This is a genomic window from Miniphocaeibacter sp., from assembly GCF_049276255.1.
Taxonomy (GTDB): domain Bacteria; phylum Bacillota; class Clostridia; order Tissierellales; family Peptoniphilaceae; genus Miniphocaeibacter.
Genome location: NZ_JBASWB010000073.1, coordinates 1 through 57,671 on the forward strand (window position 1 = coordinate 1; position 57,671 = coordinate 57,671).

General features: G+C 29.2%; 63 protein-coding genes, 1 tRNA gene, 1 other RNA gene and 1 other annotated feature (1 of these 66 running past the window's edge). Of the genes, 57 read left to right on the forward strand and 8 right to left on the reverse strand.

Going from position 1 to position 57,671, the window contains the following annotated elements; translation table 11 throughout:
• Positions 1 to 192 precede the first annotated feature (192 nt).
• Complete coding sequence (gene hydA / locus WAO56_RS09755) at positions 193 to 1,557, forward strand: dihydropyrimidinase (protein WP_422143508.1); 1,365 nt, start codon at positions 193 to 195, stop codon at positions 1,555 to 1,557.
• Between the two features lie 386 nt (positions 1,558 to 1,943).
• Here the strand turns inward: hydA and WAO56_RS09760 are convergent, their stop codons facing one another.
• Both WAO56_RS09760 and WAO56_RS09765 read right to left on the reverse strand, forming a co-directional pair.
• Positions 1,944 to 2,060 (reverse strand): IS3 family transposase, encoded by a 117-nt coding sequence (locus WAO56_RS09760; RefSeq protein WP_422143509.1) that lies wholly within the window; start codon positions 2,058 to 2,060, stop codon positions 1,944 to 1,946.
• Positions 2,061 to 2,095: 35 nt separating this feature from the next.
• Positions 2,096 to 2,539, reverse strand: a complete 444-nt coding sequence (locus WAO56_RS09765) for a DDE-type integrase/transposase/recombinase (protein ID WP_422143507.1) — start codon at positions 2,537 to 2,539, stop codon at positions 2,096 to 2,098.
• A gap of 357 nt (positions 2,540 to 2,896) precedes the next feature.
• On the opposite strand from WAO56_RS09765, the gene WAO56_RS09770 reads away from it, so the two are divergent.
• The 10 genes from WAO56_RS09770 (at position 2,897) to WAO56_RS09815 (ending at position 12,704) form a co-directional block, all read left to right on the forward strand.
• A complete protein-coding gene (locus WAO56_RS09770) occupies positions 2,897 to 3,679 on the forward strand; it encodes an IclR family transcriptional regulator (RefSeq protein WP_422143506.1) in 783 nt (260 codons plus the stop codon).
• A gap of 92 nt (positions 3,680 to 3,771) precedes the next feature.
• On the forward strand, positions 3,772 to 4,581 hold the full coding sequence (locus WAO56_RS09775) for a hypothetical protein (RefSeq protein WP_422143505.1): 810 nt from the start codon (positions 3,772 to 3,774) through the stop codon (positions 4,579 to 4,581).
• A 20-nt stretch (positions 4,582 to 4,601) separates the two neighbouring features.
• Positions 4,602 to 5,480 carry a molybdopterin-binding protein gene (locus WAO56_RS09780; protein ID WP_422143504.1) on the forward strand — a complete coding sequence of 293 codons (879 nt, stop codon included), beginning with the start codon at positions 4,602 to 4,604 and terminating at the stop codon, positions 5,478 to 5,480.
• 16 nt (positions 5,481 to 5,496) lie between these two features.
• Positions 5,497 to 6,273, forward strand: a complete 777-nt coding sequence (locus tag WAO56_RS09785; protein ID WP_422143503.1) for a 2-keto-4-pentenoate hydratase — start codon at positions 5,497 to 5,499, stop codon at positions 6,271 to 6,273.
• Positions 6,274 to 6,287: 14 nt separating this feature from the next.
• The gene (locus WAO56_RS09790) at positions 6,288 to 7,166 is read left to right on the forward strand and encodes an acetaldehyde dehydrogenase (acetylating) (protein ID WP_422143502.1); all 879 of its coding nucleotides are present in this window, start codon (positions 6,288 to 6,290) and stop codon (positions 7,164 to 7,166) included.
• 3 nt (positions 7,167 to 7,169) lie between these two features.
• Positions 7,170 to 8,180, forward strand: coding sequence for a 4-hydroxy-2-oxovalerate aldolase (dmpG, locus tag WAO56_RS09795; RefSeq protein ID WP_422143501.1), 1,011 nt, complete (start codon positions 7,170 to 7,172; stop codon positions 8,178 to 8,180).
• A 13-nt stretch (positions 8,181 to 8,193) separates the two neighbouring features.
• Positions 8,194 to 8,808, forward strand: a complete 615-nt coding sequence (locus tag WAO56_RS09800; RefSeq protein ID WP_422143500.1) for a 4Fe-4S binding protein — start codon at positions 8,194 to 8,196, stop codon at positions 8,806 to 8,808.
• A gap of 3 nt (positions 8,809 to 8,811) precedes the next feature.
• Complete coding sequence (locus tag WAO56_RS09805; RefSeq protein ID WP_422143499.1) at positions 8,812 to 10,272, forward strand: hypothetical protein; 1,461 nt, start codon at positions 8,812 to 8,814, stop codon at positions 10,270 to 10,272.
• 12 nt (positions 10,273 to 10,284) lie between these two features.
• Positions 10,285 to 11,547, forward strand: coding sequence for a benzoate/H(+) symporter BenE family transporter (locus WAO56_RS09810; protein ID WP_422143498.1), 1,263 nt, complete (start codon positions 10,285 to 10,287; stop codon positions 11,545 to 11,547).
• Positions 11,548 to 11,591: 44 nt separating this feature from the next.
• Entirely contained in the window at positions 11,592 to 12,704 is a 1,113-nt protein-coding gene (locus WAO56_RS09815) for a M24 family metallopeptidase (RefSeq protein WP_422143497.1), read from the forward strand.
• 340 nt (positions 12,705 to 13,044) lie between these two features.
• On the opposite strand, the gene WAO56_RS09820 is transcribed toward WAO56_RS09815, so the two are convergent.
• A complete protein-coding gene (locus WAO56_RS09820; RefSeq protein ID WP_422143496.1) occupies positions 13,045 to 13,764 on the reverse strand; it encodes a GntR family transcriptional regulator in 720 nt (239 codons plus the stop codon).
• Positions 13,765 to 14,127: 363 nt separating this feature from the next.
• Between WAO56_RS09820 and WAO56_RS09825 the strand changes: the two genes are divergently transcribed.
• The 6 genes from WAO56_RS09825 to WAO56_RS09850 all read left to right on the forward strand — a co-directional run bounded on the left by WAO56_RS09825 (position 14,128) and on the right by WAO56_RS09850 (position 19,170).
• Positions 14,128 to 15,918 carry a glycoside hydrolase family 35 protein gene (locus tag WAO56_RS09825; RefSeq protein ID WP_422143494.1) on the forward strand — a complete coding sequence of 597 codons (1,791 nt, stop codon included), beginning with the start codon at positions 14,128 to 14,130 and terminating at the stop codon, positions 15,916 to 15,918.
• A gap of 19 nt (positions 15,919 to 15,937) precedes the next feature.
• The gene (locus WAO56_RS09830; protein WP_422143493.1) at positions 15,938 to 16,423 is read left to right on the forward strand and encodes a PTS system mannose/fructose/N-acetylgalactosamine-transporter subunit IIB; all 486 of its coding nucleotides are present in this window, start codon (positions 15,938 to 15,940) and stop codon (positions 16,421 to 16,423) included.
• A 9-nt stretch (positions 16,424 to 16,432) separates the two neighbouring features.
• On the forward strand, positions 16,433 to 17,317 hold the full coding sequence (locus WAO56_RS09835; protein WP_422143492.1) for a PTS mannose/fructose/sorbose/N-acetylgalactosamine transporter subunit IIC: 885 nt from the start codon (positions 16,433 to 16,435) through the stop codon (positions 17,315 to 17,317).
• Positions 17,304 to 18,113 carry a PTS system mannose/fructose/sorbose family transporter subunit IID gene (locus WAO56_RS09840; protein WP_422143491.1) on the forward strand — a complete coding sequence of 270 codons (810 nt, stop codon included), beginning with the start codon at positions 17,304 to 17,306 and terminating at the stop codon, positions 18,111 to 18,113. Before WAO56_RS09835 ends, WAO56_RS09840 begins: the two co-directional genes overlap by 14 nt.
• 14 nt (positions 18,114 to 18,127) lie before the next feature.
• On the forward strand, positions 18,128 to 18,529 hold the full coding sequence (locus WAO56_RS09845) for a PTS sugar transporter subunit IIA (protein ID WP_422143490.1): 402 nt from the start codon (positions 18,128 to 18,130) through the stop codon (positions 18,527 to 18,529).
• A gap of 104 nt (positions 18,530 to 18,633) precedes the next feature.
• On the forward strand, positions 18,634 to 19,170 hold the full coding sequence (locus WAO56_RS09850; RefSeq protein ID WP_422143489.1) for a DUF308 domain-containing protein: 537 nt from the start codon (positions 18,634 to 18,636) through the stop codon (positions 19,168 to 19,170).
• Positions 19,171 to 19,274: 104 nt separating this feature from the next.
• On the opposite strand, the gene WAO56_RS09855 is transcribed toward WAO56_RS09850, so the two are convergent.
• From WAO56_RS09855 to ssrA, 3 genes are all read right to left on the reverse strand, one after another.
• Positions 19,275 to 20,084 carry a glycosyltransferase family 8 protein gene (locus WAO56_RS09855; protein WP_422143488.1) on the reverse strand — a complete coding sequence of 270 codons (810 nt, stop codon included), beginning with the start codon at positions 20,082 to 20,084 and terminating at the stop codon, positions 19,275 to 19,277.
• Between the two features lie 34 nt (positions 20,085 to 20,118).
• A complete protein-coding gene (locus WAO56_RS09860) occupies positions 20,119 to 20,379 on the reverse strand; it encodes a hypothetical protein (RefSeq protein ID WP_422143486.1) in 261 nt (86 codons plus the stop codon).
• Between the two features lie 193 nt (positions 20,380 to 20,572).
• Positions 20,573 to 20,925: a transfer-messenger RNA gene (gene ssrA, locus WAO56_RS09865) on the reverse strand.
• Positions 20,926 to 21,030: 105 nt separating this feature from the next.
• On the opposite strand from ssrA, the gene polA reads away from it, so the two are divergent.
• The 32 genes from polA to WAO56_RS10025 all read left to right on the forward strand — a co-directional run bounded on the left by polA (position 21,031) and on the right by WAO56_RS10025 (position 49,168).
• On the forward strand, positions 21,031 to 23,676 hold the full coding sequence (gene polA / locus WAO56_RS09870; protein ID WP_422143485.1) for a DNA polymerase I: 2,646 nt from the start codon (positions 21,031 to 21,033) through the stop codon (positions 23,674 to 23,676).
• A complete protein-coding gene (gene coaE / locus WAO56_RS09875; protein ID WP_422143484.1) occupies positions 23,663 to 24,286 on the forward strand; it encodes a dephospho-CoA kinase in 624 nt (207 codons plus the stop codon). The genes polA and coaE overlap by 14 nt, the downstream gene beginning before the upstream one ends.
• Positions 24,261 to 24,911 carry a lytic transglycosylase domain-containing protein gene (locus tag WAO56_RS09880; protein WP_422146349.1) on the forward strand — a complete coding sequence of 217 codons (651 nt, stop codon included), beginning with the start codon at positions 24,261 to 24,263 and terminating at the stop codon, positions 24,909 to 24,911. The genes coaE and WAO56_RS09880 overlap by 26 nt, the downstream gene beginning before the upstream one ends.
• Before the next feature lie 25 nt (positions 24,912 to 24,936).
• Positions 24,937 to 25,022: transfer RNA gene (locus tag WAO56_RS09885), tRNA-Leu, on the forward strand.
• A gap of 29 nt (positions 25,023 to 25,051) precedes the next feature.
• A complete protein-coding gene (gene rsxC / locus WAO56_RS09890) occupies positions 25,052 to 26,377 on the forward strand; it encodes an electron transport complex subunit RsxC (RefSeq protein WP_422143482.1) in 1,326 nt (441 codons plus the stop codon).
• Between the two features lie 11 nt (positions 26,378 to 26,388).
• Complete coding sequence (locus WAO56_RS09895) at positions 26,389 to 27,345, forward strand: RnfABCDGE type electron transport complex subunit D (RefSeq protein ID WP_422143481.1); 957 nt, start codon at positions 26,389 to 26,391, stop codon at positions 27,343 to 27,345.
• Positions 27,345 to 27,926: an FMN-binding protein gene (locus WAO56_RS09900; protein WP_422143480.1), complete on the forward strand. Its 582-nt coding sequence runs from the start codon at positions 27,345 to 27,347 to the stop codon at positions 27,924 to 27,926. Before WAO56_RS09895 ends, WAO56_RS09900 begins: the two co-directional genes overlap by 1 nt.
• Before the next feature lie 10 nt (positions 27,927 to 27,936).
• Positions 27,937 to 28,554: an electron transport complex subunit RsxE gene (gene rsxE / locus WAO56_RS09905; protein ID WP_422143479.1), complete on the forward strand. Its 618-nt coding sequence runs from the start codon at positions 27,937 to 27,939 to the stop codon at positions 28,552 to 28,554.
• A 2-nt stretch (positions 28,555 to 28,556) separates the two neighbouring features.
• On the forward strand, positions 28,557 to 29,141 hold the full coding sequence (locus tag WAO56_RS09910) for an electron transport complex protein RnfA (RefSeq protein WP_422143478.1): 585 nt from the start codon (positions 28,557 to 28,559) through the stop codon (positions 29,139 to 29,141).
• A 9-nt stretch (positions 29,142 to 29,150) separates the two neighbouring features.
• Positions 29,151 to 29,984, forward strand: a complete 834-nt coding sequence (locus tag WAO56_RS09915) for an RnfABCDGE type electron transport complex subunit B (RefSeq protein WP_422143477.1) — start codon at positions 29,151 to 29,153, stop codon at positions 29,982 to 29,984.
• Positions 29,985 to 30,086: 102 nt separating this feature from the next.
• A complete protein-coding gene (locus WAO56_RS09920; RefSeq protein ID WP_422143476.1) occupies positions 30,087 to 30,464 on the forward strand; it encodes a NusG domain II-containing protein in 378 nt (125 codons plus the stop codon).
• Position 30,465: 1 nt separating this feature from the next.
• Entirely contained in the window at positions 30,466 to 30,987 is a 522-nt protein-coding gene (locus tag WAO56_RS09925; protein ID WP_422143475.1) for a Gx transporter family protein, read from the forward strand.
• The gene (gene radC, locus WAO56_RS09930; RefSeq protein WP_422143474.1) at positions 30,962 to 31,669 is read left to right on the forward strand and encodes a RadC family protein; all 708 of its coding nucleotides are present in this window, start codon (positions 30,962 to 30,964) and stop codon (positions 31,667 to 31,669) included. The genes WAO56_RS09925 and radC overlap by 26 nt, the downstream gene beginning before the upstream one ends.
• 10 nt (positions 31,670 to 31,679) lie before the next feature.
• Positions 31,680 to 32,714, forward strand: coding sequence for a rod shape-determining protein (locus tag WAO56_RS09935; protein WP_422143473.1), 1,035 nt, complete (start codon positions 31,680 to 31,682; stop codon positions 32,712 to 32,714).
• Positions 32,704 to 33,573, forward strand: a complete 870-nt coding sequence (gene mreC / locus WAO56_RS09940; protein ID WP_422143472.1) for a rod shape-determining protein MreC — start codon at positions 32,704 to 32,706, stop codon at positions 33,571 to 33,573. Before WAO56_RS09935 ends, mreC begins: the two co-directional genes overlap by 11 nt.
• Positions 33,566 to 34,057 carry a rod shape-determining protein MreD gene (gene mreD, locus WAO56_RS09945; protein WP_422143471.1) on the forward strand — a complete coding sequence of 164 codons (492 nt, stop codon included), beginning with the start codon at positions 33,566 to 33,568 and terminating at the stop codon, positions 34,055 to 34,057. Before mreC ends, mreD begins: the two co-directional genes overlap by 8 nt.
• An 11-nt stretch (positions 34,058 to 34,068) precedes the next feature.
• Positions 34,069 to 37,458, forward strand: coding sequence for a penicillin-binding transpeptidase domain-containing protein (locus tag WAO56_RS09950; RefSeq protein WP_422143470.1), 3,390 nt, complete (start codon positions 34,069 to 34,071; stop codon positions 37,456 to 37,458).
• 8 nt (positions 37,459 to 37,466) lie between these two features.
• A complete protein-coding gene (locus tag WAO56_RS09955; RefSeq protein ID WP_422143469.1) occupies positions 37,467 to 38,087 on the forward strand; it encodes a hypothetical protein in 621 nt (206 codons plus the stop codon).
• Positions 38,087 to 39,142: a ribonuclease E/G gene (locus tag WAO56_RS09960; RefSeq protein WP_422143468.1), complete on the forward strand. Its 1,056-nt coding sequence runs from the start codon at positions 38,087 to 38,089 to the stop codon at positions 39,140 to 39,142. Before WAO56_RS09955 ends, WAO56_RS09960 begins: the two co-directional genes overlap by 1 nt.
• A gap of 20 nt (positions 39,143 to 39,162) precedes the next feature.
• Positions 39,163 to 39,231 (forward strand) — a sequence feature (ribosomal protein L21 leader region).
• Positions 39,232 to 39,244: 13 nt separating this feature from the next.
• Positions 39,245 to 39,556 carry a 50S ribosomal protein L21 gene (gene rplU / locus WAO56_RS09965; RefSeq protein WP_422143467.1) on the forward strand — a complete coding sequence of 104 codons (312 nt, stop codon included), beginning with the start codon at positions 39,245 to 39,247 and terminating at the stop codon, positions 39,554 to 39,556.
• Between the two features lies 1 nt (position 39,557).
• Positions 39,558 to 39,902, forward strand: coding sequence for a ribosomal-processing cysteine protease Prp (locus tag WAO56_RS09970; protein ID WP_422143466.1), 345 nt, complete (start codon positions 39,558 to 39,560; stop codon positions 39,900 to 39,902).
• Between the two features lies 1 nt (position 39,903).
• Positions 39,904 to 40,194: a 50S ribosomal protein L27 gene (rpmA, locus tag WAO56_RS09975; protein WP_422143465.1), complete on the forward strand. Its 291-nt coding sequence runs from the start codon at positions 39,904 to 39,906 to the stop codon at positions 40,192 to 40,194.
• Positions 40,195 to 40,749: 555 nt separating this feature from the next.
• Positions 40,750 to 42,024 carry a GTPase ObgE gene (gene obgE, locus WAO56_RS09980; protein ID WP_422144855.1) on the forward strand — a complete coding sequence of 425 codons (1,275 nt, stop codon included), beginning with the start codon at positions 40,750 to 40,752 and terminating at the stop codon, positions 42,022 to 42,024.
• A gap of 8 nt (positions 42,025 to 42,032) precedes the next feature.
• Positions 42,033 to 42,323 carry a ribosome assembly RNA-binding protein YhbY gene (gene yhbY, locus WAO56_RS09985; protein ID WP_422144856.1) on the forward strand — a complete coding sequence of 97 codons (291 nt, stop codon included), beginning with the start codon at positions 42,033 to 42,035 and terminating at the stop codon, positions 42,321 to 42,323.
• Positions 42,295 to 42,915 (forward strand): nicotinate-nucleotide adenylyltransferase, encoded by a 621-nt coding sequence (gene nadD, locus WAO56_RS09990; RefSeq protein ID WP_422146350.1) that lies wholly within the window; start codon positions 42,295 to 42,297, stop codon positions 42,913 to 42,915. The genes yhbY and nadD overlap by 29 nt, the downstream gene beginning before the upstream one ends.
• A complete protein-coding gene (gene yqeK / locus WAO56_RS09995; protein WP_422144858.1) occupies positions 42,908 to 43,492 on the forward strand; it encodes a bis(5'-nucleosyl)-tetraphosphatase (symmetrical) YqeK in 585 nt (194 codons plus the stop codon). The genes nadD and yqeK overlap by 8 nt, the downstream gene beginning before the upstream one ends.
• On the forward strand, positions 43,482 to 43,796 hold the full coding sequence (gene rsfS, locus WAO56_RS10000) for a ribosome silencing factor (protein WP_422144859.1): 315 nt from the start codon (positions 43,482 to 43,484) through the stop codon (positions 43,794 to 43,796). Before yqeK ends, rsfS begins: the two co-directional genes overlap by 11 nt.
• Before the next feature lie 26 nt (positions 43,797 to 43,822).
• On the forward strand, positions 43,823 to 44,218 hold the full coding sequence (locus WAO56_RS10005; protein ID WP_243660194.1) for a RidA family protein: 396 nt from the start codon (positions 43,823 to 43,825) through the stop codon (positions 44,216 to 44,218).
• Positions 44,219 to 44,305: 87 nt separating this feature from the next.
• Positions 44,306 to 46,870, forward strand: a complete 2,565-nt coding sequence (locus WAO56_RS10010) for a YfhO family protein (protein ID WP_422144860.1) — start codon at positions 44,306 to 44,308, stop codon at positions 46,868 to 46,870.
• Between the two features lie 41 nt (positions 46,871 to 46,911).
• Complete coding sequence (locus WAO56_RS10015; RefSeq protein ID WP_422144861.1) at positions 46,912 to 47,982, forward strand: GNAT family N-acetyltransferase; 1,071 nt, start codon at positions 46,912 to 46,914, stop codon at positions 47,980 to 47,982.
• A 123-nt stretch (positions 47,983 to 48,105) separates the two neighbouring features.
• The gene (locus tag WAO56_RS10020) at positions 48,106 to 48,264 is read left to right on the forward strand and encodes a hypothetical protein (RefSeq protein ID WP_422146351.1); all 159 of its coding nucleotides are present in this window, start codon (positions 48,106 to 48,108) and stop codon (positions 48,262 to 48,264) included.
• 4 nt (positions 48,265 to 48,268) lie between these two features.
• On the forward strand, positions 48,269 to 49,168 hold the full coding sequence (locus tag WAO56_RS10025) for a PIG-L family deacetylase (RefSeq protein ID WP_422144863.1): 900 nt from the start codon (positions 48,269 to 48,271) through the stop codon (positions 49,166 to 49,168).
• Positions 49,169 to 49,205: 37 nt separating this feature from the next.
• On the opposite strand, the gene WAO56_RS10030 is transcribed toward WAO56_RS10025, so the two are convergent.
• Positions 49,206 to 50,438: a S41 family peptidase gene (locus WAO56_RS10030; RefSeq protein WP_422144864.1), complete on the reverse strand. Its 1,233-nt coding sequence runs from the start codon at positions 50,436 to 50,438 to the stop codon at positions 49,206 to 49,208.
• A 139-nt stretch (positions 50,439 to 50,577) separates the two neighbouring features.
• On the opposite strand from WAO56_RS10030, the gene WAO56_RS10035 reads away from it, so the two are divergent.
• The 3 genes from WAO56_RS10035 to yihA are packed head-to-tail and all read left to right on the forward strand — an operon-like array spanning position 50,578 to position 52,182.
• Positions 50,578 to 51,060 carry a ferritin-like domain-containing protein gene (locus WAO56_RS10035; protein WP_422144865.1) on the forward strand — a complete coding sequence of 161 codons (483 nt, stop codon included), beginning with the start codon at positions 50,578 to 50,580 and terminating at the stop codon, positions 51,058 to 51,060.
• 18 nt (positions 51,061 to 51,078) lie between these two features.
• On the forward strand, positions 51,079 to 51,567 hold the full coding sequence (locus tag WAO56_RS10040; RefSeq protein ID WP_422144866.1) for a ferritin: 489 nt from the start codon (positions 51,079 to 51,081) through the stop codon (positions 51,565 to 51,567).
• Between the two features lie 9 nt (positions 51,568 to 51,576).
• Complete coding sequence (yihA, locus tag WAO56_RS10045; RefSeq protein WP_422144867.1) at positions 51,577 to 52,182, forward strand: ribosome biogenesis GTP-binding protein YihA/YsxC; 606 nt, start codon at positions 51,577 to 51,579, stop codon at positions 52,180 to 52,182.
• 161 nt (positions 52,183 to 52,343) lie between these two features.
• On the opposite strand, the gene rd is transcribed toward yihA, so the two are convergent.
• On the reverse strand, positions 52,344 to 52,502 hold the full coding sequence (rd, locus tag WAO56_RS10050; protein ID WP_422144868.1) for a rubredoxin: 159 nt from the start codon (positions 52,500 to 52,502) through the stop codon (positions 52,344 to 52,346).
• Positions 52,503 to 52,633: 131 nt separating this feature from the next.
• Between rd and WAO56_RS10055 the strand changes: the two genes are divergently transcribed.
• The 5 genes from WAO56_RS10055 to WAO56_RS10075 all read left to right on the forward strand — a co-directional run.
• Positions 52,634 to 53,014: an ATP-binding protein gene (locus WAO56_RS10055; RefSeq protein WP_422144869.1), complete on the forward strand. Its 381-nt coding sequence runs from the start codon at positions 52,634 to 52,636 to the stop codon at positions 53,012 to 53,014.
• A gap of 72 nt (positions 53,015 to 53,086) precedes the next feature.
• Positions 53,087 to 54,916 (forward strand): translational GTPase TypA, encoded by a 1,830-nt coding sequence (gene typA / locus WAO56_RS10060; RefSeq protein ID WP_422144870.1) that lies wholly within the window; start codon positions 53,087 to 53,089, stop codon positions 54,914 to 54,916.
• 177 nt (positions 54,917 to 55,093) lie between these two features.
• Positions 55,094 to 56,764: a formate--tetrahydrofolate ligase gene (locus tag WAO56_RS10065; protein WP_422144871.1), complete on the forward strand. Its 1,671-nt coding sequence runs from the start codon at positions 55,094 to 55,096 to the stop codon at positions 56,762 to 56,764.
• Positions 56,765 to 56,779: 15 nt separating this feature from the next.
• Positions 56,780 to 57,106, forward strand: coding sequence for a YerC/YecD family TrpR-related protein (locus WAO56_RS10070; RefSeq protein ID WP_422144872.1), 327 nt, complete (start codon positions 56,780 to 56,782; stop codon positions 57,104 to 57,106).
• Positions 57,107 to 57,317: 211 nt separating this feature from the next.
• A protein-coding gene (locus tag WAO56_RS10075; protein WP_422144873.1) for a sugar ABC transporter substrate-binding protein crosses the window boundary here: on the forward strand, positions 57,318 to 57,671 show its start. 975 nt of this gene lie beyond the right edge of the window; only the first 354 of its 1,329 coding nucleotides appear in the window; it begins with the start codon at positions 57,318 to 57,320; its stop codon lies off the right edge, out of view.

A 57,671-nucleotide genomic window follows, 5' to 3' on the forward strand; every position in this document is an offset into this window, starting at 1 on the left:
TTCTCCGGTAATATTAGCTACAATAATAGTATTTACATTAAACTTAGTCTTACCTCAAAAAACATTAGCTGAGGAACAAGCTGAAAGAGAAGAAATGGAAAAATAAATATAAGAAAAGTCAACATTTTGTTGGCTTTTTTTTATGCCTAAATTGGTGATATAATATTACTGTAAAGAAAGAAAGGTGATTAAATGAGTTTACTAATTAAAAACATTAAAGTATGTAATGGAAAAGATGAATTTATTTCAGATCTATATATTGAAGAAGAAAAAATAAGGAAAATAGGTAATAATTTAAATATAAAAGCTGATGAAATTATAGATGGTAGTGGTAAATTATTGTTACCTGGTGGAATAGATGTCCATACTCATTTTGATTTGGATTTAGGAGAGTTTGTTGCTGTCGATGATTGGGAAGCAGGACCAAAAGCAGCTGCTTTTGGAGGCACAACAACAGTTGTTGACCATATAGGTTTTCTAGAAAGAGGTTCTTCACTACAGTCAATGGTAGATAAATATTTTGAAATATCCAAAGGAAAACCAATAATAGACTATAGTTTTCATGGTGTAATGCAAGAAACAACAGATGAAATGGTTGATGAAATAGAAAAGCTTTTCAATGAGGGAATAGTAAGTATAAAGCTATATACAACTTATGGTGGCAAATTAGAAGATGACCAAATATTAAAGGTCTTGCAAAAAGCAAAGGAAACAGGAACGGTTATTTGTGTTCATTGTGAAAATGATGGCTCAATAAAACTATTAAGGGAAGAATCTGAAAAAAAAGGCCACTTTGAACCTATTTATCATGCAAAAACAAGACCTAACGTAACAGAAGCCGAGGCAATTTCCCGTCTTGCATATTTATCTAAAATAGCAGGAGACCCTAAATTATACATTGTTCATACTTCTACAGCAGAAGGCTTGGAAGAAATAAAAAAAGCTAGAAAAAATGGCTTAAAAAATATTTTTTGTGAAACCTGTACTCAGTATTTAACATTAACCGAAGAAAAATACAAGGATCCTATAGAAGGGTTAAAATATATAATGGCACCTCCTTTAAGGACAAATAAAGACGTTGAGGCCTTATGGGAAGGTATTGCCAATGGGGATGTAGATGTTATTGCAACAGATCACTGTCCTTTTATGTTTAAAGAGCATAAATTAAAATATAAGGAAGATTTTAAAAAGGTACCGGGAGGAGCACCAGGTGTTGAAGAAAGAATGGAAATTATTTTAACAGAAGGACAAAAAAGAAATATAAGTTTAAATACACTAATAGATAAGTTAATTTATAATCCAGCTAAAATATTTGGACTTTATCCAAAAAAAGGTAGTTTAGCAATTGGCTCAGATGCAGACTTAGTAATCTATAGTAAAGAAAAATATACAATTTCCCAATCCAATAGACATAGTTCTGTTGACTATACAGGATATGAAGGATTTGAAGTGGATTTTAAAGTCGATACAGTTATAGTAAGAGGTAAAGTAGTAGTAGAGAATAATGAAATTAAAGTTGAAAATGGATACGGAAAATTTATAAAACGTAAATTTTAGACTTAGTAGACCCCTAAATCCGAAATTGGATTTGGGGTTTTTCTATGTCTAAATATAATAGAATTAATAGTTAAAAAAATCTCCGATGTTACAATAAAAGCAGTCTAGCCAATTGATAAATAAGACAAAGGATGTCCTTATGGATAACAGTAGTTTATAACATATAAAATGGGATTAAATATTATATAGTTGTATGGCAACCCTTTTTTAGACAATTTCATGTTAAACACTTCCTTGAATTTCTTAACAACTATAAAATATTTTCAAGAACTAGTCTACGGTAAAGGCCTTGCCCAAATTAAAAGACATAATTTGCCATAGCCTAAACCTTGAAAATATTTTTATCTATTTATAGAAATTCAACTTGTAATATGTAATTTTCTGTATTATATAGGGCTTAGATATGCTAAAGAACTGTATATTCTATCATTGTTATACCAACAAAAGTATTTTTCAAATTCATATTTTAATTGCTCTAAATTCTTAAATTTATATTGGTAAATTAATTCGGTTTTTTAATTTTTTTTAGTCGCTTCGCTTACTGCATTGTACCCTCACTATGCTGGGGCAGACACTCATAAAGATTGCCTTTTCTACTTAAAGATCTTTTTATTTTGAAGATTTTTAAAAGTTTGTCTATTATTTTGTTATCATATTCACTTCCTCTATCTGAATGAAATAACTGTATTTTACTTAATGAGTATTTAGAACTAAGAAGAGCTTGTTCAATTAATTTCGCATCCTTATTTTTACTTACGGAATAGCCAAAGATTTCTCCATTGTATAAATTAATTAGTAAGCATATGTAATTCCAAGATTTTCCAACTCTTACATATGTTAAATCACTTACTATGACTTCTAAGTTATCCCTTTTATTAAATTCTCTATACAATATGTTTTCTATTTTTGATTCATTACATTTTAAATTATGTACTTTATATTGTGCTACTGCATAATTAGAAACTAAACTATTTTCCTGCATAATTTTAGATATTTTCCGTCTAGAAACTTGATGTCTAGTACTCTTAGCTTTTTCTTTGTTTTTCTAGTTCCATAGTTTTTTTACTCTTTCTAAATATTTCTTTTATTTGCTCTACTAATTTCAAGTTGGATTTATTTAATACAGGTTTATTTTGATAGTAATAAACAAGGAGTGAAAATATGAAAAATTAGTTTAGGCTTCAGCTGTTCAATTTCGAAAGGTGCACACAATTTAGTTTATAAGTTTTTAAATTTAGGTCTCATTTTAATGGATTAGTCTCTAAAATATATTTGACTATATTTTTATGTGATGATATAATTTCATCAATAAGATGAAAAGGATTTATGAGTGATAATTGTGGCTGGACAAAATAAGAATGGAGTTGTGGTACAATCAGTAGATAGAGCATGTGAGATACTGGAATGTTTTACTGGATTACGTGAAGAGTTAGGAATTAAAGAAATTTCTGAAATGATGAATTTAAGTAAGAGTACAGTATATGGCTTGGTAAATACTCTTGTACAAAATAATTTTTTAGAACAAAACATAGATAATAAGAGATATAAATTGGGAATAAAGTTATTTGAGTTGGGAATGCTCACACATAGGAGAATGAATTTAGAAAATGAAGTAAAAGAAAGAGCAGAATTTTTATCTAAAAAATATTCTTCAACAGTACATCTAGCTGCTATATATCATGATATGAATATAGTATATATATATAAAAAAGATTCTCCAGATTCAGTAATTATTTATTCTCAGCTGGGAAAGAAAGCTCCAAGTAATAGTAGTGGTGTTGGAAAAGCCATAGCAGCTTTTTTAGATGAAAAATTACAAAATGAAATATTAGAGATAAATGATTTTGAAAAACTAACTAAAAATACTTTAACATCAAACACCGATATAAAAAAAGAATGGAATAAAGTTAAAAAATTAGGATATGCTGTTGATAACGAAGAAGTTGAAATGGGTTTGAGATGTGTGGCTGCACCGATATTCGGTGTAGATAAAAAGCCTATAGCAGCTATTAGTGTATCAGCTTCAATTTCACAAATAACTGAAGATATCATTGAAGATATAGCTAAAGATATAAAACAAATAGCAGATGAAATTTCATTTAGACAAGGGATAAAATTTTGATAGCTAATTATAATTTCGTACCTTCAAAAAGAAGGTGCGAAAAACAACTCAAAAAATACGAACGCAGTTCGGTAATAACGAATGGTGGGAAAATGATTGATATTAGAGATGAATTATTTAGTAGTTTAATGAATAAGAAGTATTTAGCAGAATTAATAGTTGAGAGAAAAGGAATACTATCTGGAATAAAAAATGCTAGAGATTGTTTTAAAGATATGGAAGCAGAATTAGAATTTTTAAAGAAAGATGGTGACAGAGTAGAGGAAATGCAGTGTATATGTAGGATAATAGCAAATCCTAAAAACATAGCATTGATTGAGGAAAAACTTATAGGAACGATTTCTAAATATTCAGGGATTTCTACAGCAGCAAATTATGCAGTGAAGTTAGCAAATAATAAGGTAAAAATAGTATCAGGGTCATGGAAGAAAATGCCTCCAGAAATAAAAAACAATATAAGAGAAGCTATAGTAACAGGAGGTGCTTCTTTTAGAATATTGGATAGCCCGATGTTATATTTAGACAAGAATTATATAAATATGTTTGGAAGTATACCAGATGTATTAAAAGAAGCTAGTAAATTTAATAAATTAAATAAGGTTGTACAGATTAGAGGAATGTATGAAAGTATTGAAGAAGAAACTAGACAAGCTATTAAATATGGGGCCAATGTTTTAATGGTTGATACAGGAGACCTTTTAGATTTAGAAAAATGTAAAAAAGAATTGGAAAAGATAGATAAATATAAAGAAATTAAAGTTGCATATGCTGGAAATGTAAAATTAGATAATATTAAATTTATTGTAGACAATTATGCTCCAGATATTTTATGTATTGGAAAAGAAATTGTAGATGCACCAATTTTAGATATGAAAATTAATGTTATAAAAGAAAAAATTTAAAACCTTAGAAGGAGGTAAAAATGGGATTAGATTTATTAGAAAAAACTGAACTTTGGATTAACAATATAAAACTTAAGGATGTTAATCTTAATAAACTAGCTTCTACAGTTGCTAGCGTGTTAAATATATCCGAAGAAAAGGTTTTAGTTGTTGATGTAAGGGATAATCATATTACATTAGATATTTTAGAAAAAAATATTCCAGAAAAAAATATAATAGGAAAAGAACAAAAATTACTTAATGCTATTAAAAAGCTAGATGGAGTAATTACTTATGAAGATACATTTATACATTCAAATGGAATTTTAGGAATGATTTGTATAGATGAAAATAAATCACAAGAGATTGTATCAAATATAAATGTTATTAGAGACGACATGTTATCACATATAGAGAAACGGGCAATAGTATTTCCTACAGGTTTTGAGCTAAGGGATAATATGATCGAAGATACAAATACACCTTTTTTAATGACACTTTTAGAAAAGAGAGGATATGTAGTAAAAAAAGGATCAGTAATCGAAGATGATGAATATGATATGGTTAATAAATTAAATGATGCTATTAATCAAGCTTTTGGACTAATTATTACTACAGGAGGAGTAGGTGCTGAAGATAAAGATAAAAGCATAGAGAGTATTTTAAAACTAGATCCCACGGCTGCAACTCCTTATATAGTTAAATTTGAAAAAGGTATGGGTAGGCATGTTAAGGATGGCGTAAGAATAGCAGTAGGGAAAGTGGGACCTACTATATTAGTGGCGTTACCAGGACCAAATGATGAGGTTAGATTAGTAGCAGATTCTTTAGTAGAATCTGTTATGAATAAATGTTCAAAAGAAATAATTGCAGAACAAATAGCTTCAAAGTTGAGAGAAAAATTAATTTGGAAACACTAAAAGAGGAGGATAGTATATGAGTTTAGAAAATTTAGCAAATAGTTTATATGAATCTGAAAAAAATAGTAAACAGATTGAAGCAATTACAAAAAAAATGCCGAATTTAACTACAGAAGATGCCTATAAAATTCAATTACATAATATAAGTAAAAAAATAGAATTAGGAGAAAAGGTTGTAGGTATGAAGATTGGTCTTACAAGTGTTGCTATGCAAGAGCTACTGGGTGTAAATGAGCCGGACTATGGTCATATCACAAGTTCAATGGTGGTTTTAGAAGGACAAGATATTTCAATTAGTGAACTTTGTCAACCTAAAGTTGAAGGAGAGTTGGCGTTTTGTTTAAAAAAAGAATTAAAAGGGCCCAATATAACAATTGCAGATGTTTACAATGCAACTTCATGGGTTGCACCAGCTATTGAAATTGTTGATAGCAGGATAAAAAATTGGGAAATTACTTTACAAGATACTGTTGCTGATAATGGTTCAAGTGCTAGGTTAATTTTAGGTTCAGGTATGACTCCGATATCGAAAATTGATATGAAATTAACAGGTATGACTTTAGAAAAAAACGGGAAACTAATTAATAGTGGTGTAAGTGCTGAAGTGCTTGGAAACCCAGCGGCTTCAGTAATGTGGTTAGTTAATAAATTAGCTGAATTTGATATTGGATTAGAAGCGGGTCAAATCATTTTATCGGGTGCTCTTACGGCAGCTCAGCCAGCAAAAGAGGGAGATTTTTTCAATATTAGTTTTTATGGAATGGGTTCAGTAGGAGTGAGATTTAGTAAATAATAAAAAGGAGAATGATGATTTTGGAAAGAGTAAAAGTAGGGATAATAGGACCGGGAAATATTGGTACAGATCTTATGTATAAAGTAATGAAGAGTAATTATTTAGAAATGAAAATGATGGCAGGAATATCAGAATCAGAAGGAATTAAAAGAGCAGCAAGACTTGGTTTTGAAACTTCTACAGAAAGTGTTAATGCAGTCGCAAAAGATAAAGAGATAAAAATTGTATTTGATGCTACTAGTGCTAGAGCACATTTAAAAAATGCCCCTATACTAAAAGAAGCTGGGAAGTTAGTTATTGACTTAACTCCAGCAGCTGTTGGACCATATGTTGTTCCATGTGCCAATTTAGACTCATTAAGTAATAGTACTACTAATTTTAATATGGTCACATGTGGAGGGCAGGCAACAGTCCCTATAGCATATGCTATTAATAGAGTAGCTAATTCTGAGTATACAGAAATAGTTTCTTGTATTTCATCTAAAAGTGCTGGACCAGGAACAAGAGCTAATATAGATGAATTTACTGAAACAACAGCTAAAGCGCTAGAAACAGTAGGAGGCGCAGATAAAGGGAAAGCAATTATAGTTTTAAATCCTGCTGATCCTCCATTGATTATGACTAATACTATTTACTCTTTAGTAAAGAATCCAGATGATAAAAAGATTATAGAGTCTGTAAACGATATAGTAAAAGAGATTCAAAAATATGTGCCAGGTTATAGATTAAGAGTTCCTCCTGTTATAGAAGGAAATAAAGTTACTGTAATAGTAGAGGTAGAAGGAGCTGGAGATTTTCTTCCAAAATATTCTGGGAATTTAGATATTATTAATCAAGCAGCGATAGAAGTAGCAGAAAAATTAGCAAAAGATATTTTAGTGAGGAGTAAATAATTTATGGAAAGACAAAAAATAAAAATTGTAGATACAACTTTAAGAGATGGTAGTCATGCTGTAAGTCATAGTTTTACAGTTGATCAAGTCAGTAAAATAGCGAGAGGATTAGATAGTACAGGTGTTGATTTAATAGAAATAAGTCATGGAGATGGAATAGGGGGGGGATCGATTAATTATGGTTTTAATAAGGTACCTGAATTAGAGTTAATTAAAGCAGCAAGAAAAGAAATAAAAAATGCAAAGTTAGCTATTTTATTATTACCAGGTGTTGGAACTATTGAAGATTTAAAAAAAGCAGAAGATGTTGGAATTGATGCTGTTAGAGTTGCGACACATGTAACTGAGGCTGATATATCTATTCAACATATTCGTTATGCTAAATCAAGAGGATTATTTACTGTAGGATTTTTAATGATGGGTCATATGAGTAGCGCCGATGATATCTTAGAACAAGCAAAAATTTTTGAAGCAGAGGGGGTAGATTATATTAATATTGCTGATTCAGCAGGTTATATGACTCCAGATGAAGTACGTAAAAAGATTTCTACGCTAGTTAATAATTTACATACACCTATAGGATTTCATTCTCATAATAATTTAGGATTAGCAATGGGGAATTCGTTAGCAGCGGCATCTGAAGGTGCAAGTTATCTAGATGGTACTTGTAGGGGTTTAGGAGCAGGAGCTGGTAATACGCAAATAGAAGTATTATGTGCAGTATTAAAACGTATGGGTTTTGATAATGATATTAACATATATAAACTTATGGATGTAGCAGAGAATATAGTTGAACCAATAATGCACAGACCACAAATAATAAGAACAGATTCTTTAATGCTTGGTTATGCAGGAGTGTATTCTAGTTTTTTATTACACGCTAGAAGAGCATCCGAAAAATATAATGTTGAAGTAAAAGATATTTTAGTAGAATTAGGAAAGAGAGGTATGGTAGGGGGACAAGAGGATATGATAGTTGATGTAGCATATGAATTAGCAACAAAAAAACAATAAGGGGGTAATAATTTTGAAGAATGTAACTTTAGTAGCAAAAGTGGATTTAAATACTTGTACAGGATGTAAAACTTGTGAGAAAATTTGTCCGGTATTAGCTATAAAAATTATTGATCGTAAAGCTATAATTGATGAAGATAAATGTAGAGGATGTTCTAATTGCGAAAGTAGGTGTCCCGTTCATTCTATAGAAATGGTGAAAAGAGAAGAACCTTTTGTAGTGGGGATTGATGTTGAAAAGTTTGATAAAGAAAAAATTGAAGAAATCTGCATGAATGCACATATGAATCCAGAACAAATATTATGCTATTGTACAGGAGTTAGAGCAGAAGAAGTTGCAGCAGCAATATTAGATGGTGCACGTACACCAGAAGAAATATCAAGTAGAACAGGTATAAGAACAGGTTGTACTATAGAATGCATTCAACCACTTTTGAGAATTATTCATGCAGCAGGAATAGAATTAAAACCTATAGAAGGTGGATGGCAGTGGTATGGAATAACACCAACATCCTGGGATTTAACAGATGAAGTAAAGGAAAAATATGCAAATAAAGGATTTTACTTTGATGAAGATAAAGAACTATTTGAAAGAGTTGCATCTGCAAGAAAAGAGAAAGGAGAATAAAGTATGTTTAGGGCACCTATAAAGCCAATAGCACCAAAGAAATCTCAATATGGAGTAGCACCAGAGCTAGTAAAAACAAGAGTATCTGAACTGCCAGGAATGTGTTCCCTGATGTTAAAAGAACTTTTTCCTGATCTACCGGATGTAATTTATCCAGGTAAGGAAGATGCGTTTGAAAATATCAAGAAGGCTGCTTATGAATCTTTAAGAAAAATTGATATGAGTATGATAAAACCAGAACATAGTGTGAATGTTCTTGCAAGTCATCATGGTTTTACTCTACTTGGTGGAGAACCCTATGCTATTCTGTTGAGGTGTATTAGAGATATTATCATTGAAAAAACAGGTTGTGAAAATATTCGATTAAGAGCTGGTGTAGGAATGAGGTTTCGTGAAACAGAAGAATATATGAAATCTTACCATCTTGATGAATATTATAAAAATAAAGTAGCAGGAGTAGCCCCAATAGATCAAGGCATTCCTATAGAAACAGAAATAGGAACCTTGTATGGACTAAAAAGAGTATATGATGCAGATTGGATTGTTCATGCACATCATTCAGATGTAAGAGAAGTTCATTTTCATAGGCAAGTAGATAAAGCGGTAAAACCTTTTGGTATGTCATATGCTAGAGCAGAAACACGTAGTACGTATCATCAAAATTTAGGACCTAGGGCTGCTAATTTTACAGCACGTGCGATTTTTGATTCAGAATTTGTCCAAAGCAAATTTGCATTTGCATCATTTTTAGATGTAGGTCCTCATGGTGTAATTGGTGTTGATAGCGATAATGATTTATATGCATTAAATGAGAGAGCGACAATAGTAGGATGTAAACTTTATGGTAAAGCAATGACCTTATTTGGAAAAATTGATGAATGTATTGCTGTTTTAGACTTCCCTTGTCCAGTTCCTTATGTATTTGCAGCAGGAGTAATATATGCTAATTTTCCAGGAGCATATATCGATTTATATGATCTAGAAAAACCTTTACCTCCATATACATGGTATACCGAGGCATTTTATGGTGAAAATGATAAACCGCTACTTTCAGACATACCGTTAATGAGTCCAGCTATAAAAATGTGTGTACATAATTATGCTTGGATTGGATATCCGTCAGAATTTTTTGCAAAACATATACCAACAATAGTTGTTGGAGAAGAACAAGCAGAATTATTTGATATGGATTCAATGAATATTCACTATATGGATTATGCATTAACAGCTAGAAGTACTGAGCAGGCTATGGAATTTGCTTATAAAACTACAGGTACTGATAAAGTAGTGATATTTGATGGTGCTATGGGGGGGATGAATGTTAGTGAATCCTTAGCTAAATATTTAATTAAAATAGCTCCAGAAGTAAGTAAATTAGTAGATGATGAACTTCTACCTAAATGGTTAAGACAACGTGGATTTGATAATAAAACATTAGATAAATATCAAATAGCACACGATTAAGGAGGGTTTTTTGTGAATAATGGTGTTAGAAAGAAAGAGTCAATTTGGGAAAAAGGACCTGGTTTTAAATCAGGTCTTAAAGACCTAGGAAAAAACATTAATACAAAGACTATAACAGCAGGTATAATAGCAGCTATATTTGGGTGTACTGGGCCAGCTTTGGTTGTTATAAACGCAGCAACAGAAGTTGGTTATACAAAAGAACAAATAGTAAGTTGGTTATTTGGAATATATGTATTTGGAGGTGCTATTAGTATTATTATGGCCCTATACTATAAAATGCCAATAGTCGGTGCATTTACCATTCCAGGAGCATCTATGTTAGCTACTAGTCTTGTAGGTTTTACATTTAATGAAGCGGCATTTGCGTTTATAATTGCAGGATTAATAGTATTATTTTTAGGAATTACAGGCTTGATAAGTAAGGTTATGAATTTATTACCATTACCGATTGTAATGGGAATGATAGTGGGAGCGATGTTTAGATTTGGAACAGGAATAATAACATCTTCGGTTTCATCACCTTTAGTTGCTGGATTAGCTGTTCTAGCTTTTTTTATTGTACCTAAGTTTATAAAAAAAGCACCACCAATATTATGTTCTTTGATAGTAGGAGTGGTTGCGGCAATTGCTACGGGAGCTTTTAATGGGGATATTGGAACGATAGGTTATATACCACCACAAATAGTAATGCCATCACCTAATTTTGCAACAGTTCTTTCTGTAGCAGTACCTTTAGCAGCATTGGTAATTGGAGCTGAAAATGCACAAGCTGTAGGAGTTTTATATGCCCAAGGGTATAAACCGCCTATAAATGCTATGACAGTTATTAGTGGAATAGGGGGAATGGCAGCTGGTTGTGTTGGAGCTCATAATGCTAATATAGCCGGTCCTATGACTGCTATATGCTCATCTTCAGAAGCTGGAGAAGATTTAAAAGGTCGTTATGCTGCTAGTATAGTAAATGGAATTTGTTTTATCATATTTGGATTATTGGGTAGTTTTACAATGGCATTTATAAGTATGATACCTAGTGAATTAGTTAATGTGCTTGCTGGGCTAGCAATGATTAATGTTTTATTAAATTCGTTAACAGATGCTTTTGGTTCAGAAAGATGTAGAATAGGGGCTTTTTTTGCATTAATAATAGCTGCATCAGGTATTAGTATTTTGTCAATTGGATCGGCTTTTTGGGCTTTAGTTGGGGGAGTTTTAATATCTATTTTAATGGAAAGAGATGATTTTAATTATTACTATAATATGAAAAATCTATAATATAAATAATCAATAGTAAATAATATAGTGGAAAGGGAGAAGCTGTGAAACTTACTTTAAAATCTAGAATATTAAAACTGCAGGAAGAATTAAGAAAAAATCAAATTGATGTAGCAATGATTTATGACAGAGAAAACCTTATTTATTTTGCTAATGTTGATGATTTAGAAGGTGGATGTATGATAATACCATCATCAGGAGAAGCAAAATTGATATGTCTATCTTTTGAGGGAAAATACATTAAAGAAAAATCAGGAATAGACAATGTAATTACATATAATTTTCCTAATGAGAATATAAGTGAAATATCTGCAATGGAGATATCAAAATTAAATATCAAAAATATTAAAATAGGTTTTACTAGATATTTTATTTCATTAAAAGATTATCAAATGTTAAGAAAATATATACCAGAAATGGTTGTAGGTGATATTTCAGAAATATGTTATAAGATTCGTGCTATTAAAGATGATAGCGAGATTGAAAAAATTATGCAAGCATCTAAATATGTAGCAATTGGAATGGATGCTGCTAAAAAAGCCTTAAAACCTAATATGAAAGAAGTTGAGCTTCTTGCAGAAGCTGACTATGCTATGAAAAAAGCTGGTTCACAAGGTTCTAGTTTTAGAATGCAGGTTTTAACCCAAGATAGACAGATGCTTGTTCATCCTTATGCAGGAGAAAATATTATTAGAGACAATGAAACAGTTGTGGTTCACTTAGGAGCGTCTTATAAGGGGTATACTGCAAAAATGTGTAGAACATTTTTCTTAGGTGAAATAGAAAGAGAAAAAATAGATATATATAATATATTAAAAGAAGCGCAAAAAAAAGCCATAGAGTATATAACTCCGGGTGTTACTAGTAGTGAGATATATGATCTAGTTTATGATTATTTAAAAGAAAAGGGATATGCAAAATGGTTTATAGTAGATCATTTAGGTTATGGAGTAGGTATTAGGCAATCGGAATTCTATCCAATTATTGGTAAAGATATTAATCATGTTATAAAAGAAAATATGGTAATAGATCTACTGTTACCAACAATATTTAAATATAAGATAGGTGGTTCTAGAATAACTGATACGATATTAATTAAAAAAGATGGTTGTGTAAATCTAACACAAAAGTATTATGATAAAATATATAATCTATAAATAACAATTAGAAAGTAATAAGTATAGAATAGCTCCTTTGATTTTGAAAAATTAATCTAAGAGAATACTCTTTGTTAAATAAGTCTTTTTATAAAATGGTCTTAATCAAGAAACAATACAAATAGCGGCTTAAGCTTTTTAGCTTGAGCCGCTATTTGTATTTGATAAAAAGCAAAAAAAGAAAATAGGAAGTATAATTACTAATAATATAATTTTAAAATTAGATTGACTAAATATTATAGAAAATAATATTAGACTCTATAATACTATTGAGGATAAGAGAAATTAATAGAAGTAATAAATAATAATTAAATAGATTTAACTTAAATAATAAATCTATTTAATTATTATTTTCGAAAGTTGAAAATTCTATTTTATAATAGTCCCATTTTTTATAGGTTTCAACATATTCAACGACTTTGTTGTTTAATTTTAGTCTAGTAGTTTTTACTTGAAATACAGTTGGTTCATCTACATCCATTTTTAGAATTTTTGCAACATCTTCAGGTGTTGGAAACTTTACTTCATTTGTTTCTACTGATAGTTGGTCATTCATATGAATATTAAAATCCGTTTTAAAACGTTGATAAATAGAGTTATAATATGAAGGCTTATCATAATCCTCCTTTATATATTCGGTCGGTATATATGAGGTATGAAAAATATAAGGTATATTGTCTGCGGTTCTAACCCTTGTAATTTTATAATAGGATTGTTCTTTTGAAAGTTCTAGTTTCTTTAATATTTTTTCATCTTGACATTTTTCTATATTTAAAACTTCTACCTTATCCTTTTCTAAGGGAAATAATTCTATATCGGAAAACTCAACTAACTTTCTTTTTCTTGAACGGTAGACAAAGGTGCCTATTCCTTGCTTTCTAACTAAGTAGCCCTCATTTGTTAATTCTCTTACTGCTCTAATTACTGTAATAGAACTAACGTTATATAGTTTCATTAAATCAGCTTCACTATAGAAACGGTCACCATTTTGAAACTTTCCTGATTGAATTTGAAGTTGTAAATCACTTTTTATCTGTTGATATTTTGGTATTCGAGCCATAATATCCTCCTTGTAATAGTTAAATATTTTTAGATTTATTAAAATTCTTAATGCTTTAAGTATTGTAGGTTATTTTAGCATTGTAACTAACAATTTCCAATTACATTATAGTAAATAAAAGAAGATATAGTTTATATGTCAATAATGGAATTGAATAATTCTTACTTATTATATTAATATATCATATCTACTATTTTAACATGAATCATGGATAAAAATAAACAATTATTACTTTTTCTTAACTTAATATAATAAGGTTTATTTATAAGATAAGAATGTGTTGACAAACAAGATATCCTAGGTTAATATATTAATATACCAAGTAGAACATTTAAGAGTAGAAGAAAAAGAATAGGAGATAATATGACAACTTTCGAAATTAAAGAAAATTTTTTACTAGATGGAAAACCTTTTAAAATACTATCAGGTGCAATTCACTATTTTAGAATTCATCCTTCAGACTGGAATCATTCACTACATAATTTAAAAGCCCTAGGCTTTAATACAGTGGAAACTTATGTTCCTTGGAATGTACATGAGCCTAAAGAAGAAGAGTTTGACTTTAGTGGTATTTTAGATTTAAAGGCATTTATTGAAATGGCAGGAAAAATGGATTTGAAAGTAATAGTAAGACCTTCACCATATATATGTGCAGAATGGGAATTTGGAGGACTACCTCCTTGGTTATTAAATAAGGATTGTAGAATTCGTTCTTCAGATCCTAAGTTTTTAGAATATGTTGAAAGGTATTATAGTGTTTTATTTAAAATACTAACTCCTTTACAAGTTACTAACAATGGTCCTATTATTATGATGCAAATAGAAAATGAATATGGCTCCTACGGTGAAGATAAGGAATATTTAGAACAAATATATAAACTAATGAGAAAATTTGGAGTAAAAGTTCCTTTATTTACATCTGATGGGTCTTGGTTAGCAACATTAAGAGCTGGAAGTATGATAGAACATGATATTTTACCAACTGGAAATTTTGGCTCAAAGGGTAGGTTGAATTTTAAAGAATTAAAAGAATTTCATAATGACCATGGAAAAAACTGGCCCTTAATGTGTATGGAATTTTGGGATGGCTGGTTTAATAGGTGGGGAGAGCCTATTGTTAAAAGAGAAACAGAAGAGCTACTTGAAGCTATAGAAGAGGTTTTAAATTTAGGTAGTATAAATTTATATATGTTTCATGGAGGAACTAACTTTGGTTTTATGAATGGATGTTCTGCTAGAGGAAGAAAGGACTTACCACAAATTACATCTTACGATTATGGAGCACCACTGAATGAACAGGGAAATCCAACGGAAAAATATTATGGCATACAAAAATTAGTACATAAGATGTATCCAAATATTAATCAGGGAAAACCTTTAATAAAAGAATCTATGGAAGTTAATAATATTCCCCTGTATAAAAAGGTAGGCCTATTTGAAGTAATAGATGATATAAGTCATAAAACAACTACAAAGTATCCATTGAATATGGAAAAACTAGACCAGTATTATGGTTACATGCTATATAGGACAAGAGTAAAGAAAGACTCAGACAAAGAAAGATTTAGAATAATAGATGCTAGAGATAGAGCCCAGGTATACTTAAATGGAAAACATTTAGTAACTCAGTATCAAGAGGAAATAGGAGATGATATAGAAACTAATATAAAGGAGGATAGTAACCAATTAGACATACTTATTGAAAATATGGGGAGGGTAAATTATGGTCATAAATTATTAGCAGATACTCAGAGAAAAGGTATTAGAACAGGGGTTATGTCAGATTTGCATTTTATACTTAATTGGGAGCAGTTTGTAATTAACTTTGATCTTATTGACAATATAGATTTTTCTAAAAAATGGGAAAAAAACATACCGGCTTTTTATAAGTATAAGTTAAATATTTCTAACCCTAAAGATAGTTATATTGATACTAGCAAATTTGGAAAGGGCATAGTCCTGGTAAATGGAAATAATATTGGTAGATTTTGGAATAGAGGACCTATGGACACTTTATACATACCAAGGGGATTTTTCAAAGAAGGTATTAACGAAATAGTGATTTTTGAAACCGAAGGGATTTATTCAGAGGAGATTAATTTAGTAGACAAGCCATTATTTACAAAGCTAGAAGATAATAGCAATATTAATTAATAAAGAAAAGGAGGAAGAAATGAGTATTATTGGTGTAAGAATAGATGGACGTTTAATCCATGGACAAGTTGCAAATCTTTGGGCAACGAAATTAAATATAGGTCGATTTATGGTTGTTGATGATGAAGTAGCAAAAAATGATATAGAAAAAAGTGGCTTAAAATTAGCTACTCCTTCAGGTGTGAAATTAAGTGTCTTACCTGTTGAAAAAGCTGCAAATAATATTGTAGCAGGCAAATATGATTCTCAACGTTTATTTATAATAGCAAAGAAACCTAATTACATATTAAAATTAATTGAATTAGGTGTTCCAATAGAAGAAATTAATGTTGGAAATATGTCACAAAGTAAAAACACAAAGTCTATTACAAAGTCTATTAATGTTGAGGAAAAGGATATCGAAGATTTTAAAGCAATTAATGATTTAGGAGTAAAAATAGTATCTCAAATGGTTCCTGGTGATAAAGAAGAGGACTTTATGTCCTTACTTAGCAAAGTTAAGTAGGAGGATAAAATGAGTATAGCTTGGTGGCAAATTTTAATATTAACAATATACGCAGGGTGGCAAATTTTAGATGAACTTGGAATCTGGACTTCTATAAGTCAACCTGTATGGGCAGGATTAATTACTGGAATTGTTATGGGAGATGTTGGAGCAGGTTTGTTTATTGGTGGTAGTATGCAATTAACAGTATTGGGAGTTGGTACTTTTGGTGGAGCTTCTAAAATTGATGCTAACTCTGGAACTATTTTAGCAACAGCTTTTTCTATTGGTATAGGTATGAATCCAGAACAAGCAATTGCTGCAATAGCTGTTCCAGTAGCCAGTTTAATGATTCAAACAGATATTTTGGGACGTTTCTGTAACACGTTTTTTGCACATAGAATAGATAACAAAATTGAAAAAATGGACTATAAGGGTATTGAAAGGAATTTCTTACTAGGCATACTTCCTTGGTTTTTATCTAGAGCATTGCCAGTGTTTCTAGCCTTAGCTTTTGGTGGAGGAATGGTAGAAAAAATAGTTGCTGTTCTAAATGGTAATTTAAAATGGCTAGGAGATGGATTATCTGTAGCAGGAGCGGTATTACCTGCAGTAGGGTTTGCTATTTTACTTAGATACTTACCAGTAAAAAAACACTTACCATACTTGATTTTAGGATTTGTAATTACTGCACTATTAACAACAGTATTTTCAGGAATGCAATTATTAGGTAGTGGTGTTGCAGAAGTAGTAGAAAACTTTGCAGGAAATTTCAATGCTTTACCAATGTTAGCAATAGCCTTAATAGGATTTGCCTTTGCAATATTACAATACAAGAGGGATATAGAGCTACCTAAAGTAGTAGAGAAAGCCGAAAGCTCAAATGAAGGAGAGGTAGAAGATGACGAACTCTAATAATAAACTAACAAAAAAAGATTTTAAACAGATTAATATTAGAAACTTATTTGCTATTCAATGGGGTTGGAATTATGAGAGAATGCAAGGTTCAGGATATCTTTATACTATTCTTCCTCAATTAAGAAAGATTTATGGCGATGATACTCCAGAACTTAAAGAAATGATGAAAACCCATTCCCAATTCTTCAATACTAGTAACTTTGTAAATACTTTAATAACAGGTATTAATTTAGCTATTGAAGAAAAAGAAGGTATACAGGCAAAAGAAACTGTTCAGGGTCTTAAAGTAGGGCTTATGGGACCAATGGCAGCGATTGGTGATTCTCTCTTCGGTTCATTGATTCCTACAATATTTGGAGCCTTGGCAGCAGCTATGGCCATAGCTGGTAACCCACTTGGCTGTATTATATGGATGATAGCACAATTTGTAATAGTTGTTTTTAGATGGAAGCAATTAGAATTTGCCTATAAAGAAGGTGTTACCCTAGTAACAACTATGCAGAACAAACTAAATGCTTTAACTAATGCAGCAACATTATTAGGAGTATTTATGGTTGGTGGATTAGTTGCAACTATGGTAAATGTTAATATTTCACTAGTTCCTCAAATTGGAAATGTAACTATTAATATACAGAATACTTTGGATATGATTTTACCTAGAATATTTCCTGCAGCAATAGTATTTTCTGTTTATAAGTTACTAGGCAAAAAAAAGATGACCTCAACAAAAGCGATATTTATAGTATTAGTAGTATCTATAGCACTATCTGCTTTAGGCATAATTAGTAAATAGAAAAGGAAAAGTTTATGAATCATTTAATATTAATTAGTCATGGTATACTTTGTGAAGAGTTGAAAAATAGTACTGAAATGATAATGGGACCTCAAGATAATATACATACTGTATCATTATTAGCTTCTGAAGGAAAAGAAGATTTTCTAAATAAATTTAAAGATGTTACTAAAAAATTAGATAAATTCACAGTGTTAGCTGATTTAATGGGAGGAACTCCTTGTAATACAGTATCAGAGTTAATAATGTCCGGTGAAAAATTCGACATATTTACTGGAATGAATATGCCAATGGTTATAGATTTTATAGCCAATGATTTTGAACTAGCAGCTGAAGATGTAAGGAAAAATGCTAAAGATAGTATACATTATGTAAATGAAATATTAGAAGAATCAAATGATGATGATGAACTATAATAAAAAAACATAATAAGTAAAGTGAAAAATTCAAGATGTAGAAATATATCTTGAATTTTTTATTGTATAAATTATAGGGTATATCATTAATAGGAGATGATAAAATGACAAGAGGAAAAGCTAAATTCAATTGGGAAAATCTTATTATTGGTATTATTTTTATTATTGCTTCTTTAATTGCTTTTAAAGACCCAACAGTTAATTTACTGGCCATAGTTATGATATTTGGAATTTCGGCCTTATCTGATGGTGTTTTCCAACTTTTTCTTAGGAGAAGAATTAGAAAAGTAACAGGATACCGCTCTACATTTATAACAGTAATAGGTGTAATAAATTTACTTATAGGAATCTTACTACTATTTAATTTATATGGAAGTGCAGCAGCCCTACCATATGTATTTGCCTTTTGGTTTATTATTAGGTCAATAGAAGGCTTACTAAATAGCGGATTAGCAAAAATAATTAGCAATAGTTACTATTGGTTTAAGGTAGTTATAAATATATTAGGGATAATTATAGGTATATTACTACTAAAGAATCCATTTAGTGCTGCATTAACAATAACTTATTTAGTAGGTTCCTATTTTATGATTTTTGGAATTTTAAATATAATTGAAGCTTTTGCAGAAAGAGAATATTAATCTTGTTAAGAGTTAGAAAAACCCTAAAAAATCAACTTATAAGTTTAATTTTTAGGGTTTTTTCTTTTAAGATAAAATATATTAATAGTTGTTTTCTATTCTATTTAGTAATTGTTTATAATTAAGATACAGGGCAGTAAACCTACTGTTACTTTTTGGCTCCCAAGGTTTGGTCTGCCACAAAAATGAAGTATAGATGTATTTTCCATAACCCATTGAAGACTATGTTCACCTAAACTTCGTGTAAAATAGCTTAAGTATTTTCTTGTATCATAATTCCAGATTTCTTCAGCTACTTCCTTAATATACTGACTATATAAATAGTTAAGAATATCTTGATCAGGTAATAATAATTGATTACCATATTTATTAATAGTATTTGTAATATCTTTTAAATTAATTACTTCCCTGGTTTTTCTTAAATCCATTAACATTACTCCTGAGTTATAATACTTATTGTCATTTCCTAGACGGATTTTATTAATCTCTGTAGTAATATCGGTTATGCCTGTATGAGTAGAAGCAGCTATCATATAATCGTTTAAATCTGTATTCCATAAATCAATTAAGGGATTAATAACGAGAATATCAGGATCAAGATAGAGTATTTTATTTATATTTTTAGGTATTATTTCTCCGGATAGTAATCTAAAATACATTTCCTTAGGATATTGTTTTTTAGTAGGAGCATCTTTTAATAAATTATTATCTATTTTTATGTCATTTAATTCCCAGTGGAAAAAATCTATTAGTTTTCTTAGATTATCTAGTTTTTCTTTTGGGATTATTTCATGAATAAGCCAAATATTAAAACTTTCATTTGGATTATTAAAGTAAATAGATGTAAGCATGACTTTTAGTGGATTAAGATAGTTTTCATCTAAGGTAACTAAAATATCTAATTTATCTGCCATAATATTCCTCCTTAAGCCTTAGATTTAAATTTTATTAGATTAGATCGTCTTCCTTATGCTTTTGAGATTTTTCATACATATAATTTCTAATTTGTTCTTTTATATCATCTTCATACTCATCTAAAAACTCGTATTCGTCTTCGTAATCTAAACCTAAACTGGCAACTTCTTGATGAATTGCATCATCTATAAAAATTTCTGTGTTGTCACTATCGTCAAGGAAGCTAATATCGGTTATTTCATAGTCTACTCTTTCCTTTAATTTATTTATTAAATCATTTTTTAAATTATACATAAAAAACCTCCATAAATTTGTAGTAATAAATCTTATTTCCCATACATGATTTAAGCTTATAATAAATTTATATAAAATTATAAAAAATAAGACATGGAGATTAAAAGTCCATGCCATTTTTATTTATGATTTAAGATATCATATATTTAATCGGAAATTTATTTTATTATTATCTCAACACCAATAATATGTATGGTGGAGATGGTGGGAGTTGAACCCACGTCCGAAAATATATCCAAGGGAATCTCTCCGAGCGCAGTTAATTGTATTATTTTCCCCTCAACACTAAACAATTAACAAATTATTGTATCGGGTATCTTCTTATAGGAAGTTGAGTCGAAGAATTCTCAACTAACGTTCTCGCTAATTATGAAGTCAGATTTAAGCGGCGAGAAAGCTTAAATGGACTATTAGGCTGCTATTAAGCAGCTAATGCTAAATTATTATCTTCAGCGTTTATATTTATTTGCCCATGTTTAACGTTTTTAGACGAAAACGGCTCGCTATTCCAGATTCAATATCCCCGTCGAAACCAGTGTCATCCCCGTGTATACCTATTATAACATTTTTAGGTGAAAAATTCTATTATTAACGGCTAGTTTTACAAGTCATTAAAGTATATACTATAATAGAGTTTGTATGGAGGACAGGATGAATAAAAAATTTATGATAATAGATGGCTCTAGTTTAATTTTTAGAGCATTTTATGCAATAAGAAATCTTACAACTAAAGATGGAATTTTTACAAATGGGGTTTATGGTTTTTTAAATATGTATTATAAGGTAGTAGATGAATATAAGCCGGACAATATTTGTGTAGTATTTGATAAATCAGCTCCTACTTTTAGACATGAGGACTATGAGGCCTATAAAGGTCATAGGGATAAGGCACCATCTGAATTAAGCAGTCAGTTTGGAATATTAAAGGATATTTTAAACTCTTTAAATGTTAAATTTGAAGAACAGGATGGCTATGAAGCAGATGATATTGCTGGTACTTTAGCTAAAAAAGCCCAGGAAGAAAATTATGACACTATATTAGTTACTGGAGATAAGGACTATTTACAACTAGTTGATGAAAATATAAAAGTTTTATTAACTAGAAGAGGTATTACTGATGTAGATGAATATAATGAGGAATTGGTAGAGGAAAAATATGAATTAAAACCAATTCAATTAATAGATGTAAAGGGTTTAATGGGAGATCCATCAGATAATATTCCAGGTGTACCAGGTGTTGGAGAAAAAACGGCCTTAAAGCTTATACGTGAATATGATTCTATTGAAAATGTATATGCTAATATAGATAATATTTCCGGTAAGGCCTTGAAAAAGAAATTAGAGGAAAATGAGACTCTAGCATATTTAAGTAAAAAATTAGGTACTATTTTCCTAGAAGTTCCAATGGATATAGATATAGAAAAATATAAAATAGAGGAACCGAATTACGAGGAATTAAAAGAAAAGTATGAAAAATTAGAGTTTAGCACCTTTATAAAGAAGTTACCAGTAGAAGAAATTGAATATGAAGATGATTTTGAATATATTTTTATAAATAATCCATCAAAAATATTAGAGAACTTAAAGAATGGTAAAAAAGATTTTGTTTTTCACCTATTTTATAATGGTAGTAATTATATTCACAGTAAACCTGAAATATTTGCTTTCAAAATAATAGGTGAGGATAAAGTATATATTTATTTACTGGAAAATGAAGAAGAGTTACTGGAGTTTAAAGATATTTTTGAAAATGAAGCCTTTACTAAATTAAGTTATGATTTAAAATCTGATATATATTACTTACTTAGAAATGGTATAGATTTAAAGGCTCCTTATGAGGACTTAACAGTTGCTGAATATTTAATTGACCCTTCTAAAAATTCATATGAAATAGATAAAACAGCGAAACTCTATTTAAATAGAGACTTGTTTTCAAATGAGGAAATATTTGGAAAGGGAAAGAAAAAGAAAAAGCTCAAGGAAATTGAAGAAGAGCAATTAGGCAAATATATAGCAATGTATATGTCTGTTACTGAAGATTTAAGAGGTAATTTGACAGAGATCATTGAAGAAAGACAGATGCATGAATTATACTTTAATGTGGAGCTGCCTCTTATTAAAGTATTAGCTAGTATGGAAGTTGAAGGATTTAAAGTAGATGCTGATTATTTAACGGACTTAGGTAATAAATTCAATGAAGAAATACAAGAATTAGAAGAAAAAATCTATGAAGATGCAGGAATGGAATTTAATATTAATAGTCCTAAACAATTAGGGGAGATTCTTTTTGACAAATTACAACTACCAGTAATTAAGAGAACAAAAACAGGATATTCAACTGATGCAGAAGTACTTGATAAATTAAAAGGAAGTCACGAAATAGTAGATAGAATTTTACGTTATAGAACTGTAAAAAAACTTACTACTACTTATATAGACGGACTTTTGAAATTAATTGGAGAAGATGGAAGAATACATTCTACCTTTAATCAAACTATAGCTGTTACAGGAAGAATTAGTTCTATTGATCCAAATCTACAAAATATTCCAGTAAAAACCGAAGAAGGTAGACTTATTAGAAAAGCTTTTGTAGCAGGAGAAGGTAAAAAACTTGTAGATGCCGATTATTCTCAAATTGAATTAAGGGTACTTGCCCATCTTGCAAATGACGAAGTAATGTTACAGTTTTTTAAAGAAGGTTTGGATATTCATAGAAAAACAGCTTCAGAAGTCTTTAATGTAGATTTTGATAAGGTTACATCATTAGATAGATCTAATGCTAAGGCGGTAAATTTTGGAATTGTATATGGAATAGGGGATTATAGTTTATCTCAAGATTTAAATATAACGAGAAAAGAAGCAAGGGAATATATTGAAAACTATTTAAACACCTACAAAGGCATTAAAAAATACATGGAAGAAATTGTAGAAGTTGGTAAAGAACAAGGCTATGTAGAAACAATTATGCATAGAAGAAGATATATTCCAGAACTTAATTCTAAAAACTTCAATATTCGAGGATTTGGTGAAAGAGTAGCCTTAAACACTCCTATACAAGGCTCGGCAGCAGATATTATTAAAATTGCAATGATTGAAGTTTATAATAAGTTAAAAGAAAGAAATTTAAAATCTAAATTAATTTTACAAGTCCATGACGAATTAATTATAGAAACTACAGAAGATGAATTGGAAGAGGTTACTAAATTATTAAAAGAAATTATGGAAAATGCAGTAAAATTAAAAGTAGATTTAAAAGTGGATATTAATATAGGCGATAGCTGGTATGAATCAAAATAAGAAAGTATTTATTATTACCGGAACCATTAGTTCAGGAAAAAGCACCTTCTCAAATATTTTAAGAGAAAAAGGCTTTAAAGTAATAGATGCAGATAAAATAGTTCACGAATTATATAATGAAGATTTTATTAAAAAACAGTTGACTCTTAATTTTGGAAATACTATTCTAGTAGATGGTAATATTAACAGAAAGTTATTGGGCAACATTGTTTTTAACAATAAAGAGAAAAAACAATTATTGGAAAACATAGTACATCCTAAGGTACTAGATAGAATTGTTGAATATATTTCCAAAAGTGAAGAGAATATTTTTATTGAAATTCCCTTATATTATAAGGTAGAAAAAGAGTTGCTTAAAAGAACAAATGACTTTAAATTAATATTAATTACAATTGAAAAAGAATTACAAATAGAAAGATTAATTAAGAGAAACAATATTACCAGAGAAGAAGCTATGGTTTTAGTAGACAATATTGAAAATACAAATAAATTTTCCAAGAAAATAGACTACATTATAGAGAATAATGGAAGTATGGAAGACTTTAGACTAAAAATAGAAAATTTTTTAATGGCGGAGAAACTAGATGAAAGTAATAAAAAAATTATTTAAGCTACTAATTGCTTTAATAATAGTTGCAATTTTAGCGAGTTTTGCAGTAGTAGCTTATGGAACATCCAGCAGACCTGTAGAATATATGGAGTATGTAAACAAGTATGCTGAAGAATATAATGTAGATCCATTATTGGTATTGTCGGTTATTAAAGTGGAAAGTAACTTTAGGACAGACGCAGAGTCCCATATGAATGCCGTTGGACTAATGCAACTTGTTCCCGAAACTGCTGAATGGGTAACAGGGAAAATGAAAATCGACTATGATGAAAGTATGTTAAAAGATCCAGAATCAAATATTAAAATAGGAACATATTATTTATCCTATTTAATAAACCATTTTAAAGACGTTGATTTAGCAATTGTTGCTTACAATGGTGGAATGGGAAATGTACAAGAATGGATTGATACTGAAATAGTTGGTAAAAATGGTAAGGGATTGGAAAATATACCAATTGATGAAGCCAGATACTATATTGTTAAAGTAAATAATAATTACGAGGCATATAAAAAGCTTTATGGAGATACAAAACTCGAAGATGGTATACAGAAATCTCCAAAAACTTGGCTAAACAACTATTTTATTCAGATAAAGGATTTAATAGTAATTTTTAGAAAAATTTGATATAATAATGTATTATATACAGCATGCAGAGATGGTGGAATTGGTATACACGCTATCTTGAGGGGGTAGTGAGGACAACTCATGAGGGTTCAAATCCCTTTCTCTGCACCAGTATGTAAAAATAGAAAGGTAGGGGTGTTATGGATAGTAGAGAGTTAACCTTTAAAGGCGGAGTTCATATGCACGACTTTAAAGAATTAACAAACAAATATTCAATTGAAACTGGTCCAAATGTAGAGACTGTTACAATAGCACTTCATCAACATACAGGAGCTCCTTGTGAGCCATTGGTAAAAATTGGTGATGAAGTAAAAGTTGGACAAAAAATCGGTGATGCTGATGCTACAATTACTGCTCCAGTACATTCAAGTGTAAGTGGGGTTGTAAAAAAGATTGTAGAAATAACAACTGTAAGTGGCGTTAAAACTAAGGCCATAGTTATAGAATCCGATGGTAAAAATGAAATAGGTTATGAACCTTATAATGATGACTATACAAAGCTTGAACCAAAGGAAATAGTTAGAAGAGTAAGGGAAGCGGGAATTGTCGGATTAGGTGGAGCAGGTTTTCCTACCCATGTAAAAATTAACAAAAACCCTAAGGATACAATAAATTATGTATTGGTAAATGGTGCAGAATGTGAGCCATATTTAACTGGCGATCAAGTTACTATGGAAGAATATCCTGAAAAGGTAGTTGTAGGTTTAGATATAGTAATGAAGGCCATGGGAGCTCCAAACGGTTACATAGGCATTGAAAGCAACAAGCCGGAAGCCATTAAGAGGGTTTCAGAGGAGACTAAAAAGCTTAATGGTATTGAAGTAAGTGTACTTAAAACCAAATATCCTCAAGGGGATCAAAGAAGACTTATAGATTCAATACTTGGAATGAAAATGCCATCTTCTTTAAGAAGTACAGAAGAAGGTGTTCAGGTAATAAATTCCAGTACTGCAGCAGCAATATATGATGCGGTAATTTTGGGAAAGCCATTATATGAAAAGGTTGTCACCGTTACTGGATCAGCTATTGCTAACCCTAAAAATTTACTTGTAAAAGTTGGTACTTCATTAAAAGAAGTTTTAGAATATTGTGGTGGATTTAAGGAAGAACCAGGAAAAATAATCATAGGTGGACCTATGATGGGGGAAGCTCAATTTACAATAGACTCTCCAACCTTAAAGGCAAATGGTGGAATTATTGTTATGAATAAAGAAGAGGCAAAACCTCCAGTAATTACTGCATGTATAAAATGTGGTAAATGTGTAGATGTTTGCCCTGTATATTTAATGCCTTTATATTTACAACAAAATGTACTAAATAATAGATTTGAAGAGGCTGAAAAGCTTAATATAATGGATTGTATTGAATGTGGTTCATGTTCATATGTATGTCCTTCAAAACGTCCATTAGTAGAAGCAATTAGACATGGGAAACGAGAGCTTAGAGCTGCATCAACTAAAAAGTAAGGAGGGATATTGTGGATAAGGAAAATATAAAAGTAAGTGAAACAAATTTCGATAATATTTTAACTGTGTCAGCAACACCACATATAAGATCTTCTGAAACTAGTTCTAGAATTATGTTAGATGTAGTGATTGCTTTAGTACCTGCCTTAATTGCTGGGACTTATTTTTTTGGATTAAGAGCATTAATGCTTGTTTTAGTTTCAGTAGCAGCAGCAGTTTTATCTGAATTTGTTTTTCAAAAAATAACGAAAAAAGAAAGTACAATAACGGATTTATCGGCAGTAGTAACAGGTATATTAGTAGCTTTTAATGTACCGTCAACATTGCCATTTTACATGGTGGCATTTGGTAGTTTTTTTGCAATAGTAGTAGTTAAGCAATTATTTGGTGGAATAGGTAGTAACTTTATGAATCCTGCATTAGCTGCAAGGGCTGCTTTAATGGCTTCTTGGCCAAAGGAAATGGCTAATTTTGTTGCACCAGGTGTAGATGCAGTAGCAACAGCAACACCATTAGGTGGCGGTGAAGCAGTTACTTTAATGGATGCATTTATAGGAAAAATGCCAGGAACTATTGGGGAAGTTTCTGCTGTTTGTTTATTAATAGGGGCATTATATTTAATAATAAGAAAAGTTATATCAATTAGAATACCTTTGGTATACATATTATCAACTGTAGTATTTTTATTTGCTTTTGGAATTCCTGCAAATAAATTATTAGATCAAGTTTTATACGGTGGATTAATTTTAGGGGCATTTTTCATGGCTACAGATTATGTAACAGCACCTGTAAGTAAAAAGGGACAAATAGTATTTGCTCTAGGTTGTGGTTTAATTACAGCAGCTATTAGAGTATTTGGGTCTTTACCTGAAGGTGTTTCCTATTCTATTTTAGTAATGAATGTAGCTACACCATTAATAGAAAAACTTACAACTCCTAAGGCATATGGAAAAGGAGGTAGGAAATAATGAGAAATACTGTGGTTTTAGCAGTTAAATTATTTGTTATTACAGCTGTTGCAACAGCAGTATTAGCTGTAGTAAATGGAATGACATCTCCTATTGTTACTGAAAGGGAAGCTAAAGAATATAGTGACTCTCTTAAAGAGGTATTTGAAACAGCTGATGATTTTAAATCTTTAAGTGAAACCGATAAAGATATATATACTAAAGTTGTAGAGGGAAATGAAAATGTAGAGGACATTGTTTTAGCCTATTCCGGTGGGGAAGAAGTTGGTTATGTATTTAAAGTCAACGGGAAAGGCTATGGTGGACCTATTACTTTTGTTATAGGAGTAGACAAAGAAGCTACAATATTAGGCTACAAAGTTTTAGTATCCTCTGAAACAAAGGGATTTGGTTCTCAAGTTGCAGAAGAACCATTCGTTTCATCTGTTGTAGGAAATAAAATAGATCAAGAAATAGTATCAGCGTCAAATCCTAGTACGGACTATGATATTCAAGCAATATCAGGGACGACTATATCTGTTAAAGGTATTCTTAGTGGATTAAACGGAGCTGTAAAAGCTTTATCAGAGCTAGGAATATAAGGAGGGAATTATGAGTATTAAGAAACTATTTAAAGACGGAATAATAAAAAACAATCCGGTACTTATTCAACTTGTAGGATTATGCTCTGTTTTAGGTGTTAGTACATCTGTAATTAATGCTTTAGGAATGGGAATATCTTTAATGGTGGTTTTAACCTTATCAAATCTTGTTATTTCACTACTTAGAAATTTCATTCCAGACGATATAAGAATTCCTTGTTATATAGTTGTTATTGCTACATTTGTTACAGTTGTAGATATGGTTATTAAGGCCTATTTACCACCGCTATATGATGCACTGGGAATATTTATACCGTTAATAGTTGTTAACTGTATTATATTAGCAAGAGCTGAAGGCTTTGCTAATAGTCATGGACCTTTATTATCAGTAATAGACGGTATAGCAAATGGAATTGGATATACAGTAGTTATAACTATTTTAGCGTTTTTCAGAGAGGTATTAGGAGCAGGTTCTATTTTAGGATTTGAATTTTTATCTGGAGAAACAATTAAACCTATAGGAATTATTGCTCAAGCACCTGGTTCATTTATACTTCTAGGTTGTATATTAGCAGCTTTTAATTTTATTATTAGCAAAAAAGAAAAGAAAGCAAAGGAGGATAATTAAGAATGGAATTATTATCAAGTATTTTTAAAATATTGGTATTATACATACTTGTAAACAACTATGTACTAGGCCAATTCTTAGGTATTTGTCCTCTAATCGGGGTTTCTACAAAAACAGAAACTGCTGCAGGAATGGGACTTGCTGTAACATTTGTTATTACAATAGCTTCAGTTGTAACCTATGCTATACAGTATTTTTTATTAGTTCCACTTAAATTAGAATATACACAAACTATAGTGTTCATTTTAGTAATTGCAACATTGGTACAATTTGTCGAAATGGTTTTAAAGAAAATGACACCAGGTCTATATAGTGCATTAGGTGTTTATTTACCATTAATAACAACAAACTGTGTTGTACTTGGAGTAGCAATTGCAAATATTCAAGAAGGCTATAATTTAATAGAAACAGTAGCATCTGCTTTAGGTTCTTCAATAGGATTTTTCATTGCTATAGTTTTATTATCAGCAATTAGAGAAAAACTAGAACTTGCAGACGTACCAAAAGCTTTTAAAGGAGTACCTATTGCCTTAGTAGCTATTGGTTTAATGGCAATGGCATTTTTAGGTTTCTCAGGTTTAGTATAGGAGGTAGCTATGGATTTAAACAGTATTTTAATTGCCGTAGGGGTTTTAGGGGTTTTAGCAATAATTTTTGCTATAATTCTTGGTTTTGCTTCAAATGTTTTTCATGTTCCTGTAGATGAAAGGGTTGAAGCAGTAAGAAATGAGCTACCTGGAGCAAACTGCGGAGCCTGTGGTTTTCCTGGCTGTGACGGTTTGGCTAATGCAATTATATATGAAGGTGCATCATTATCGGCGTGTCCAGTAGGAGGAGCAGACCTAACAGAAAGATTAGCTGAATTATTAGGAGCAAATGCTTCAGCGGCAGATAAAAAGGTTGCATATGTAAAATGTCAAGGAACTAGGGAAGTAGCAAAGGATAAATTTGATTATATAGGAATTCCTGATTGTAGGGCAGACCAAGCACTACAGGGAGGTCATAAATCATGTACCTATGGTTGTCTTGGCTGTGGTACTTGTGTTGAACAATGTCAATTTGATGCTTTACATATTATTGATGGTATTGCAAAAGTTGACAAAGAAAAATGTACAGCCTGCGAATTATGTATGGCAGTTTGTCCAAGGGATTTAATTGAATTAATATCTTATGATCAAGAGGTTGCTGTTCTTTGTAATAGTTTAGACAAGGGTAAAGATGTTAGACCAAGTTGTGATGTTGGTTGTATTGGATGTAAAATATGTGAAAGAAACTGTCCAGTAGATGCAATAAAGGTTAAAAACAATTTGGCCTATATTGATGAAGATGTTTGTATAAATTGTGGCATGTGTGTTGTTAAGTGTCCACAAAATTCAATTAAAGATTTTGAAGGTGCATTTGATATTAAAAAGGATTTAGTTCATAATTAAGTTTTTTATATAAGGGAGAATCGTAAGATTCTCTTTTTTATTACCTTGTAAAAGGTATTTTTTAATGATAAACTATTTAAAGAATATTCAAAGAGGTTGATAATGACTAAAGGTGATAAAATAGTGGTTTTGTTCATTTTTATTTCATCAATTTCATTATTTTTGATAATAAATTTAACAAATATTAATAGTGGAAATAAATATGTAAGTGTTCAAGTAAATGGGGAAGAAGTAAAGCAAATAACCTTTGGTACTTCATCTAAAAAAACATATCCAATAAAAAGTAAATTTGGAGAAAATATATTAGAAATTAATAAGGACAAGGTTCGTGTTATAGAGGCTACTTGTCCAGATAAATTAGATGTAAAGCAGGGTTATATTAAAAATATAGGAGAAATAATAGTGTGTGTTCCAAATAGATTGGTTATTGAAATTAAAAGTGATAAGGATTTATTGGACCTAGACGCTACTATATATTAAAATGAGAAAAATTATTTTTTTATCCTTGTTAACGACTCTTTCTTTAGTTATTTCCTTATTTGAAAGTATTATTCCCCTTCCAATACCAGTTCCAGGTGCTAAATTAGGATTATCTAATATAGTAATTTTAGTTACTTTAATATGCTTTGGTTTTAAAGAAACTTTAGTAGTGTCTATTTTAAAATCCTTCCTACAGGTACTTGTTGCAGGAAATCTTAGTTCCTTGCCTTACAGTCTTACAGGAACTATTTTTAGCGCTATTGTAATGGCTTTATCCTACAGATATTTATTAGGTAAACTAAGCTTAATAGGTATAAGTGAATTAGGGGCTTTTGCTTTTAATATTGGACAAATACTAGTGGCTAGTCTAGTATTAAATAATTTTAAAATTTTCACATATTTACCATTTTTAACTTTTATAGGAATATTTACTGGTTATTTTGTTGGCTTATCATCTAAATTTGTTTCTAGAAAGCTCTTAAAGGTGTTAAACAATAATGGAAAATCAAAAATACAACAATGAGTATAGATTAAGAATAAAAGATTTAAAAGACGAAGATAAACCTAGGGAGAAATTAGCCTTATATGGAGTCGGGTATTTATCTGATGAGGAATTATTAGCTGTTATTTTAGGAACAGGCTCAAAAAAACACAATGCAATAGAGCTTGCAAGAAATATTTTACATATGATGAAAAGAGAGAATAATCATATGGATATTACATTAAATGAATTAATGGAAATAGAAGGTGTAGGTATTTCTAAAGCAAGTAAAATTATAGCTGCCTTGGAATTATCTAAAAGATTAAATATTAGAAAATCATTTAATGAATATACAATTAATAGTCCTAATTCAGTTGCTAATATTTTTATGGAAGAATTAAGAAATAAACTGAAAGAATGTTTTTATGTTTTATTATTAAATACTAAAAATAAAATAATATCTAAAGAACTAATTTCTGAAGGAACTTTAAATAGTTCTTTAGTACATCCAAGGGAAGTTTTCAAACAAGCTATAAAGAAAAGTGCAAATTCAATTATACTTGTACATAATCATCCAAGTGGAGATCTTACTCCAAGCAAGGATGATATTCAAATTACAAAGCGTTTAGTGGAAACTGGCAATATAGTAGGAATTCAAGTTTTGGACCATCTTATAATTGGCGATGGCCAATTTTTAAGTTTAAAAGAGAAAGAATATTTTTAAGGAGTAAAGAATGCCATCATTTTTTAAAATTTTTGCAAAGGACATAGGAATAGATTTAGGAACGGCAAATACCGTAATATCAGATATAAACGGTAACATATTAATTAATGAGCCTTCCGTTGTAGCTATTGATTTAACAACTTATGAATTATTAGCTGTTGGTATTGAGGCAAAAAATATGCTTGGGAAGACTCCTGAAAATATTATGGCAGTAAGACCGTTGGAAAATGGTGCTATTGCAGATTTTGAATTAACAAGAGCAATGTTATCTTATTTTATAAAAAAAGCTATTAAGGGTTTTACATTAATTCAACCTAGAGCTGTAGTTACTATACCTTCCTTTTTAACGGATATTGAAAGAAGGGCAGTTGAAGATGTAGTAATATATGCTGGTTGTAGAGATGTTGTATTAATAGAAGAAAATATAGCAGCAGCCTTAGGTATGGGCTATGATATAAATAAACCACAGGGGAATTTAATCGTAAATATTGGAGCCGGTACAATAGAGACAGCAATTGTGTCCTTAGCTGGAGTAGTTGCAGCTAATGCAGTAAAGTACGGCGGAGACAATGTTGACAGGAATATTAGAAAATATATAAAGAAAAAACATAATTTCCTAGTAGGAAATACTACTTGTGAATATTTAAAAAATAATATTTGTTCTTTAAAGAAGGAAAGTCAATCTAGAAAGGCAAGTATTAGTGGAAAAGATCTTATAACAGGTATGCCGAAGGTAGTAGAGATTTCGGCAGCAGATCTATTAGAGTGTGTAATGCCACTAGTTAACGAAACTTTTACATCAATAAGAACGGTTTTGGAAAAAACTCCTCCTGAAATTTCTGGGGAAGTAGTTATGAATGGAATGGTTATATGTGGTGGTTTAGCTAATCTTGAAGGATTTGCAGATAGTATAAGGGAAAATATTTTAATTGAAACTAAGGTAAGTGAAAATCCTATAGATGTAACAGGAATTGGAATAGGAAAAGCCATAGAACTAATTACAAAAAAAAGAAAGTTATTTATTAGGAAGAAAAATGAACAATAGTTTTAGAAATAATAACAAAAAAAGAAGATATGTTATTTTTATTACAACAGTTTTGTTTTTAATATCATTAATTGTTACAAGTAAAGGAGATAATAGACTTTTATCCTTTGGGGGAAATATTGTTGGAACTATTACTACTCCAATAACTAAAGTTGTATATTTTACATCTTCCAAATTAATAGATGGACTTGAGTTTTTATTTGGTTCAGCAGATATGAGAAAAGAAAATGCTGAGTTAAATGCTGAAAATGCAATATTAAAAAAACAAGTTGAAAATATGGAAATGGTTATAAACAATGAAGAGTATTTAAAAACAGAATATGATTTAATAAAAAAAGACAAGAAAAATTATAAAAAAGCATATATAGTTGGAGTTGATTCTTCCAATGTTTATGATAGATTTACTATTGACAAAGGTACAGCTAGTGGTGTTAAAGAAAAAGATGCCATTGTACAAGGAGTAATAGGGGAAGATGGTACCATAGTTCAAGGGCTTATTGGTACTGTAGTAGATGTAGGACTTAATTACGCTAAGGTTTCTTCAATAACCGATTCTAGTGCAGGAGTTTCCTTTAGAACTTCTAAATCTGGGGAAATAGGTGCCATAACAGGTGGAAACAAAAACAATATTGAAGGGATAATGTATAGAACAGAGGCTAATGTAACAGAAGGAGATGCAATTTATACTTCAGGACTTGGTGGAGTATATCCTCCAAATTTATACATTGGAAAAATAAAGGAAGTAATTAAAGACGAAAGTGATACTGAGAAAAAAATAATAATTGAATCACCTGTAGACTTTAATAACATTTACAGAGTTTTAATTTTAAAAAATGAACAGGAATTAGACAATGAATAGATTTAAAATAGCAATAGTAGTTTTAGTAAATTTAATATTACAAGCAACTGTATTTTCTAGAATTGAAATATTATCGGTTCATGCAAATATATCCATACCTGTAGTTGTAAGTTTAGCAATAGGATTTGGACCCTATGTAGGTGGTTTTGGTGGCTTAATAATAGGACTTATAGAAGATATATTATTTTCTAAAGTCCTTGGTATTAGGGCCTTAATGTATTTTGTTATTGGCTTTTTAATAGGGAATTCTGAAGCTGGAATAAACAAGGAAGATATTAGGACAGGTGTTATTTTAACTGCTGTATCTACTGTAGGAAATTTTTTAGGCAATTCTCTAATTGTTAAAATAATAGGGGATAAAGCCGGATTTTTTAGTTATTTACTAGGTCCTATTATTATAGAGGTAATTTTAAATTCCCTGTTATATATTTTAGTATTTTATTTATTTAAGAAAATATTTGTTTTTCCTAGATTTAGATTATAGTTGGTGTCTGTATGAATAGTATAAAAAAAATAATTAGAAAATTTTTTAAGAACATTGAAGGAAAGGATAGATTTTATGCTATAAAAATAATTCTTTTTATTACAATGTTTTTGCTTTTTATAAGACTGGCTTATTTAACCATAATAAAAGGCAATTATTATAGGGATATTTCTGAAAATTCTAGAATCAGAGAGGTAGAAATAGTAGCCCCAAGAGGAAATATTTATGACCGTAATGGAGATGTATTAGCAGGAAATAAAACTGTATATACAGCTTCTATTATGAAGGATGAATTTACATTATTAGCTAGTGAAGAAAAAAATGAAAATCTTCTTAAATTAAGTAGGTATTTAGACTTAGATGGTGCTACTTATAATATGGAATATCCTATATCTTATAATATAATTTCCTATAAAAATAAAGATGATTATATTTCAGAAGATGAAAGTCCAATTGAAAAAACAGTAAGAATTATTATAGAAAATAATTTAGTTCCTACTCTTATTAAAGAAGAGTACAAAGAAAATACTAAAAATGGTGAATACAAATACAGAGTAGTCGATTCAATTATTAAGAGTATAAAAAACAAGGGTTATAATTTACCTTTAAGTTCTGGAATGGATAAACTAGAATTTGAAGATGTTGAAAACAATGATTTTTTAAAGGACAAGGGATATGAAGAAAACCAAAGTCCCTATGAGTTTTTAGCAAATTATGCTAAAGAGGATGAAGGAATTATTCGAAATATATTAAATCATCCTGTAGGAAGAAAAATTGTTTACGACCTTTTAAAAGATAGGAAGTTAGAAGAGAATTTAGTAATAAAAAAATTAGGTTTTCAAGATGAGGAATCACTATTGGAAATTAAAGCAACCCTTTCAAAAAATCATTCAGGAATTACTTTAGATTCAGATGCAAAGGATGACTTTGTTGAAATAGTTAAAGACTCAAGTTTACCTCAATTACTAGACAATGTTACCTTAAATGCAAGTTCTGAAGATGATAATGTTGTTGTTCCAGCTAAAATAGCCTTGGAAATATTGAGAAAGAAAAACATAGATAATGATATAGTAGTCGATATTGATGAGTCTAATAAGAATAATCCAGTTGCAAGTATAAAATATAAATCAAAGGATAAGAATAAGGATATAAATGCTAAAGATTTATTAATTAAATTATTAATTGAAAATGATTTACTGGAAGATTTTATTACATCGGATAAAATAAAGTTTATTGCACAAAAAATAAATACTGAATTAAATATAACTCCTCAAATATCTGTAGTTGATTGGGTATATACCTATGAAAAAAACATTTCAGACCTATATGAAAAATATAAAGTAGATGAAGAAGATGGTGTGAAAAATTTATACAAGGCCATAAAGGAAAAATATGAAGTAGATAAATATTCGGATTATGATACTTATAATATTATTAAGATTTATGATGCCCTTGAAAAACATGGGGACTTAAGATATGTTCCTTTAGATTTAACCTATAATATAAGTGAGGTTACATTTTCAAAAATAAAGGAAAACTTTACAGATGATTCAGGGATTTTTGTTGATTCTGAATCTATTAGATACTATCCTCATGGTGAGTTAGCTTCCCATGTTATAGGCTATATGGGAAAAATTTCAACAGAAAGTGAAATTAACACCTACTTAAAAGAAGAAAAATACAATGCCGATTCTTTAATAGGAAAGACTGGAGTGGAAGAAGGCCAAGAATTACAATTAAAAGGCGAAAATGGTTTTAAAAGGGTTATGGTAGACAATAGGGGAAATACTACAGAAGTCCTTGGAGAAACAAAACCTACACCAGGAAAAGATGTATATACCTCTATTGATAGAAAAATTCAACAAGCTGCAGAAGGTGCATTAAAAGAAACTATATCATCTCTAACAGGGGATAATGTGTTTAATTCCGATTGGGGAGATGTTAATTTAGTTAATTCCTCAAATGGCCAATACAAAGATGCAACTAGTGGCGCTGTTGTGGTTTTAGATGCAAAAACTGGTCAACTTGTTGCCATGGCAAATGAACCTGGAGTAAATTTAAATATGTTTTCAACAGGTATTTCATCAAGTGATTGGAAGAATTTATTTCCAAAAGACGAAAGGGATATGTTTGCACCTAGGCCCTTGTTAAATATAGCAATGCAATCAGCAATACAGCCTGGTTCAACATTTAAATTGGCTACATCATTAGCTGGTTTAAGCTCAGGTTTAAATCCAGATCATCCTATTAATTGTTCAGGACATATTAAAGTAGGAGGAAGGGTTTTTCAAGATGCTGTTTGGGGTAGCCATGGTGGAATGCATGGAAACGAAACTTTAAAAGATGCTATTAAAGATTCTTGTAATATTTATTTTTATAAATTAGCTTTGGGAGAAGAGGGAGAGTCTAAGGATGGTAGCAAATTTAAATTAGAAGTTGATAGTATTGAAAAATATGCTAAGATGTTAGGCTTAGGAGAAAAAACAGGAATTGATATTAATATTCCTGCTGAGTCTTCAGGTATTTTACCAGATAGAAAAATAAAAAAAGCTTCCTATAGAAATCAATTTATTAAATTTTTAGAGGAAAATGCTAAATCTTGCTTAGTTGATAAAAAGACTTCAGATGAGGATCTACAGGATTTGATTAAGGAAATAACATCTTGGATAGATGAGGAAGTAGTTCCTTCTGAATCAGAGGTAATTAAAAGACTTAAGGAGCTTGGTTTTGATCCTAATGTAAAAATAGGTTCAGATGACAGGTCTTTTTCAACTAAAATTAAATACGACTACTTAGATCAATCGGAATGGTTAATAGGTGATAGTCTAAATGTAGTAATAGGACAAGGACAAAATGCTTATACACCTCTACAAATGGCTAGGTATATGTCAACAATCGCTAACGGAGGATATAAGAATAAGGTATCTGTTGTAGATAAAGTTGTTAATAGTAAAGATGGGGTTGCTGTTTATGAAAATACACCAACATCTGAAAGAATAGATATTGATGATTATAGTTATATAGATATTATTAGAGAAGGTACTAATATGGCATCAAAGGATGCCTTAAATAGTAATGTACTTGGAAAATTGCCGTTTGAAATGGGAATAAAATCCGGTACAGCAGAAACAGGATTAAAAAATCCTGTAACGGGAAAAGAATATAGTGACCATGGCTGGATGATAGGCTTTGCTCCCTACGAGGATCCACAATATGTTGTTGCAGCAGTTGTAATTCAAGCAGGAACAAGTCAAAATATTACACCTTTAATGAGAGAGGTTTTAGGTGCTGCTATGGAAGTTTATCCTTCTAATGGAAATAGCTATAGTAACAATAATTATAATAATAATGACGACAATAACGATAATAACGATAATAATGAAACAATAGATGATGAATAGAGGTTAAGATGAAAAAGATATATATTTCATCTGAGGATAAAACTAGAAAGTACTTGTATATTTCAAGCCTTTCTAGTTTTTTATCTAAAGATAAAAAAGTTTTAATAATAAATATGGAAGGTAATAGAGATTTAGAAATATATTTTGGAATTGAAGATTATATAATATACGACTACCTAGATTATTTTTCAGGTATTTGTGATTTAGACCAAAGTATTTTAGAATTAAATGATAATTTAATGATTATGCCTAGTGCCTATAAAAGAGATAAATATATTATGGAAAATGAAGACTTTAGTAAGATAGACAATATTTTGGAATTTGACTATATAATAATCAATTCAAATGAAGAAATTTTAAAGAATATTAAGGAAACAGACATTATAGCAGACTATGTTTTTAAAGTCGATAATGGAAATAAGTATTTTATAAATAATCTGTCTATAAATAAAAGAATAAATTCAAAAATAAAAAAGTCTTTAGATAATGAAAATTATATTATATTAGGAGAAACTGAAATAGATTCAAATACTAAGGATGAATCTTTAAATGGAATTTGGAAAGTATACTTAGGTCAGGAAAAATATGAAGTTCAAAAAAGTTTTTTTGAAAGGTTACTAGGAAGGTAATGAAATATTATTTTATATACAAAAAAGAAGACAAAATAACTGTTGGATATACGGTAAATAATAAATTAAGATTATTGGAAAATATAAATATCGATGAAAGAGACGGTATTTATATTGCTAGGATTATAAAATCCATGGAAAGTATAAATGGATTTGTAATTGAAATTGAAAAAGGAACAAAGGGATGTATTAGCAAAAGTCAGATTAGAGAGGGTAAATCTCTTGGAGATGAAATATTAGTACAGCTTTATAAAAAAACCGGAGAAAATAAATTTGATAAATATACTATGGATTATAGTATAGCTGGACGAAATATAGTGTATTACCCAAATAGGGAGAAAAACAAATATTCTAGAAAAATAAATAGAAAGGATTACTTGAATTTTAGAAGGAAAATAGAAAGTAGCAATAAATTTAAAGGAGTAACCTTTAGAACTAATAGTATTAATATTTCCGAAGAAGAGATTTTAAAAGAATATAATTCCCTTATTAAAATTGATGAATATATAAAAAAACAATCGAAATTTCTACCTATACCAAGAAAATTATATTCTAATCCAAAGAGTGTTTTTGAATTGATTTCAGAAGAATTTGATTACATTATTACAAATAGTAAAGAAATAGGGAATATTTTAAAAAATTATTATAATAATGAAAATATTATTTTTAATGAAGAGTATGACTATAAATATGATGAGAATATAACAGAGGATTTAATAAATATTAGTTCTAAAAAAATAAATATTGATAATACTGCTAACATTATTATAGAAAAAACTGAAGCTTTAACAGTTATCGATGTTAATAGTGGAAGAAATGAAAAATATTTAGAAATAAACAAATTAGCTACAAAGGAATCTTTAAGACAAATAGAATTAAGAAATATTCAAGGGATAGTAATAGTAGATATTATAAATTTAAATAAAAAGGATTTTGAAGTTTTAAATAGTTTTATAATAAGGGAAGTAGAAAAATACCCAAAAATCAAATATTATGGAAAATCAAAAACAGGACTTTTAGAGTTTATAAGAACTGGAATAAAGATTGACTTTTAAATATATTTAGCATATAATACTTGAGTGTGTAACCGCTCAGATAAGGTTTTAAAGCATAGCACCGAAATCTGGCGAGTCTTAAAATAAGGAGGTGCACGTTAAATGTACGCAATAATTGAAACAGGTGGTAAACAATACAATGTAGAAGCTGGTAAAAGCTACTATATTGAAAAATTAAATGCAGAAGTTGGCGAAAATGTAGAATTTGATAATGTATTATTAATAGCTAACGGAGAAGATGTAAAAGTTGGTAATCCTACAGTTTCAGGAGCTAAAATAAAAGCAACTGTTGAAGCTCATGGAAAAGGAAAGAAAATTGTAGTTTTCAAATATAAAGCAAAGAAAAACTATAGAAAGAAAAAAGGACATCGTCAACCATTTACAAAAGTTAAAATTGAATCAATAGAAGGTTAAGATGATTAATATTAAAATGACCATAGATTCGAATAATAGGATTAAAAAAGTAGAGTCTAGAGGACATGGAGAATACGACGACAGCGGCAAGGATATAGTTTGTTCAGCAGTTTCGGTATATCTTATTAATACTATTAATACATTAACTGAGATTTTAAAGATTTCTGATAATATAGAATATTCTGTAGATTATGGATTTTATAATTTAACTATTAACTATAATACTATGGCAGAAGAGAATATCAGACAAACTGTACTTATAATGGATAGCTTAAAATTAGCTTTAAAGAGTATAGAGGAAAATTATAATGAATATATTAGCGTTGAATATGAGGAGGTGCGATAATATGTTAAAAATGAACTTACAACTATTTGCTAGTAAAAAGGGAGTAGGTAGTTCAAAAAACGGCCGTGATAGTGCTGCTAAAATGCTAGGTACTAAAAGAGGAGACGGACAATTTGTTCTTGCTGGAAATATTTTAGTAAGACAAAGAGGCACTAAATTTCATCCTGGTAACAATGTAGGAAAAGGTGGAGATGACACTTTATTTGCTACAATTGATGGTATAGTAAAATTTGAAAGAAAAGGTAAAGATAAAAGACAAGTTTCTGTTTATCCAAGAGAAGAATTAGCATAAAAATTTTGCAACACTATTATAGTGTTGCTTTTTTTATGACCTAACACAGAGAGCAGAGTGAACTGATGTAGGTCAGTAGCCTGTTAAATCCAAGTAAACTTGGTCAACAGATTACATGAGACCTGTAATCAAATCAAAGATTTGAACTAGGACTTCAAGATCCAGCGAGACCCAAATCTGTGATTTGGAGCCGAAGTCGTATAATGACCTAACACAGAGAGCGGAGTGAACTGATGTAGGTCAGTAGCCTGTTAAATCCAAGTAAACTTGGTCAACAGATTACATGAGACCTGTAGTCAAATCAAAGATTTGAACTAGGACTTCAAGATCCAGCGAGACCCAAATCTGTGATTTGGAGCCGAAGTCGTATTATGACCTAACACAGAGAACTAAGAGAGTTAAATTAAAATGATTTTACAATATTTAAGGTTAATATATTTTATAGACTAGGATAATATAGAAATTATATAAATAATGGGTAATAAATTAAATATGTGACTATTTATATATCTGTGATATATTTATATAAAGTAAAAAGAAAGAACAGGTAGTAATATGTTTATAGATGTAGCAAAAATAGAATTAAAGGCAGGAAAGGGAGGCGATGGTGCCGTATCCTTTCGTAGAGAAAAATTTGAACCTTCAGGTGGACCATACGGTGGAGATGGTGGTAATGGAGGGAATATTTATTTAGTAGCAAGTAACAGTATAAGAACATTGATGGATTTTAGATATAAAAGACATTACAAGGCACCAAATGGTGAAAATGGTGGAACAAAGAAAATGTATGGTAAAAAGGGAGAGGATCTTTATTTAAAAGTTCCTGTTGGAACCTTAATAAAGGACTTTGACTCTGACCGTGTTATACATGATATGAAAGAAGATGGGGAAGTTTTTTTAATTTGCAAAGGTGGTAGAGGCGGTAGAGGAAATGCTAAATTTGCAAGTTCAACAAGACAGGCTCCAAGATTTGCAGAACCAGGAACTAAGGGACAGGCAAGAACTATTAAGTTGGAAATAAAACTATTGGCAGATGTTGGATTAGTCGGATTACCAAATGTTGGAAAATCATCGATACTTTCAATTATTAGTGAGGCTAAACCTAAAATTGCAAACTATCACTTTACAACCTTAGAGCCAAATTTAGGTGTTGTTAAAGTAGGTGAGGGAGAATCTTTTGTTATAGCAGATATTCCCGGCCTAATAGAAGGTGCAAGTGAAGGTGTAGGTTTAGGGTTTGATTTTTTAAAGCATATTGAAAGAACCAAGGTTTTAGTTCATGTATTAGATGCTTCCGGTAGTGAGGGAAGAAATCCAGTAGAGGATTATAATACAATTAGAAAGGAAATGCTTTCTTACAATATAAAAATTGCAGATAAAAAAGAAATAATCGTAGCTAATAAAATGGATATTGAAGGAGCCAAGGAAGGCTTAGAAAAAATAAAGGAAGCTTTTCCGGATAAAATCGATGAAATTATTGAAATGTCAGCAGCTACAACAGAAGGTATAGATAAATTAAAATATAAAATTTGGGAATATATTAAAGATGCAAAATTACAGTATGAAACATATGATGAAGAGTATATTCCATTTGAAGAGGAACCAGAACCAGATTACGAAGTAACTGTAAGGGAAGACAATACTTTTATTGTAACGGGACCGTTAATTGATGATTTAGTCTATAGGACGAATTTTGAGGACTATGAGGCCTTAAGACATTTTCAAAAAGTCCTAGATGATAAAGGTGTATTTGAAAGATTAAAGGAATTAAACATTGGTAACGGAGATTTAGTAATTGTTGGAGAAATGGAATTTGAATATTTTGATTAGGAGGCTTAATGATAACAACAAAACAAAGAGCTTATTTAAAAAGTTTAGCTCATAAAATGGAACCAGCACTCTTAATAGGAAAAGGTGGAGTATCGGGAAATACCTTAAAACAAATAGATGACCTTTTAACTAAAAGAGAGCTTGTTAAAATAAAAATATTAAATAATAACCTAGATGATAAAGACGAAATTATAAGTACAATATTAGAGAACTTAAATGCAGAATTTGTTCAGTTTATTGGATCTAAATTTACTATATACAGAGAGTCAGATGAGAAGAAAATTGAATTGCCAAAATAAAAAAATAGGTATTATGGGAGGTACTTTTAACCCCATTCATATAGGCCATTTAGTTATGGCTCAAGAAGCCTTGGAATTTAAAAACTTAGATGAAATTATTTTTATTCCTGCAGGATTTCCTCCACACAAGAATAAGGACATTACCTCTGGCCTAAAAAGATTGGAAATGGTTAAGTTGGCTACTGAGGGAAATGAAAAATTCACCGTTTTAGATTATGAAGTAAAAAAAGAAAGTAAAAGCTATTCTATGGAAACTATAGAATATATAAAGGAAATATACCAAGACTGTAGTATTTATTTTATTATGGGGGAAGATTCCTTTATGTATATTGAGAAATGGTATAAATATGAAGAGTTTCTTTCAGAGGTTACAGTTCTTGTTGCAAGAAGATCTTTTGATAAGCAAAAAGTTCTTAGAGAAAAAATTAATAAAATAAATTTAGACGGATATTATGTTGAGGAAATTCCTACAGCATTTTTAGATATATCTTCTACGGAAATTAGAAAAAAATTTAGCTTGAAAAAAAATCCTAGGTATTATTTACCAGACAAGGTTTATAATTATATAATAAAAGAAGGTTTGTATGTTTAGTTTCGAAGAAATAAAAGAAGATTTAAAAAATAACTTAAAACAATCAAGATATGAACATACACTTAGAGTAGTTAAAAAGTCTGAAGAAATTGCTAGTCATTTTGAAGTTGATATTTATAAATGTAAATTAGCAGCACTACTTCACGATTGTGCAAAGGGGAAAGAAGAATATTATAAAAATAAATATATTCTAGAATATTCTAATCTAATAGAGAAAAAAGAATTTGAAGAATTTAAAAACCCCTTTTTAGAACATTGTTTAATAGGGTATTTAGTAGCTAAAAACCATTACAAAATAGAAGATAAGGAAGTTTTAAATGCAATATTATGGCATACTACTGGAAGACTGGCTATGACGGAAATTGAAAAAATAATTTACCTAGCAGATAAAACAGAAGATGGTAGGGACTATCCTTCAGTAGATAAAATAAGGGAAAAGTCATTAATTGATTTAAATGATGCTATAATATTAAGTATTAACAATAATATTAAGTATTTAATAGAAAAGAACCAAATAATTTCAGTAAATACAATAAAATTACGAAATGAACTGTTAGGAGGTATTAGTGGAAGATAGAGTACAATTAATTGTAAAAGCTTGTGAGGACAAGATTGGAAAGGACATTAAGGCAATAGAATTAGAAAAAGGAAGAGCCTTAGCTGATTACTTTATAATAGTAACGGGAAATACACCAAATCAAACACAAGCCATAGCAGATGAGGTAGAAAAAGTTGCCTTAGAGAATGAAATGGAAGTTTTTAGTAAAGAAGGATATAGAGACGGAAATTGGATTCTAGTAGATTTAGGTGATATAATATTACATGTATTTACTCCAGAGTTTAGAGAGTATTATGATTTAGAAAGATTATGGAGTAAATAGAAATAGAATTTAAAGGAGAGATTTTAATGAGCGTAGAATTTATTACAACACATAAGGCACCTGCAGCAATTGGTCCATATTCACAAGGAACTAGAGGATTAAAAGGGGCAGATGTAGTTTTAGTTTCAGGACAACTTCCAATTAAAGATGGTGAGTTAGTAAATGATGTAAAAGAAGCTACTCAAACAAGCTTAGATAATGTTTTAGCTATAGTTGAAGCAGCTGGTGGAAAATTAACAGATATAGCAAGAGTTGGTGTATTTGTTAAAAATATTGGTGATTTCGATGCAATTAACGAAGTATATACTAATTTCTTTGGCGACCACAAACCTGCTAGGGCATTAGTAGAAGTTGCAAAACTACCTAAAGATGCTGTTATAGAAATAGAAGCTACAGCTTTAATAAATGATTCTTTAGAATAATTTTACTCAATAGAGGATAGGAAACTATCCTCTTAATTTTTAAAATAAACTAAAGTATTTATACAATATTTGTTTTAGGAGTTGTTTATGATAGAAAAATTAAAGAGACTTGAAAATAAAAAAAATTATTTTTACATACTATCTTTCCTAATTCCGGTTATAGTTTTTCTGTTAATTTTTATAGTCTCTAGATTTTATCCCTTTGGTGACAGTCAGATATTAGTAATTGATGCCTACCATCAGTATTATCAGTTCATGTTAGAATTAAGAGGAAAAATTTTAAGTGGCGAATCTATTTTCTATAGCTGGCATTTAGGATTAGGTACGGATTTTATTTCCTTAATGGCTTATTATTGTACAAGTCCATTAAACCTATTGACAATTCTTGTTCCAGAATCTATGCTTAGTATTTTTTTTGCTTTATTAATAGCTATAAAAGTAGGACTAGCTGCCTTAACTTGTTCAATTTATTTAAAGTCTATCTATAATGAAAAGGATTATTCTTTAGTTATTTTTTCAGTGCTATACTCCTTATGTGGTTTTATAGCAGGTTATTATTGGAATATTATGTGGATAGATGTTTTTGCCCTCTTCCCATTAGTTATATTGGGTTTAAAGAATATTATATTAAAAAATAAGTATAAAACTTATATAATTTCTTTAGCACTATGTTTTTTTACAAATTACTATATGAGTATTTTTGTTAGTATATTTGCAATAATATTTTATATTTTTTATTCAATAAATATAGGAGTAAAATTTTTTGAATTTATAAAAAGAGGATTTATAATATTAGGAGCTTCAATTTTAGCAGCAGGTTTATTTTCTTGGATTTTAATACCTGCAGCAATTACCTTAACAAATGTCTTTAAAACAGCCAGTCCTTTTTCGGGAAATATTGAAACATATCATTCCTTTATAGATATATTTTCAAATTTTTTAGCCTTTAATTTCCCCACAGTTAGAGAAGGCTTACCTAATATATATTCAGGACTAATTACAATATTCTTTACAGTAGCGTATTTTTTAACAAGAAAAATTAAAATTAAAGAAAAAGTATTAAGCTTACTAGTGGTATTATTATTAATTTTAAGTACCAATATAAATATATTAAACTATATTTGGCATGGATTTAGATATACTAATATGCTTCCCTATAGATTTACATTTATCTTGTCCTTTGTATTAGTTGTAATTGCCTATAAGGGTTATAAAAACCTTAATGAATTTGAAAATAGAGAATATATTTCTATTTCTCTAATAACTTTAGGAATAGTAATATTTCTAGGAAGTAATAGAACAATAGAAGTGTTAATTGCTAATGTTGTTTTATTATTAGTTTACTTAATATTAATATATAGTAATAGAATTAAATATAGGGAAACAATATCTGCCTTAGTATATTTTTTAATTATTGCTGAAGTTTTTGCAAATACCTATATTGGTGTTAGTACAGCAGGAAAAACAGATCATGCTATATTTAATGAAAATAAAAAGGAAATTGAATACTTTATAGATAAGGTGGAAAAGGAAAAAGAAGACAATTTTTATAGAATGGAAGTTCTAGATAGGTTTACCTACAACGATCCTGCCCTATATCAATATAATGGAGTTGCCTTGTTTTCATCGACAATTGATGCAAGGGTATCTACATTTTTAGAAAATATTGGTGTTCCATCCTATCCAATAGGAAATAGGTATTTTTATAATTATGGCTCTCCATTAACAAATGGAATTTTAAATATAGATTATTTTATTTCAAGAAATAAAAAGTTACACGAAAATTTAGGAATAGAATTATTAGAAGAAAATAATAATGTCTTTTTATATAAAAATAATAAGAGCCTACCCTTAGGATTTATGATAAAAGAGCAGGCCTTAAATGAAAATTATTATAGTACTTTATTGGAAAATCAAAATTCTCTTTTTAGGTCTTTTACAGGAATTGATGAAAATATATTTACTGTAGTAGATAAAAATAAAATTAATTCATTAGAAATGAATTTAGAAGAGTATAACAATGGAAGATATAATTATACAATTTCAAATAGCGATTCTGAAGGTCAAATTAATATTGAATATATAATACCTGAAAGTGGATATTATTACATTGAAACCGATAAAGTAGAAGATGAAAAAATAATGCTAGAAACCAATAAGGATAATAAAACTTTAGATGCAAGAAGAAAATCCGTTATGTCTGTTGGATATTTTGAAAAAGGAGAAACAGTTAAATTTATAATAAAAATTAATTCAGAAGATGATGGGGATTATTTTCTAAACTTAGCTTTATTAGAGAAAGAAGTATTTAACGAGGGATACGAAATATTAGAAGAAGAATCTGCTAACTTGGTAAAATATAGTTCTAGAAAAGTGAATATGGAAATAACCACTATAGATAAGGGATACTTATTTACTTCAATTCCCTATAATGAAGGATGGATAGTTTATGTAGATGGAAAGAAAGCAGAAGTAAAACCCTTTAAAGATGCTTTCGTAGGATTATATTTAGAAAAAGGAGAGCATTTAATAGAATTTAAATATACACCAGTAGGATTTAAGGAAGGTGTGATTATAGCAGGGTTTTCTCTTATTATTCTCGTTTTTATTATTAGAAGAGAAAAGAAAAAAGAAATATTTATAATAGAATAAGAAGTTTTAGTTATTAATAATATATTTAAATTGGTGAGAATATGGAAATTGAAATTTTAAGAACTATAGAAGAAATAGAAGAAATAAAAGAGGATTGGGAAACCATTGAAAAAATGAATAATAATAATATTTATGTTCAATATGGTTTTATAAAAAACTGGGTAGAAAATGTATTTGATAAAAATGATGTATTATTTATAATTGTAGTTAAAGAAAAAGATAGTATATTAGGAATAGCACCCTTATATATACAAATAAGAAAAATTCTTTCGTTTAGGATTAAGGAATTAAAATTTATTGGTAATGGGGATTATAAGAATTTTATACTTAAAGAAGATTTTTCAAACAAATACTCTATCATTAAAAAAATATTAGATGTTATTTTTGAAAATGATAACTTATTTGACAGAATAGTCTTAGAAAAGATAGAAAGTAAATCGAATTTAGCATATTATTTTTTAAAAGATGATAGATATAATAAAAACTTTAATTTTTATAATGAAACACCATTTTTAAATTTAAAAAAAATTAGAAACGGAGAATTGAAATTATCAAAACCTTCTAAGGTAAATAAATTTAAAAATAAATTAAAAAGGGATTTAGGCTATAAATTTGAAGTAGAAGAAAATATTAATAAAGAACTTTTTAACGAAATAATTAATCTCCATTTAGAGGAACAAGAGTATTTAAAGGAAGAAATGAATAGAAGGAATAGAAGAAGTATTTTCTTCCAAGAAGGATTAAATAATTTTTATAAAAGTACTGTTGTTAATAATTCGAAAATGATATTATTCATTTTGAAAACAGACAATGATGAAATAATTAACTATAAACTATGCTACAAAGAGAATAAAATTATCTATTCTTGGAATTCAGCTTATAATATTAAGTATGAATCATTTAGTCCCAACAGTGTTATATATAAAGAAATATTTGATTATTTGTTAGACTTCTCAGATATAGAGATATTTGACTTTGGTGCAGGACGATATCCTTGGAAATTTAAATGGACAAAAGATTTTAATATAGTTTATAATTTTGAAAGTTGGAATGAAAAAAATTGGAAAATCAAAATGATTAAGAAATTAATAAATATTAAAAATAAATTTTAAGGGACAAGTGGAACAAAAAAGAATATAAATAAAGATAGCATGTATTTGTTTGATGTATTAATATTTTCTGAATATAGGGCTAAAGGTATAACTAATTTAATTTTTTCCTATTTAAAAAACTTTATGAAGGATAATAAAAAATTAAATTGCTATACAATAGTAGATAATACTAATTTTAAATCTAAAAACATGGTAATAAAAAATGGTTTTTTAAAAATCGGATATTTTATCACCATAAAATTTAAAGATAAAAGAAAAATAATAGTTGATACTTGGAGATAATTTTATGAGTTTTAAAGATATACTAGCTAAGATATTATATTATCCAATAAAATATAAGAACATTTTAGATATAAAAAGACTATATAAATCTTATGAAATTAACAATAAAAAATTAGATTTAATAGATATGAAACCATTGGGAAAAACATTAGTGATTATACCTCATGTTGATGATGAAACTATTGGTCTGGGAGGATTGTTAGTAAAAAACAAGCAGGATAATGAAAAGGTTGATTTTATTTATATGACCGATAGCGGTGGTAGTTTAAAAAAGGGTTCGGAAAATACAAAGCTAATAAGAAAAAATGAAGCTTTTAATTTGGCAAAAGAACTAAAGATAAATAAAATAGAAACCCTAGATGTAGAAAACAACAATGTAGAAAAATTCACAGATTATGCAATAGAAAAACTCAGTAATAAAATTTCAAAGGTAAATTATAAAAATCTATTTATTGTATCACCATTTGATGCTCATCCTGAACATAGATGGGTTAATAAAGTTCTATACAAGGTATTAAAAAAATCGAATTTTAAGGGAGATATATACCTATATGAGGTTAGTAATTTACTGCCTAATAGCCTTATTAATTCATATTGTAAAATAGATTTAAATGAAAAAAACAAACTATATAATATATTTGAAAGTCAAAAAAAAGCTATGGATTTTAATGTTTTCTCAAAATTAAATAAATATAAAGGACTTTCCATAAATGAAAATGAGCCTATTGAGTTTTATACGAAATTAAGTACTAAGGAATATATTAAATTATTAGAAATTTTTAAAAATATTAATATTGAAGATATTATCCCATATAGAATTGGAAATCATAGGTCTTTTTATAAGGTTGTTAATAATGAATACAAGGCTCAAAAATCATTTGATAAATTATTAAATAATTTTTAAATTAAAAACTTCCAGACAATTATACAGTCTGGAAGTTTTAATTTAACATTTCAAGTAGAACATTTAATGAATCTGCCTCTTCATCTACCCGTATTTCAGGATAGGTACCAAATTCAGTATTAGAGGATCCTTCTTCGTTAATTCCCATACCAACAGGCATTGAAAGAATAAAACCACTTTTTGGTAGTTCAATAAAGGCAGTGTTAAGGTTAACACCGTTTCCTCCTGTAAATTGGCCAACGGTATTGGCAAAATCGGTAATATTTGAAAATTGACTAAAAAAATCAGCGGCATTTTTAGTGTTTTTGTTTTGCAATAAGAATATTTCACCTTTAAAACTTGATTTTTTATTAATTCTTATATTATATTCCCTATAAAGGGGAAAGCTTTCAAGGTTTTCCTTAGAGATAGGAGTATCCTTTAACAATGAGGAATTTTTATAATCATTTTTTATTGTTATGTAGGGTAAGTTATTATAATAGTTTAAAAATTCCTTATGATTTTCATTTCTTTCAAGTATAATAGAATCCATTACAAGAGTATCATGAGCTAGTGGTTCAACTATATTATTTAGGACATACTCAATAGATTGTCCTTGGTTATCTCTTATATCGATTATTAAGTAAGGATAATCATTAATACTTTTAAGGAAGTTTTCTATAAGAGGTTTGTCCGTTTCAACAAAGAGAGGACTAAAATCGGTTATTTTTATATAGGCAATTTTATTCTCTAAGAGAATTGTCATAGAAAGTCCACTAAAGTAATCGTTGTTTTTGAAGTTGTTCTTATATTCTCCATAGCGTAATGATGGCATTTTGGAATTTATAACCTTATACCAAGGAGAATTATCCATAGTTTCTAAATATTGTTGGTATAAATAATAATTATCAGAATCTAATAGATATAAATTAGGCTGGTTAAATTCCTTGAAAAAATCAGATAAAATTTTCTCGTAATTTATGTCATCTTTTGTTTCTTTAATCAATTCTTTATATTTTTCTCTTATTTTATTTAGGTTTATTTCAGCATATTTTTCGTTAATAGATAAATAGGGATAATCGTTTTCTAATAAATCTATTATAAAGTTAAATTCCTCTAGTTTATCTTTTTCAGTAAGTTGAACTAAAATTGTATTTTTTTTAGTGGAATTATCTTCCTTTAAAAATTTACTAGGTTCAAATAAAAGAAAAGCTATTATAAAAATAGCAATATAGAAAAATATTAGAAACAAATTAGTTTTTTTGTTTTTTCTTCTATACTTTTTTTTCATATATTACTCCCAGAATAACATTATTTGTTTGATATTTATTATTATACTATAAATTTAAGTAATAATTAAATTAAAACTTGTTAACAAATTTATTAAAAGGGTATAAACTATTAAGTAGGAAAAGAAAGAGGGAGATGCAATGGATAACAAAGTACTAGATAATGCAAATAAGCTAATTAATTATAATTTAAATAATTATCTTTATTATAGATCCATGAAATCTTGGACTGATCGTAATGGTTGGAAAGGGTTCTCTAATCTATTAAATAAACAGGCTATGTATGCTTTAAAAGATTCTGAAATAATAGAGGACTACTTAAGACAATTAGGATATAAGGTCTCATTTGAAAAAATGGATAAGATTAATAGCGACATTGAAGACCTACAGGATGTTATTAAGTCTGTAGTTGAAACTGAAAAAGAACTATGTAAGAAATATGACAAAATTGTTTTAAAAGCTCGTGAAGAAAATAATATTGAAATAGAGATTTTCTTTAAAGGCTTATTAGCAAATCAAACAAAAGTTGTATCTTATATTGAACCATTAGAATTAAGAATGAAAAGAATGGGAAAAAAATCAAATGGATTATTTATAATAAATAGTTCATTAGCTAAATTATAAAAAGGAGATATTAATATTATGGATAATAAAAAATTACTTGAAAATATGAATGAACAATATAATTTTGAATTAGAGTCTGCATATATTTATAGAGCAATGGCTCATTGGTGTGAAATAAATGATTGGAATGGATATGCTAATTTCTTATACAAACAAGAAGCAGAAGAAATAGAACATGCAGATAAATTTAAAGATTATCTATTAGAAGTTGGCTATGATGTAAAATTAAAAGCAATTGGCGAACCAAAATCAGAATATAAGGATTTAGAAGAAATATTTAAAGCAGCATTAGAACATGAAAAAATTGTTACTTCTAGAATAAGAAAATTATTTGATGAAGCAAGAGAAATTGGAGATTATGCATCTGAAGATTTATTATCTTGGTATATAACAGAACAAGTTGAAGAAGAAGCGTCATTTGAAGCTATAGTTACAAGACTTGAAAGAATTGACGGAAGTATTTCAGGACTTTATATTTTTGATGGTGAAATGGCTCAAAGACAATAGTATTTAGCTATGAAAATTAAATCCAGTAGACTTGAAACAATAGCTGCAACATTAAATCAATATCCAGTTGATGACCTACCTGAAATAGCCTTTGCAGGTAGGTCAAATGTTGGAAAATCGAGTTTTATTAATGCAGTAATAAATAGAAAAAATCTTGCAAGAACTAGTTCAAAACCAGGTAAAACTAGAACCGTTAACTTCTATAATATAAATGAGGAGTTTAGGTTAGTAGATTTGCCAGGCTATGGTTATGCTTCAGTATCAAAAACGGAGAAGGATAATTGGGCTAAAATAATTGAAACTTATTTAAATAATAGAAAAAATCTTTATGAAACAATCTTAATTGTAGATATTAGACATAAGCCAACACAAAATGATATACAGATGTATGATTGGATTTTGTCTTATGAATTTACAGGTTTTGTAATAGCAAATAAGGCTGATAAAATCTCAAAATCTAAGTATAAAACAAATGTAGATCTTATAATGAAGACTTTAAATATAAAAGATAGAGATTTAATAATACCTTTTAGCTCAGAAAAAAAGATAAATATAGATATTGTAAGAGAACAAATTGAAAATATAGTAAAATACGGTTCAGGTTTTGATGAATAAATAGTAATTATATTTTATATATAATTACTGGAATTAAATTTATTAAGATTCTAAATTAATATTATTTATTAAAATAGTAAAAGAAAAATTTATTTTTTACAAAAAAAGTAGACATTATAAATATGTCTACTTTTATATTATTTAAAGATATTTTATTTTGATTATTCTTCTTCAAACATATCTTTACCAGCTCCGCATACTGGACAAACCCAATCCTCTGGTAAATCTTCAAAAGCTGTACCTGGAGCTATTCCTCCATCAGGATCTCCTTCTGCTGGATCGTATATATATCCACAAGGTTGACATACATATCTTTTCATAATCAACACCCCTCCTTTCAAATTAGATACAAACTATTTATACCCTAAAAATAGAAATTAAACAATATATTTTATCTTTAATAAATTGTGATAATTTTTTATTTTAGGGTAAATATATAATGGTGATAGACATGAATATATATGAGGATTGTACTTGCAGCAGTATTTTTAATGCTACTCATATGACTAAAGACTTCATAAGTAAATTAACAAACTATTTTGATGATGAAGAATTAATATATGACATTCGTTTAATTATTACAGAGTTATTGGTAAATTGTGTACAGCATGGTAATAAAAATGATTTGTCAAAGAAAATTTCTTTATCGGCAGAAATAGATGATAATAAAATAATCATAAAGGTAAAAGATGAAGGTGAAGGAGTGAAGCAAGAAATTACTGCTAAAGTAGAAGAATGTAAAACTTGTGGTAGGGGATTACTTATAGTAAAAAAACTAACCGACAATTTAATATTCAACAAAAATGAAATAGTAGCAGAATTATATTTATAATTTGCTTCTATTTTTTTGCTGATTTTGTGATATACTGTTAAAGTTAGATTTTATAGGAAGTGGATTGATTAAATGACATTAAAAAATAATATAAGAAATATAGCAATAATTGCCCATGTTGATCATGGTAAGACAACATTAGTAGATGGTTTGTTAAAAACCAGTGGAATATTTAGAGAAAATCAAGAAGTAGAAGATAGAATAATGGATAGTAATGATATCGAAAAAGAAAGAGGAATTACTATTTTATCTAAAAATACAGCAATCGAATATAAGGATTATAAAATCAACATAATAGATACTCCTGGTCATGCTGACTTTGGTGGTGAAGTTGAACGGGTTTTAATGATGGCTAACGGTGTAGTATTAGTAGTTGATGCTTTTGAAGGACCAATGCCACAAACTAAATTTGTTCTTAAAAAGGCTTTTGAATTAAATTTGCCAACAATAGTATGTATAAATAAAATAGATAGGGAAGAAGCTAGACCAGATGAAGTAGTTGATGAGATATTAGACTTATTTATACAATTAAATGCAGGGGAAGAATATTTGGATTCTCCATTTATATACGCTTCAGCAAGAGAAGGTTACGCTACTAAAGACCCTAATGAAAAATATACAGACATGACACCATTACTAGACACTATAATAGATTATATACCTGCTCCAGAAGGGGATATAGATGAACCATTTAAGTTATTGATTTCAACAACGGATTATAGTGAGTATGTTGGTAGAATAGGTATTGGTAAATTAGAGTCCGGAAGTATAAAAGTAAATGATACAGCACATATAGTTAACTATAATGATAAAAGTGTAGATAAAAAAATAACTATAACAAAAATTTATGAATTTCAAGGTCTTAATAGAGTTGAGGTAAATGAATCTACAGTAGGTAATATAGTTGCTGTAACTGGTGTTGAAGGAATAAATATTGGAGACACTATTTGTTCTGAAGAGGATGTAAGACCATTACCCTTTGTTAAAATATCAGAGCCTACCTTATCAATGAATTTTATAGTAAACAACAGCCCTTTTGCTGGTAGAGAAGGGAAATATGTAACAAGTAGACAGATTAGAAATAGATTATACAAAGAGCTAGAGACAGATGTTAGTTTAAGAGTTGAGGATACAGACAGTACCGACTCTTTTAGGGTTAGTGGTAGAGGAGAATTGCATCTTTCTGTATTAATTGAAAACTTGAGAAGGGAAGATTATGAATTTCAAGTATCAAAACCTGAAGTACTCTATAAAAAAGATGATGATGGTAAATTACTAGAACCTATAGAAACTGTTGTAATTGATGTTGATGAAGAGTTTGTTGGAACTATAATTGAAAAATTAGGTCAAAGAAAAGCTGAACTTAAAGATATGAAACCATCCCAAGGTGGATATACAAGATTGGTTTTTGAAATTCCTACAAGAGGATTAATAGGCTACCGTCAAGAATTTATTTCAGATACGAAAGGTAGTGGAGTAATAAATTCTGAATTTAAAGAATATGCAAGATTCAAAGGTGAAATACCAAGAAGAAGTACAGGATCTTTAATATCATATGAAACAGGAACAGCTACAGCTTACGGACTTAATGCAGCTCAAAGTAGAGGGGTTTTATTTATAAAACCAGGTGAAGAAGTATATGAAGGTATGGTTATAGGCTCAAATCCAAAAGGATTAGATATAGAGGTAAATGTTTGCAAGAAAAAAGCCCAAACCAATATTAGATCATCAGCAGCTGATGAAGCTTTAAAGTTGTCACCACCTAAAATTATGAGCTTAGAAGAGTTATTGGAATTTATTGAAGAAGATGAGTTAGTAGAAATAACTCCAAAAAATTTTAGATTAAGAAAAAAAATCCTTAACTCAGAAAAGAGATATAAATCAAAAAAAAATAGCAAATAAGGCGAATTTATCTAGGGAAAAAGGCAGTAATTCGCCTTTTTTCTTTGTTAAGAAAAGTCAAAAATATATCACCTATTAGAGTAAGATTACATTTTTTTATTAAGTAAAACTATTGCTTTACTTTACAAAAGTTGTTATTATATATGGTAGAGATAATTAAAATGAGGAGGCTAATTAATGAAAACAGATGTACAAATTGCTCAAGAAGCAAAGATGGATACAATCTTAGAAGTAGGCAAACGTTTAGGAATAGATAGTGATGACCTTTACTTATATGGTAATTATAAGGCTAAAATAGATTTAGGCTTATTGGAAAGGTTAAAAGATAAAGAAGATGGGAAACTGATTTTAGTTACAGCTATAAACCCTACTCCTGCAGGAGAAGGAAAAACAACTATGAATGTAGGTTTATCAATGGGGTTAAACAAAATTGGTAAATCATCTATTTCAGCGTTAAGAGAACCTTCATTAGGACCAAGCTTCGGAGTTAAAGGTGGAGCAGCAGGTGGTGGATACGCTCAAGTAGTTCCAATGGAAGACATTAATATGCATTTTACAGGGGACTTCCATGCTATTACAACTGCCCATAACTTAATTTCTGCATTATTAGACAATCATTTACAACAAGGAAATGAATTAAGAATAGATCCAAGAAGAATTCTTTGGAAAAGAGTTCTTGATATGAATGATAGAGCATTAAGAAATATTGTTGTTGGATTAGGTGGAAAACCTAATGGTGTTCCAAGAGAAGATGGATTTGACATAACAGTTGCTTCAGAAATTATGGCAATTTTATGTTTAAGTACAAGTTTATCAGATTTAAAAGAAAGAATTGGTAATATTTTAGTTGCATATAGTTATGAAGGGGAACCTATATATGCGAAAGATTTAAAAGCTCAAGGTGCAGTAGCCTTAGTAATGAAAGATGCTATTAACCCTAACCTAGTTCAAACATTAGAAAATACACCAGCAATACTTCATGGTGGACCATTTGCTAATATAGCACATGGATGTAACTCTGTTGTTGCAACTAAAATGGCTATGAAATTATGTGATTACACAGTTACAGAAGCTGGTTTTGGTGGAGACTTAGGAGCAGAGAAATTCTTTGACATTAAATGTAGACTTGGTGGAATAACACCAGATGCAACAGTTGTAGTAGCAACTGTAAGAGCTTTAAAACATCACGGAGGAGTTGCTAAAGCCGATTTAGGAACTGAAAACTTAGATGCTTTAACAAAAGGATTTGCTAACTTAGAAAGACATATTAAAAATATGGCAAGCTATGGAATACCTGTAGTAGTTGCAATTAATAAATTCCCAACAGATACAGATAAAGAAGTTGAATTACTAAAAGATTTAACAGTAAAAGCAGGTACAGTTGCAGTTATTTGTGATGTATGGGCAAAAGGTGGAGAAGGTGCAGTAGAACTTGCACAAGTAGTAGTAGATAAAATAGAAGAAAGTGAAAATAAATTCCATTATTTATATGATGATGAAAAATCAATAGAAGAAAAAATTGAAACAATTGTAAAAGATATTTATGGTGGAGATGGAGTAGACTTTACTTCAAAAGCTAAAAAGAAATTAAAAGAAATATCTGATTTAGGACTTGATAATTATCCTGTATGTATGGCTAAAACTCAATATTCCTTCTCAGATGATCCAAAATTGCTAGGAGCACCAACAGGGTTTACAGTAACAGTTAGGGATTTAAGAGTTTCTAGAGGGGCAGGTTTTATTGTAGTCCTAACAGGAGATATAATGACCATGCCAGGATTACCTAAAGTTCCTGCTGCTAATAATATAGACGTATTAGAATCTGGGGAAATTGTTGGATTATTCTAATAAGGAGTGATTTATTTGACAGATGAGTCGAGAATAAAAAGTAAACAAATTGATGAATTTTTTGACGCTGTTTTAATGTTAGAAAATAAAGAGGATTGCTACAAATTTTTTGAAGATGTTTGTACTGTAAGAGAATTACATTCAATTACTCAAAGGTTAGAAGTAGCAAAGCTATTAAAAATTAGAAAAACCTATAACGAAATAGAGAAGGAAACAGGAGCCTCTACAGCTACTATTAGTAGGGTAAACAGAAGTTTAAACTATGGTGCTGAGGGTTATGAGTTAGTACTGGATACTTTAATAGCAAGAGATTTAGAAAGAAAGAAAAAGAATAAAAAATAAATAATAAAAAAACAAAGATTTAAATAACTTTTAAATCTTTGTTTTTTTATTGAATTATTTTCAAAATAGTTGTATCATATAAACGTAATGTTAATTTAATAACAGATTTTTATTAATATATTAGTATATTAACAAAAATCTGTTAAATAATCTAATATTGGGTAAAAGATTACTAAAAGCTTTATTAAGCGAATATTAAAAGGAGGAAAATATGAGAAAGAAGTTAATTGTTGGAATGAGTATGGTATTAGCATTAACCTTAGGGCTAACATCATGTGGAGGAAAAGAGGAGAAGAAACCAGCTTCTTCAGGAGAAGCAAAGGGAATAAAAGCAGAAATATCTGTACAAGCAGAGAAGGAATGGATGGATTACTATAACAATGCAATAGAAAGAGTAAAGAAAGACAATCCAGATGCAACTATTAATATAATAGAAAAAGGTGCTTTTGATCATATAGATGTTATTGATCAAACAGATGGAACTAATAAAGACGTAGCTGATGTTTTTGCAATTCCAATTGATAGAATAAGTGGTTTAGTTAAAAACGATGTACTTGGTGCTGTA

Coding starts and splice junctions, on each gene's coding strand:
- WAO56_RS09765 (WP_422143507.1), bottom strand. CDS start 2,539: ATGCAGGAAAATAGTTTAGTTTCTAATTATGCAGTAGCACAATATAAA.
- mreC (WP_422143472.1), top strand. CDS start 32,704: ATGAACAATAGTTTTAGAAATAATAACAAAAAAAGAAGATATGTTATT.
- WAO56_RS09920 (WP_422143476.1), top strand. CDS start 30,087: ATGACTAAAGGTGATAAAATAGTGGTTTTGTTCATTTTTATTTCATCA.
- WAO56_RS09840 (WP_422143491.1), top strand. CDS start 17,304: ATGACGAACTCTAATAATAAACTAACAAAAAAAGATTTTAAACAGATT.
- WAO56_RS10065 (WP_422144871.1), top strand. CDS start 55,094: ATGAAAACAGATGTACAAATTGCTCAAGAAGCAAAGATGGATACAATC.
- WAO56_RS09835 (WP_422143492.1), top strand. CDS start 16,433: ATGAGTATAGCTTGGTGGCAAATTTTAATATTAACAATATACGCAGGG.
- WAO56_RS10005 (WP_243660194.1), top strand. CDS start 43,823: ATGAGCGTAGAATTTATTACAACACATAAGGCACCTGCAGCAATTGGT.
- mreD (WP_422143471.1), top strand. CDS start 33,566: ATGAATAGATTTAAAATAGCAATAGTAGTTTTAGTAAATTTAATATTA.
- WAO56_RS09860 (WP_422143486.1), bottom strand. CDS start 20,379: ATGTATAATTTAAAAAATGATTTAATAAATAAATTAAAGGAAAGAGTA.
- rd (WP_422144868.1), bottom strand. CDS start 52,502: ATGAAAAGATATGTATGTCAACCTTGTGGATATATATACGATCCAGCA.
- WAO56_RS09900 (WP_422143480.1), top strand. CDS start 27,345: ATGAGAAATACTGTGGTTTTAGCAGTTAAATTATTTGTTATTACAGCT.
- WAO56_RS09830 (WP_422143493.1), top strand. CDS start 15,938: ATGAGTATTATTGGTGTAAGAATAGATGGACGTTTAATCCATGGACAA.
- WAO56_RS09805 (WP_422143499.1), top strand. CDS start 8,812: ATGTTTAGGGCACCTATAAAGCCAATAGCACCAAAGAAATCTCAATAT.
- rsxE (WP_422143479.1), top strand. CDS start 27,937: ATGAGTATTAAGAAACTATTTAAAGACGGAATAATAAAAAACAATCCG.
- hydA (WP_422143508.1), top strand. CDS start 193: ATGAGTTTACTAATTAAAAACATTAAAGTATGTAATGGAAAAGATGAA.
- WAO56_RS09790 (WP_422143502.1), top strand. CDS start 6,288: ATGATTTTGGAAAGAGTAAAAGTAGGGATAATAGGACCGGGAAATATT.
- WAO56_RS09915 (WP_422143477.1), top strand. CDS start 29,151: ATGGATTTAAACAGTATTTTAATTGCCGTAGGGGTTTTAGGGGTTTTA.
- WAO56_RS09845 (WP_422143490.1), top strand. CDS start 18,128: ATGAATCATTTAATATTAATTAGTCATGGTATACTTTGTGAAGAGTTG.
- WAO56_RS10055 (WP_422144869.1), top strand. CDS start 52,634: ATGAATATATATGAGGATTGTACTTGCAGCAGTATTTTTAATGCTACT.
- yqeK (WP_422144858.1), top strand. CDS start 42,908: ATGTTTAGTTTCGAAGAAATAAAAGAAGATTTAAAAAATAACTTAAAA.
- WAO56_RS09855 (WP_422143488.1), bottom strand. CDS start 20,084: ATGGCAGATAAATTAGATATTTTAGTTACCTTAGATGAAAACTATCTT.
- WAO56_RS09780 (WP_422143504.1), top strand. CDS start 4,602: ATGGGATTAGATTTATTAGAAAAAACTGAACTTTGGATTAACAATATA.
- WAO56_RS10035 (WP_422144865.1), top strand. CDS start 50,578: ATGGATAACAAAGTACTAGATAATGCAAATAAGCTAATTAATTATAAT.
- WAO56_RS10025 (WP_422144863.1), top strand. CDS start 48,269: ATGAGTTTTAAAGATATACTAGCTAAGATATTATATTATCCAATAAAA.
- yihA (WP_422144867.1), top strand. CDS start 51,577: ATGAAAATTAAATCCAGTAGACTTGAAACAATAGCTGCAACATTAAAT.
- WAO56_RS09785 (WP_422143503.1), top strand. CDS start 5,497: ATGAGTTTAGAAAATTTAGCAAATAGTTTATATGAATCTGAAAAAAAT.
- rplU (WP_422143467.1), top strand. CDS start 39,245: ATGTACGCAATAATTGAAACAGGTGGTAAACAATACAATGTAGAAGCT.
- WAO56_RS09925 (WP_422143475.1), top strand. CDS start 30,466: ATGAGAAAAATTATTTTTTTATCCTTGTTAACGACTCTTTCTTTAGTT.
- coaE (WP_422143484.1), top strand. CDS start 23,663: ATGAATCAAAATAAGAAAGTATTTATTATTACCGGAACCATTAGTTCA.
- WAO56_RS09820 (WP_422143496.1), bottom strand. CDS start 13,764: ATGGCTCGAATACCAAAATATCAACAGATAAAAAGTGATTTACAACTT.
- WAO56_RS10010 (WP_422144860.1), top strand. CDS start 44,306: ATGATAGAAAAATTAAAGAGACTTGAAAATAAAAAAAATTATTTTTAC.
- dmpG (WP_422143501.1), top strand. CDS start 7,170: ATGGAAAGACAAAAAATAAAAATTGTAGATACAACTTTAAGAGATGGT.
- WAO56_RS09775 (WP_422143505.1), top strand. CDS start 3,772: ATGATTGATATTAGAGATGAATTATTTAGTAGTTTAATGAATAAGAAG.
- WAO56_RS10030 (WP_422144864.1), bottom strand. CDS start 50,438: ATGAAAAAAAAGTATAGAAGAAAAAACAAAAAAACTAATTTGTTTCTA.
- WAO56_RS10020 (WP_422146351.1), top strand. CDS start 48,106: ATGAAGGATAATAAAAAATTAAATTGCTATACAATAGTAGATAATACT.
- WAO56_RS09955 (WP_422143469.1), top strand. CDS start 37,467: ATGAAAAAGATATATATTTCATCTGAGGATAAAACTAGAAAGTACTTG.
- WAO56_RS09825 (WP_422143494.1), top strand. CDS start 14,128: ATGACAACTTTCGAAATTAAAGAAAATTTTTTACTAGATGGAAAACCT.
- obgE (WP_422144855.1), top strand. CDS start 40,750: ATGTTTATAGATGTAGCAAAAATAGAATTAAAGGCAGGAAAGGGAGGC.
- WAO56_RS09880 (WP_422146349.1), top strand. CDS start 24,261: ATGAAAGTAATAAAAAAATTATTTAAGCTACTAATTGCTTTAATAATA.
- rsxC (WP_422143482.1), top strand. CDS start 25,052: ATGGATAGTAGAGAGTTAACCTTTAAAGGCGGAGTTCATATGCACGAC.
- radC (WP_422143474.1), top strand. CDS start 30,962: ATGGAAAATCAAAAATACAACAATGAGTATAGATTAAGAATAAAAGAT.
- WAO56_RS09935 (WP_422143473.1), top strand. CDS start 31,680: ATGCCATCATTTTTTAAAATTTTTGCAAAGGACATAGGAATAGATTTA.
- WAO56_RS09950 (WP_422143470.1), top strand. CDS start 34,069: ATGAATAGTATAAAAAAAATAATTAGAAAATTTTTTAAGAACATTGAA.
- WAO56_RS09850 (WP_422143489.1), top strand. CDS start 18,634: ATGACAAGAGGAAAAGCTAAATTCAATTGGGAAAATCTTATTATTGGT.
- rpmA (WP_422143465.1), top strand. CDS start 39,904: ATGTTAAAAATGAACTTACAACTATTTGCTAGTAAAAAGGGAGTAGGT.
- WAO56_RS09960 (WP_422143468.1), top strand. CDS start 38,087: ATGAAATATTATTTTATATACAAAAAAGAAGACAAAATAACTGTTGGA.
- nadD (WP_422146350.1), top strand. CDS start 42,295: ATGAGAAGAAAATTGAATTGCCAAAATAAAAAAATAGGTATTATGGGA.
- WAO56_RS09970 (WP_422143466.1), top strand. CDS start 39,558: ATGATTAATATTAAAATGACCATAGATTCGAATAATAGGATTAAAAAA.
- WAO56_RS10015 (WP_422144861.1), top strand. CDS start 46,912: ATGGAAATTGAAATTTTAAGAACTATAGAAGAAATAGAAGAAATAAAA.
- yhbY (WP_422144856.1), top strand. CDS start 42,033: ATGATAACAACAAAACAAAGAGCTTATTTAAAAAGTTTAGCTCATAAA.
- WAO56_RS10040 (WP_422144866.1), top strand. CDS start 51,079: ATGGATAATAAAAAATTACTTGAAAATATGAATGAACAATATAATTTT.
- polA (WP_422143485.1), top strand. CDS start 21,031: ATGAATAAAAAATTTATGATAATAGATGGCTCTAGTTTAATTTTTAGA.
- WAO56_RS09910 (WP_422143478.1), top strand. CDS start 28,557: ATGGAATTATTATCAAGTATTTTTAAAATATTGGTATTATACATACTT.
- typA (WP_422144870.1), top strand. CDS start 53,087: ATGACATTAAAAAATAATATAAGAAATATAGCAATAATTGCCCATGTT.